At 71.1% G+C, this 56,620-nt stretch carries 51 protein-coding genes (1 of these 51 cut by a window edge); 27 read left to right on the top strand and 24 right to left on the bottom strand.

Annotated features, from left to right (window positions below):
- The 4 genes from ACH4S7_RS33030 to ACH4S7_RS33015 form a co-directional block, all read left to right on the top strand.
- Positions 1-1,663, top strand: the 3' portion of a protein-coding gene (locus tag ACH4S7_RS33030; RefSeq protein WP_398525066.1) for a sensor histidine kinase. 77 nt of this gene lie to the left of the window's left edge; the window shows 1,663 of its 1,740 coding nt (coding positions 78-1,740); its start codon lies beyond the left edge, outside the window; it ends in the stop codon at positions 1,661-1,663.
- Positions 1,660-2,361, top strand: a complete 702-nt coding sequence (locus tag ACH4S7_RS33025) for a response regulator (protein ID WP_398525065.1) — start codon at positions 1,660-1,662, stop codon at positions 2,359-2,361. Before ACH4S7_RS33030 ends, ACH4S7_RS33025 begins: the two co-directional genes overlap by 4 nt.
- Positions 2,362-2,621: 260 nt before the next feature.
- The gene (locus ACH4S7_RS33020; RefSeq protein WP_398525064.1) at positions 2,622-3,389 is read left to right on the top strand and encodes an ABC transporter ATP-binding protein; all 768 of its coding nucleotides are present in this window, start codon (positions 2,622-2,624) and stop codon (positions 3,387-3,389) included.
- A gap of 96 nt (positions 3,390-3,485) precedes the next feature.
- A complete protein-coding gene (locus ACH4S7_RS33015; RefSeq protein ID WP_398525063.1) occupies positions 3,486-6,062 on the top strand; it encodes an ABC transporter permease in 2,577 nt (858 codons plus the stop codon).
- A gap of 161 nt (positions 6,063-6,223) precedes the next feature.
- On the opposite strand, the gene aztA is transcribed toward ACH4S7_RS33015, so the two are convergent.
- Positions 6,224-6,967 carry a zinc ABC transporter ATP-binding protein AztA gene (gene aztA / locus ACH4S7_RS33010; protein WP_398525062.1) on the bottom strand — a complete coding sequence of 248 codons (744 nt, stop codon included), beginning with the start codon at positions 6,965-6,967 and terminating at the stop codon, positions 6,224-6,226.
- A gap of 15 nt (positions 6,968-6,982) precedes the next feature.
- On the opposite strand from aztA, the gene aztB reads away from it, so the two are divergent.
- The 4 genes from aztB (at position 6,983) to aztD (ending at position 11,365) form a co-directional block, all read left to right on the top strand.
- Positions 6,983-7,843 (top strand): zinc ABC transporter permease AztB, encoded by an 861-nt coding sequence (gene aztB / locus ACH4S7_RS33005; protein WP_398525061.1) that lies wholly within the window; start codon positions 6,983-6,985, stop codon positions 7,841-7,843.
- 4 nt (positions 7,844-7,847) lie between these two features.
- Positions 7,848-9,104, top strand: a complete 1,257-nt coding sequence (locus tag ACH4S7_RS33000; protein ID WP_398525060.1) for a hypothetical protein — start codon at positions 7,848-7,850, stop codon at positions 9,102-9,104.
- Complete coding sequence (aztC, locus tag ACH4S7_RS32995) at positions 9,101-10,066, top strand: zinc ABC transporter substrate-binding protein AztC (RefSeq protein ID WP_398525059.1); 966 nt, start codon at positions 9,101-9,103, stop codon at positions 10,064-10,066. The genes ACH4S7_RS33000 and aztC overlap by 4 nt, the downstream gene beginning before the upstream one ends.
- Positions 10,067-10,165: 99 nt before the next feature.
- Entirely contained in the window at positions 10,166-11,365 is a 1,200-nt protein-coding gene (gene aztD / locus ACH4S7_RS32990; protein WP_398525058.1) for a zinc metallochaperone AztD, read from the top strand.
- 147 nt (positions 11,366-11,512) lie between these two features.
- Here the strand turns inward: aztD and ACH4S7_RS32985 are convergent, their stop codons facing one another.
- The 5 genes from ACH4S7_RS32985 to ACH4S7_RS32965 form a co-directional block, all read right to left on the bottom strand.
- Positions 11,513-12,133, bottom strand: coding sequence for a DJ-1/PfpI family protein (locus tag ACH4S7_RS32985; RefSeq protein WP_398525057.1), 621 nt, complete (start codon positions 12,131-12,133; stop codon positions 11,513-11,515).
- Positions 12,134-12,755: 622 nt separating this feature from the next.
- Positions 12,756-13,580, bottom strand: a complete 825-nt coding sequence (locus tag ACH4S7_RS32980) for a tyrosinase family protein (RefSeq protein WP_398525056.1) — start codon at positions 13,578-13,580, stop codon at positions 12,756-12,758.
- A gap of 16 nt (positions 13,581-13,596) precedes the next feature.
- A complete protein-coding gene (locus ACH4S7_RS32975; protein WP_398525055.1) occupies positions 13,597-14,007 on the bottom strand; it encodes a tyrosinase cofactor in 411 nt (136 codons plus the stop codon).
- A 471-nt stretch (positions 14,008-14,478) separates the two neighbouring features.
- The gene (locus tag ACH4S7_RS32970; protein WP_398525054.1) at positions 14,479-15,381 is read right to left on the bottom strand and encodes a serine hydrolase; all 903 of its coding nucleotides are present in this window, start codon (positions 15,379-15,381) and stop codon (positions 14,479-14,481) included.
- The gene (locus ACH4S7_RS32965) at positions 15,378-16,406 is read right to left on the bottom strand and encodes a LysR family transcriptional regulator (RefSeq protein WP_398525053.1); all 1,029 of its coding nucleotides are present in this window, start codon (positions 16,404-16,406) and stop codon (positions 15,378-15,380) included. Before ACH4S7_RS32965 ends, ACH4S7_RS32970 begins: the two co-directional genes overlap by 4 nt.
- 86 nt (positions 16,407-16,492) lie before the next feature.
- On the opposite strand from ACH4S7_RS32965, the gene ACH4S7_RS32960 reads away from it, so the two are divergent.
- On the top strand, positions 16,493-18,127 hold the full coding sequence (locus tag ACH4S7_RS32960) for a penicillin-binding transpeptidase domain-containing protein (protein WP_398525052.1): 1,635 nt from the start codon (positions 16,493-16,495) through the stop codon (positions 18,125-18,127).
- Between the two features lie 246 nt (positions 18,128-18,373).
- Here ACH4S7_RS32960 and htpG read toward each other — a convergent pair whose 3' ends face one another.
- Entirely contained in the window at positions 18,374-20,275 is a 1,902-nt protein-coding gene (gene htpG, locus ACH4S7_RS32955) for a molecular chaperone HtpG (RefSeq protein ID WP_398525051.1), read from the bottom strand.
- A 233-nt stretch (positions 20,276-20,508) separates the two neighbouring features.
- On the opposite strand from htpG, the gene ACH4S7_RS32950 reads away from it, so the two are divergent.
- The 4 genes from ACH4S7_RS32950 (at position 20,509) to ACH4S7_RS32935 (ending at position 24,316) form a co-directional block, all read left to right on the top strand.
- Complete coding sequence (locus ACH4S7_RS32950; RefSeq protein WP_398525050.1) at positions 20,509-21,438, top strand: ABC transporter ATP-binding protein; 930 nt, start codon at positions 20,509-20,511, stop codon at positions 21,436-21,438.
- A gap of 95 nt (positions 21,439-21,533) precedes the next feature.
- On the top strand, positions 21,534-22,325 hold the full coding sequence (locus ACH4S7_RS32945) for an ABC transporter permease (protein ID WP_398525049.1): 792 nt from the start codon (positions 21,534-21,536) through the stop codon (positions 22,323-22,325).
- Between the two features lie 25 nt (positions 22,326-22,350).
- Positions 22,351-23,610: a sensor histidine kinase gene (locus ACH4S7_RS32940; RefSeq protein WP_398525048.1), complete on the top strand. Its 1,260-nt coding sequence runs from the start codon at positions 22,351-22,353 to the stop codon at positions 23,608-23,610.
- Between the two features lie 37 nt (positions 23,611-23,647).
- Positions 23,648-24,316: a response regulator gene (locus ACH4S7_RS32935; protein ID WP_398525167.1), complete on the top strand. Its 669-nt coding sequence runs from the start codon at positions 23,648-23,650 to the stop codon at positions 24,314-24,316.
- 89 nt (positions 24,317-24,405) lie between these two features.
- Here ACH4S7_RS32935 and ACH4S7_RS32930 read toward each other — a convergent pair whose 3' ends face one another.
- The 3 genes from ACH4S7_RS32930 to ACH4S7_RS32920 all read right to left on the bottom strand — a co-directional run bounded on the left by ACH4S7_RS32930 (position 24,406) and on the right by ACH4S7_RS32920 (position 26,367).
- Positions 24,406-24,585 carry a hypothetical protein gene (locus tag ACH4S7_RS32930; RefSeq protein ID WP_398525047.1) on the bottom strand — a complete coding sequence of 60 codons (180 nt, stop codon included), beginning with the start codon at positions 24,583-24,585 and terminating at the stop codon, positions 24,406-24,408.
- A 178-nt stretch (positions 24,586-24,763) separates the two neighbouring features.
- Positions 24,764-25,444 carry a hypothetical protein gene (locus tag ACH4S7_RS32925; protein WP_398525046.1) on the bottom strand — a complete coding sequence of 227 codons (681 nt, stop codon included), beginning with the start codon at positions 25,442-25,444 and terminating at the stop codon, positions 24,764-24,766.
- Positions 25,441-26,367, bottom strand: a complete 927-nt coding sequence (locus tag ACH4S7_RS32920) for a sigma factor-like helix-turn-helix DNA-binding protein (protein ID WP_398525045.1) — start codon at positions 26,365-26,367, stop codon at positions 25,441-25,443. Before ACH4S7_RS32920 ends, ACH4S7_RS32925 begins: the two co-directional genes overlap by 4 nt.
- Positions 26,368-26,831: 464 nt before the next feature.
- On the opposite strand from ACH4S7_RS32920, the gene ACH4S7_RS32915 reads away from it, so the two are divergent.
- On the top strand, positions 26,832-27,725 hold the full coding sequence (locus ACH4S7_RS32915) for an RNA polymerase sigma factor SigF (RefSeq protein WP_398525044.1): 894 nt from the start codon (positions 26,832-26,834) through the stop codon (positions 27,723-27,725).
- A 149-nt stretch (positions 27,726-27,874) separates the two neighbouring features.
- On the opposite strand, the gene ACH4S7_RS32910 is transcribed toward ACH4S7_RS32915, so the two are convergent.
- The 3 genes from ACH4S7_RS32910 to ACH4S7_RS32900 are packed head-to-tail and all read right to left on the bottom strand — an operon-like array spanning position 27,875 to position 30,371.
- Positions 27,875-28,282: an STAS domain-containing protein gene (locus ACH4S7_RS32910; protein ID WP_398525043.1), complete on the bottom strand. Its 408-nt coding sequence runs from the start codon at positions 28,280-28,282 to the stop codon at positions 27,875-27,877.
- The gene (locus ACH4S7_RS32905; protein ID WP_398525042.1) at positions 28,279-29,568 is read right to left on the bottom strand and encodes a PP2C family protein-serine/threonine phosphatase; all 1,290 of its coding nucleotides are present in this window, start codon (positions 29,566-29,568) and stop codon (positions 28,279-28,281) included. The genes ACH4S7_RS32910 and ACH4S7_RS32905 overlap by 4 nt, the downstream gene beginning before the upstream one ends.
- A complete protein-coding gene (locus ACH4S7_RS32900) occupies positions 29,568-30,371 on the bottom strand; it encodes an alpha/beta fold hydrolase (protein ID WP_398525041.1) in 804 nt (267 codons plus the stop codon). Before ACH4S7_RS32900 ends, ACH4S7_RS32905 begins: the two co-directional genes overlap by 1 nt.
- A gap of 182 nt (positions 30,372-30,553) precedes the next feature.
- Here ACH4S7_RS32900 and ACH4S7_RS32895 point away from each other — a divergent pair, with 182 nt between their 5' ends.
- Together ACH4S7_RS32895 and ACH4S7_RS32890 are read left to right on the top strand one after the other, a co-directional pair.
- Entirely contained in the window at positions 30,554-30,952 is a 399-nt protein-coding gene (locus tag ACH4S7_RS32895; RefSeq protein ID WP_398525040.1) for a DUF2267 domain-containing protein, read from the top strand.
- A gap of 281 nt (positions 30,953-31,233) precedes the next feature.
- On the top strand, positions 31,234-31,656 hold the full coding sequence (locus ACH4S7_RS32890) for a DUF350 domain-containing protein (RefSeq protein WP_398525039.1): 423 nt from the start codon (positions 31,234-31,236) through the stop codon (positions 31,654-31,656).
- A gap of 48 nt (positions 31,657-31,704) precedes the next feature.
- Here ACH4S7_RS32890 and ACH4S7_RS32885 read toward each other — a convergent pair whose 3' ends face one another.
- The 4 genes from ACH4S7_RS32885 to ACH4S7_RS32870 form a co-directional block, all read right to left on the bottom strand.
- Positions 31,705-33,195, bottom strand: a complete 1,491-nt coding sequence (locus ACH4S7_RS32885) for an AlkA N-terminal domain-containing protein (protein WP_398525038.1) — start codon at positions 33,193-33,195, stop codon at positions 31,705-31,707.
- 154 nt (positions 33,196-33,349) lie between these two features.
- A complete protein-coding gene (locus ACH4S7_RS32880; protein ID WP_398525166.1) occupies positions 33,350-34,567 on the bottom strand; it encodes an NAD(P)/FAD-dependent oxidoreductase in 1,218 nt (405 codons plus the stop codon).
- A gap of 166 nt (positions 34,568-34,733) precedes the next feature.
- Positions 34,734-36,191: an FAD-dependent oxidoreductase gene (locus ACH4S7_RS32875; RefSeq protein ID WP_398525037.1), complete on the bottom strand. Its 1,458-nt coding sequence runs from the start codon at positions 36,189-36,191 to the stop codon at positions 34,734-34,736.
- A 5-nt stretch (positions 36,192-36,196) separates the two neighbouring features.
- Complete coding sequence (locus ACH4S7_RS32870; protein ID WP_398525036.1) at positions 36,197-37,651, bottom strand: FGGY family carbohydrate kinase; 1,455 nt, start codon at positions 37,649-37,651, stop codon at positions 36,197-36,199.
- Between the two features lie 424 nt (positions 37,652-38,075).
- On the opposite strand from ACH4S7_RS32870, the gene ACH4S7_RS32865 reads away from it, so the two are divergent.
- The 3 genes from ACH4S7_RS32865 (at position 38,076) to ACH4S7_RS32855 (ending at position 41,069) form a co-directional block, all read left to right on the top strand.
- Positions 38,076-39,071, top strand: a complete 996-nt coding sequence (locus tag ACH4S7_RS32865) for a hypothetical protein (protein ID WP_398525165.1) — start codon at positions 38,076-38,078, stop codon at positions 39,069-39,071.
- Between the two features lie 72 nt (positions 39,072-39,143).
- Positions 39,144-40,673, top strand: a complete 1,530-nt coding sequence (locus ACH4S7_RS32860) for an amino acid permease (protein WP_398525035.1) — start codon at positions 39,144-39,146, stop codon at positions 40,671-40,673.
- 168 nt (positions 40,674-40,841) lie between these two features.
- Complete coding sequence (locus ACH4S7_RS32855) at positions 40,842-41,069, top strand: hypothetical protein (RefSeq protein ID WP_398525034.1); 228 nt, start codon at positions 40,842-40,844, stop codon at positions 41,067-41,069.
- 75 nt (positions 41,070-41,144) lie between these two features.
- Here ACH4S7_RS32855 and ACH4S7_RS32850 read toward each other — a convergent pair whose 3' ends face one another.
- Complete coding sequence (locus ACH4S7_RS32850) at positions 41,145-41,315, bottom strand: CsbD family protein (protein ID WP_398525033.1); 171 nt, start codon at positions 41,313-41,315, stop codon at positions 41,145-41,147.
- 176 nt (positions 41,316-41,491) lie between these two features.
- Positions 41,492-41,968, bottom strand: a complete 477-nt coding sequence (locus tag ACH4S7_RS32845) for a hypothetical protein (RefSeq protein WP_398525032.1) — start codon at positions 41,966-41,968, stop codon at positions 41,492-41,494.
- A 190-nt stretch (positions 41,969-42,158) separates the two neighbouring features.
- Here ACH4S7_RS32845 and ACH4S7_RS32840 point away from each other — a divergent pair, with 190 nt between their 5' ends.
- From ACH4S7_RS32840 to ACH4S7_RS32830, 3 genes are all read left to right on the top strand, one after another.
- Positions 42,159-42,962: an ABC transporter ATP-binding protein gene (locus ACH4S7_RS32840; protein WP_398525031.1), complete on the top strand. Its 804-nt coding sequence runs from the start codon at positions 42,159-42,161 to the stop codon at positions 42,960-42,962.
- On the top strand, positions 42,959-43,876 hold the full coding sequence (locus ACH4S7_RS32835) for an ABC transporter permease (protein ID WP_398525030.1): 918 nt from the start codon (positions 42,959-42,961) through the stop codon (positions 43,874-43,876). Before ACH4S7_RS32840 ends, ACH4S7_RS32835 begins: the two co-directional genes overlap by 4 nt.
- Positions 43,877-43,950: 74 nt before the next feature.
- Positions 43,951-45,084, top strand: coding sequence for an ABC transporter substrate-binding protein (locus ACH4S7_RS32830; RefSeq protein WP_398525029.1), 1,134 nt, complete (start codon positions 43,951-43,953; stop codon positions 45,082-45,084).
- A gap of 54 nt (positions 45,085-45,138) precedes the next feature.
- Here ACH4S7_RS32830 and ACH4S7_RS32825 read toward each other — a convergent pair whose 3' ends face one another.
- Positions 45,139-46,746, bottom strand: coding sequence for a carboxylesterase/lipase family protein (locus ACH4S7_RS32825; protein WP_398525028.1), 1,608 nt, complete (start codon positions 46,744-46,746; stop codon positions 45,139-45,141).
- Between the two features lie 261 nt (positions 46,747-47,007).
- A complete protein-coding gene (locus ACH4S7_RS32820; RefSeq protein ID WP_398525027.1) occupies positions 47,008-47,916 on the bottom strand; it encodes a glycoside hydrolase family 19 protein in 909 nt (302 codons plus the stop codon).
- A gap of 955 nt (positions 47,917-48,871) precedes the next feature.
- On the opposite strand from ACH4S7_RS32820, the gene ACH4S7_RS32815 reads away from it, so the two are divergent.
- Genes ACH4S7_RS32815 through ACH4S7_RS32805 form a run of 3 tightly spaced genes read left to right on the top strand, consistent with a single transcriptional unit; the run spans position 48,872 to position 51,143 of the window.
- Complete coding sequence (locus ACH4S7_RS32815; RefSeq protein WP_398525026.1) at positions 48,872-49,633, top strand: thioesterase II family protein; 762 nt, start codon at positions 48,872-48,874, stop codon at positions 49,631-49,633.
- Positions 49,630-50,478, top strand: coding sequence for a metallophosphoesterase family protein (locus ACH4S7_RS32810; RefSeq protein ID WP_398525025.1), 849 nt, complete (start codon positions 49,630-49,632; stop codon positions 50,476-50,478). The genes ACH4S7_RS32815 and ACH4S7_RS32810 overlap by 4 nt, the downstream gene beginning before the upstream one ends.
- On the top strand, positions 50,475-51,143 hold the full coding sequence (locus ACH4S7_RS32805) for a 4'-phosphopantetheinyl transferase (RefSeq protein ID WP_398525024.1): 669 nt from the start codon (positions 50,475-50,477) through the stop codon (positions 51,141-51,143). Before ACH4S7_RS32810 ends, ACH4S7_RS32805 begins: the two co-directional genes overlap by 4 nt.
- A gap of 30 nt (positions 51,144-51,173) precedes the next feature.
- Here the strand turns inward: ACH4S7_RS32805 and ACH4S7_RS32800 are convergent, their stop codons facing one another.
- Positions 51,174-51,443, bottom strand: a complete 270-nt coding sequence (locus ACH4S7_RS32800; protein ID WP_398525023.1) for a PqqD family protein — start codon at positions 51,441-51,443, stop codon at positions 51,174-51,176.
- 481 nt (positions 51,444-51,924) lie between these two features.
- Complete coding sequence (locus ACH4S7_RS32795; RefSeq protein ID WP_398525022.1) at positions 51,925-52,584, bottom strand: TetR/AcrR family transcriptional regulator; 660 nt, start codon at positions 52,582-52,584, stop codon at positions 51,925-51,927.
- Positions 52,585-52,685: 101 nt separating this feature from the next.
- On the opposite strand from ACH4S7_RS32795, the gene ACH4S7_RS32790 reads away from it, so the two are divergent.
- Positions 52,686-54,275: an MFS transporter gene (locus ACH4S7_RS32790; protein WP_398525021.1), complete on the top strand. Its 1,590-nt coding sequence runs from the start codon at positions 52,686-52,688 to the stop codon at positions 54,273-54,275.
- Between the two features lie 131 nt (positions 54,276-54,406).
- On the top strand, positions 54,407-54,745 hold the full coding sequence (locus ACH4S7_RS32785; RefSeq protein ID WP_398525020.1) for a PqqD family protein: 339 nt from the start codon (positions 54,407-54,409) through the stop codon (positions 54,743-54,745).
- Between the two features lie 337 nt (positions 54,746-55,082).
- Here ACH4S7_RS32785 and ACH4S7_RS32780 read toward each other — a convergent pair.
- Positions 55,083-56,620 (bottom strand): type I polyketide synthase (locus ACH4S7_RS32780; RefSeq protein WP_398525019.1); only part of this gene is annotated, 1,538 nt, incomplete at its 5' end.

Raw genomic sequence — 56,620 nt, 5'->3', positions numbered from 1 at the left:
GGTCGGCGGCGGACTGCTGATGCTCCTCGTCACGCTGCTGGAACAGGGCCTGTCCGGTTCGCTGGCCGGAGAGGTGCAGCTCGTCCTGGGCACGGTCGTCCTCGCCCTGCTGGCCGTCCGCCGCCGCTACCCGATCATGAGTCTGCTCGGGGTGGCCGTCGTCCTGGGCCTGCTGCCGGCCGCCGGGTTGCCGGCTGCGGTGACCGCCTACACCACCGCCCAGCAGTTGGTGTCCCACCGGCGCCGGACCGCTCTGCTGCTGGCGTCGGCCGCCCTGACGACGCTGGTCTGCGCGGTCTCCACCCCGCGCATCGAGCTCGGCAGCCACGCGTTCGGGCTCGCCCTCGGCGGCGTCCTCGCGGCCACCACGCTGATCGTGCCGGCCCTCCTCGGCACCGCGAGCGGACAACAGAGCCGGCTGCTGCGGGCCCTGCGCGAACGCGCCGTCGCCGCGGAGGTGGTCCGTCGGCTCACGGACAGCGAATCCCGGATCCACGAGCGGTCCCGTATCGCCGCCGAGATGCACGACCTGGTCGGCCACCGACTCAGCCTGGTCTCGCTGCACACCGGCGGACTGGAGATGGCCTTGCAGAAGGAGTCCCCCGAACTGCGTGACGAGGCGGCGCTGGTGCGCCAGGCCGCCGGAGACGCGATGCGCGAACTGCGTGAAGTGCTGGGTGTGCTGGGCCCGCTGGGACGGGACACCGGGACCGGCGCCCTGACCGACACCACAGGCACCCGGTCCGATATCGAGGCGCTGGCCGAGGAGTCCCGCCGCGGTGGCATTCCGCTCGGTCTCACCTGGGACGGGCCCGATCTCCACACGCGCCCGGCCCTGGTCCGGCGCGCGGTCCACCGCGTGGTACGCGAGTCGCTGACCAATGTGCACCGGTACGCCGCCGGGGCCCATGTCACCGTGGCGGTCACGCACACCGAAGACCGTGTGGAGATGCTGATACGCAACGGGCGACCACCCGTGACCTCCGGCGCCCCGACCGGCCTGGGCACGGGACGCGGCCTCGTCGGACTGCGGGAACGAGTGTCCCTGCTCGGCGGCACGCTGGAGGCGGACCCGACGCCCGAAGGTGGATTCGTGGTCACGGTCCACGTCCCGGCGCAACCGGATCCCGACACGGTGCTCGCCGACCCGGGCACCCCACGGACCGGGCCACCGTCCGAGCCGGACCCCGACCAGGCCGCCGGCGGTGTCCGGCGCGGAGCCGTGAACGCCCTCACCGGACTCCTCGGCCTCACGGGTGTGGGCGTGCTGATGATGCTCGGCCTGTTCCTGGTCAGCCAGGCACAGACGGTGAACGATCACTACGGCCTCCCGGAACCGCCGCGGATCGGGATGTCCCGCGAAGAGGTGGAGTCCGCCATGTACGGGGACTACGCCTTGGCACGCGCCGCGGCCACCGGCCGGGAGCCGGCCCGCCCGCGGTCCGTGACGCACTGCATCTACCCGGCGATGCCGGACGAAGTCTTCGTGCCGCTGGCCGATGCCGCCGTTCCGGGGGCTCCGAAGGCCCCTGCCGATCAGGCCGATGAGGGCCCTGGGCACTTCACGATCACCCGTTACTGTTTCCGTGACGACAAGTTGGCCGCGATCGATCACTTCACCGTGCCGGTGGTGTCGCAGACACCACCGTGGGAGTCCCCATGACCGAGTTCTCCACTTCCGACGACCGCCCCGTCCGGGTACTGCTCGCTGACGACGAAGAGTTGATCAGGCACGCGGTCGGGATGATCCTGCGCCATGCCGATGGCATCGAGGTGGTCGGTGAGGCGGTGAACGGCGAGGACGCCGTGCGGGTCGCCGCGGAGACCCGTCCCGACGTGGCACTGGTCGACATCCGGATGCCCGTGCTCGACGGGCTCGCCACCATCGAACGGCTCCTGCTCCTCCAGCCCCGGCCGCGGGTCGTCATGCTCACCACCTTCGGCGACGAGGAGAACGTGACACAGGCGCTGCGGGCCGGCGCCACCGGCTTTCTGCTCAAGGACGAGGGCCCGCAGGAGTTGATCCGCGCGGTGCGGGCCGCCGCCGTGGGAGACGCGGTCCTCTCCCCCGGTGTCACCGGCGCCGTCATCGAACGGATGCTCAACAGCGGTGCCGGTACGCCGGGAGCCGAGAAGGCGTCGGACGCCGACACGGATCGGCGGCTGGCCTCACTCACCGGCCGGGAACGCGATGTCCTGGCGCTGCTGGCGCAGGGGCTCGCCAACTTGGAGATCGGCCGGCAGTTGGGCATCGGCGTGGGCACGGTGAAGACCCACGTCAGCGCCATCCTGGAGAAGACGGACACGGACAGTCGGGTGCAGGCGGCGATACTGGCGTACCGCGTGGGGTTGCTGTCCTGAGCCACGACCCGTACCGCGTGGGGTTGCTGTCCTGAGCCACGACCCGTACCGCGTGGGGTTGCTGTCCTGAGCCACGGCCCCACCCGTCGTCTCTGTCGAAAGGCGGATCCGGCCGTCCGTCCTGAGGACCAGGCGCGCCTGCGCACCTGACCTTCGACAGGCGCACCATGCACACCCTGAGGCCGACGGTCCGGCAGGACGGCGCACCGAGGATGGAGGCGGGCAGTCGCCCACCTCTTCTCCTCACCGCTGGAGCCGCCATGTCGCTACAGGCAGCCACGCCCGTGCTCGCCCACCCACCGGCCGTCTCCGCCGCGGGGGCCACCGGGCTGAGCAAGGTGTACGGCCAGGGCGAGGCCCGGGTCGTCGCCCTGGACTCGGTCTCGGTGGAGTTCGGACGCGCCCGTTTCACCGCGATCATGGGCCCCTCTGGCTCCGGCAAGTCAACACTGATGCACTGTGTGGCCGGCCTCGACTCGGTCTCCGCGGGCTCCGCCCGCATCGGTGACACCGAACTGTCCACGCTGAACGACCGCCAGCTCACCCAGGTACGGCGGGAGAAGGTCGGCTTCGTCTTCCAGGCGTTCAACCTGCTCCCCACACTGACGGCGCTGGAGAACATCACGCTGCCGCTGGCGATCGCGGGCCGGAAGCCGAACCAGCCGTGGCTGGACACGATCGTGGCGAAGGTCGGCCTCTCCGCACGACTGGGCCACCGCCCCGCTCAGCTCTCCGGCGGCCAGCAGCAGCGCGTCGCCGTCGCCCGCGCCCTGCTGTCGCAACCGGAGATCATCTTCGCGGACGAGCCCACCGGCAACCTGGACTCCCGCGCCGGCTCCGAGGTCTTGGGCTTCCTACGCGATTCCGTACGGGAGTTGGGCCAGACCGTCGTGATGGTCACCCACGACCCGGTGGCAGCCTCCTACGCGGACCGTGTGGTCTTCCTCGCCGACGGCCGGATCACAGACGAACTGCTCGCCCCGACCGCCGAGGGCGTCCTGGACCGGATGCGGAACTTCGACTCCTGACTCCTGGTGTCACCAGCACTCCGACGAGCGCGGACCGACCGAACCGCCCGGTTCTCCGCCCAGACTTCCGCCACGCACCCCAGAACTGGGACCACCATGCTCCGTACCGCCCTGCGCAATGTCCTCGCGCACAAAGCCCGATTGGGTATGACGGCCCTCGCGGTCATGCTCGGCGTTGCCTTCGTCGCCGGCACGCTCATCTTCGGCGACACCGTTGTTCAAGCGCTGCGCGGGGCCTCCGCGAAAAACCTCAAGAATGTCGCCGTATCCGTCCAGGCGGAGACCGAGCAGGCATCGGACAGCGGGGCGGGCGAAGGCCGTTCCACCGCGCTGACCGGCGATGTCGCCGATCGGATCCGCGCCCTGCCCGGTGTCACATCGGTGCATCCCATCGTCAACGGCACCGCCACACTGGCGGCCCGGGACGGCCGGCCGCTGAACGCCGACACCAGTTGGCAGAACCTGGCGACCAACTACGCACCGGACCCGCGGGAGAATGGGCGGGACAGCCGTTTCCCGCTCAGCGCCGGACGCGGCCCGGTCGCCGGTGGCGAGATGGCCCTGGACCGCCGTACCGCCGCCAAGGCCGGCTACGACATCGGTGACACCGTACGGTTCGCCATCGACGGTCCCACCCTGACCAAGAAGCTGGTCGGCACCGTCGACACCGATGACCCGCGGGTGACCGCCGGCGGGACCCTCGCACTCTTCGACACCAGGACCGCGCAGCAACTCTTCTTGCGAGCCGGCCGATTCGACGAGTTGGCCATCGGTTCGGCGCCCGGCACCGACAACGAGGAACTCACCCGGGCCGTCGGCGAACTGTTGCCCGCCGAGAGCATCATGGCGACCAGTGGCGCCCAGCTCGCGGACGAGCAGGCGAAGGAGATCGCCGAGACCACCAAGGGCCTCACCCGAATGCTCCTGGGCTTCGCGGGAATCGCACTGTTCGTGGGCGTCTTCATCATCGCCAACACCTTCACCATGCTGATCGCCCAACGCAGCCGGGAGATCGCGCTGCTGCGCGCCGTGGGAGCCTCGCGCCGCCAGGTGGTCCGCGCGGTTCTCATCGAGGCCGCTCTCCTCGGACTCGTCTCCTCCACGGCCGGATTCGCGCTCGGCCTCGGGATCGCATCCGCCCTGAGACCACTCCTCAACATGGGCGGCGCGGGTCTCCCGGGCGGCCCCCTGACGATCTCCACCGGCGCGCTGGTCTGGTCCCTCGTGATCGGCGTCGGCGTCACGGTGCTGTCCGCCTGGCTGCCGGCCCGCAAGGCCGCGCGAGTCGCGCCGGTCGAGGCGATGAGCACCGTCGACCAGGCCCCTGCACCGCGCGGTATGGCGCTCCGCAACACCCTTGGGGGACTCATCGCCGGCGTGGGCGTCCTCACCATGCTGTATCTCTCCACGCGGCAGGACGGCACCGAGACCAACCTCTTGATCGCCGGGTTCGGCTCGGTGCTCACGCTGACGGGCGTGATCGTGCTCGCACCGCTGTTGTCCCGACCGCTGGTGCTGCTCGTCGGTGCGGTCACCGCCCGGTTCTTCGGCGTCACCGGGCAGCTCGCCAGGGAGAACGCACTGCGCAACCCGCGCCGCACCGCCGCCACCGCATCGGCACTGATGATCGGACTCGCCCTGATCACGGGCCTGAACGTGGCCGGCGGCTCCACGGAAGCCGCCCTCAAGGAGCGGGCCGTGCAGGGCCTGACCGCGGAGTACAAGGTGTCGTACAGCGGAGTCGGTGGCATCGATCCCGCACTCGGCGCACGGGTCGCCGAGCTTCCGGGCGTCGCGGACAGCGTGCCCATCGCCTCTTCGGCCCTGGATGTACGGGATGAGTTCGCCATGCTGACCGGCGCCGACCCGCGACGGCTCGGCAAGGTGTCCGACCTGAGGTTCAGCAGTGGCTCGCTCCTGGACCTCAGCCCGGGCAAGCTCGCGATCTCCGACAAACTGGCCGCTCAGACCGGTCTGTCGACGGGCGACACCTTCAGCGGAACCATGGGCTTCGGCACCGACCGGCCGCAGCGGAAGCTGACCGTCGTCGCCGTCTACCAGCACACTCCTGCCGTCGGCGACGCCGTGGGCACCCTGGGCGATGTCCTCCCCCATGTGGACGGTGGGGTCTACGACAGCATTCTGGTCAAGACGTCCCGGCACGCCACGAGCGACCTCGACCAGGACATCCGTCAGGCCCTCGGCAACAGCCCCCTCCTCCAGGTGCAGAACCATGAGCAGCTCACCAAGGAGGAGTCCGGCTCGATCGACGAGATGCTCAGCATGGTGTACGGACTGCTCGGCATGACCGTCGTCATCGGGGTGCTCGGCGTCGTCAACACCTTGGCCATGTCGGTGTTCGAGCGGACCCGGGAGATCGGGCTGCTGCGCGCGATCGGCCTGGACAGCGGGGGCGTCAAGCGGATGGTGTGCCTGGAGTCGGTGGTGATATCCCTGTTCGGCGCCGTCCTGGGCATCGGCACCGGAATCTTCCTGGCCTGGACATGCGGCAGCCTCACCGGATCCTCGCTCCCGATGTACGAGACGGTGCTGCCCTGGGCCCGACTCTGTCTGTATCTGCTGCTCGGCCTGGTGGTCGGGGTCCTGGCGGCGATCTGGCCGGCTCGGCGGGCGTCCCGGCTGAACATGCTGCGGTCGATCAGCGCCTCCTAACTCGACACGGGGTCGGCTCCGAACCGGGTCCGCTCCGAACGCGTGCCGTACGGCATACGTCCCTTCCGGCGGTGGGACTCGTTCGGAGCGGACCCTCGGGCGGTACTCGGCGGCGAACGGACCGTCGGCACGATCGGACGACGGGACCGTCACCACGGGCCTCACCCCGGCTGCCACATCCGGGCGAGCGTCGAGGGGGTGAGCAGTTGTTCGGGGTGTCCCTGGCCCACCAGTCGACCATCGCGCAGCAGGAGACAGGCATCGGCCGCGCGCGCGGCGTCCAGATCGTGGGTGGCGTGGACGACGGTCACGCCGTCGGCGACCAGTTCCGTCAGGAGTGTCGTGATGCGTTCCCTGGCCTCGGGGTCGAGCCCCGTGGTCGGCTCGTCGAGGAGGAGTAGGTCCGACTCCTGGACGAGCCCTTGCGCGATCAACGCTCGCTGCCGCTGGCCGCCGCTCAGCTCTCCGAGCTGACGCCTGGCGAGGTCGATGATGCCCAGGCGTTCCATGACCGATTCCACCGCGGCGCGGTCGTGTCGGGTGAGCCGGCGCCACGGGCCGCGTGCGCCCCAGCGCCCCATCTCCACGGTCTGCCGGACCGTCAGGGGCAGCGTGTCACCGACGGCGCCGCGCTGGGGGACGAACGCCGGTGGCCGTCCGCCGGCATGCTGGAGTTCGCCCGCGGTGGGCTGGATCACACCGGCCAGGACCCCGAGGAGGGTGGACTTACCGCTGCCGTTCGGGCCGACGAGGGCGGTACCGGCAAACGCCGGTATATCGGCGTCGAGTTGGTGGAGCACCGGATGGCCGGTGTAGCCCGCGGACAGTCCGGTGAACCGGATGCGGAACGTCGCGTCCTCGGCGGGGGCAGGCGCAGGCATGGGTTTAATGAACATGATTTTCATTGTAGTGTGCTGCGCATGGAGTGGTTGACAGGTCCCTTCGAGGTGACCTTCGTGCAGCGAGCCCTGTGGGGCGGAGTCCTGGTGTCCGCGATCTGCGCCCTGGCGGGCACCTGGGTAGTGCTGCGAGGCATGGCCTTCCTCGGTGACGCCATGTCCCACGGCCTGCTGCCCGGAGTCGCGCTCGCCGCGCTCCTGGGAGGGAACCTGCTGGTGGGAGCGGCGCTCAGCGCGGCCGTCATGACGGCCGGTGTCACCGCGCTCGGCCGCAGGCCGCGGCTGTCCCAGGACACGGGGATCGGCCTGCTCTTCGTGGGAATGCTGTCGCTCGGCGTCATCATCGTGTCGCGTTCGCAGTCCTTCGCGGTCGACCTGACCGGGATTCTCTTCGGTGACGTCCTCGCCGTCCGCACCCAGGACCTGGCACTGCTGGGCGGGGCCCTGCTCCTGGCGCTGGTCGTCTCGATCCTCGGCCACCGGTCGTTCCTCGCCCTGGCGTTCGACCCGCGCAAGGCCAAGACGCTCGGGCTGCGCCCCCGGCTGACCCATGCCGTACTGCTGGGGCTACTGGCCCTTGCCATCGTCGCCTCCTTCCACATCGTGGGGACGCTGTTGGTCCTGGGCCTGCTCATCGCTCCGCCGGCGGCCGCGCTGCCCTGGGCTCACAGCGTCCGGGGGGTGATGGCGCTCGCGGCGCTCCTCGGGGCCGCCGCCACGTTCTTCGGCCTCCTGCTGTCCTGGCATCTGAGCACCGCGGCGGGCGCGACCATCTCGGCCTTCGCGGTGGGCCAGTTCTTCCTCTCCCATCTGGCATCCGGCATCCGCCACCGCGCACCCGGCCGGCGCTCGTCCGGCGACAATCGACTGAGAGAGACCTGAGGCGATGGCCTTGTTTGTTCGAAAAGACGTCACCACCCGAAGAAACGTCACTGCTGGGGCTTCGACCGCGCTCGTGGCCGTCGCACTGCTCACCACGAGCTGTGCCGGGCACGACGGTGAAGCGACCGCGCAACGAGCGGATTCCGCGGCCTCCACCACCGCGCACGGGTACGTCGAAGGGGCGCAGGAGGCCGCCGAGCAGCAGTCCCGACTGGTGCTCAACGACCCGGGCACCGGCGACACCCGGGTACTCGACCTGACCACCGGGAAGGTGCACGAGATGCCCCGCTCCCGGGGCTCATCGGGCCTCACCACGGACGGCCGGTTCGGCTACCTGCACACCGCGGGCGGCACGCGCGTCCTGGACAGCGGTGCCTGGACGGTGGACCACGGCGACCATGTGCACTACTACCGCGCGGCCGTCCGCGATGCCGGCCGCATACCCGGCGGCGGCGCGGCGCGCGTCCGTAGCGACGCCGCCGTGACCGCCGTGACCGGCCAGGACGGCCGGACCGCGATCTACCGCCGGGCCGAACTGGAGAAGGGCCGGGTCACGGCCGCCCGGCCGCTCGGCGCGGTGCACGCCGGCGCCGTCGTGCCGTACGCGGATCATCTGCTGACCCTCGACGACGACGGCGAGGGCGCACCGAAGGTCGCGGTGTACGACCGTGCGGGCAGGCGCGCGGCGGCGCCGGACGCGCGGTGCGAACACCCGACGGGCGATGCCGTCACCCCCCGCGGGGTCGTCTTCGGCTGCGCCGACGGCGCCCTGCTCATCCGTGCGGACAACGGTGGCTTCGCGGCCGAGAGGATTCCCTACGGTACCGATGTCCCCGCGAGGGAACGGGCCCTGTCCTTCCGCCACCGCCCGGGGAGCGACACGCTCACGGCCCCGGCCGGAGACCGGGCCGTGTGGGCGCTGGACGTCACGAAGCGCACCTGGACACGGGTGGCGACCGGACCCGTCGTCGCCGCCAACGCCGCGGGCGAGGGCTCACCACTCCTCGTCCTCCAGGACGACGGAGCCCTGCACGGTTATGACCTCACCACGGGCGAGCGGACGTCCAGGACGAAGCGGCTCCTGACCGACGTCCCCGGCGACCGCACCGGCGCGGTCATCGAGGTCGATCGCGGCCGGGCCTATCTCAACGACCCGGCGGGCCGCCGACTGTACGAGATCGACTACAACGACAACCTGCGCATCGCCCGCACCTTCGACCTCGATATGAGGCCGGCCCTGATGGTGGAGACGGGTCGATGAAGGCGCCGAAGCCGAAGCGAACCGTGCCACGGCTGCGCCTCCTGGTGCCGGGGCTGCTCGCCCTCGCCCTCGCCGGTGCGGCCACCGCCTGCACGAGCAGCGACGACCGGCCCCGGGTCGTCGTGACGACCAATATCCTCGGCGACATCACCCAGGAGATCGTCGGCGACGAGGCCGACGTCACGGTGTTGATGAAACCGAACGCCGACCCGCACTCGTTCGGCCTGTCGGCCGTCCAGGCGGCCGAACTGGACCAGGCCGACCTGGTGGTCTTCAACGGGCTGGGCCTGGAGGAGAACGTGCTGCGGCATGTGGACGCCGCCCGCGAGTCCGGTGTGGCCGCCCTTGAGGTCGGCGAGGCGGTGGACCCGCTCACCTTCCAGGCGCACGACGACGGCGGGCCCGAGGCGGAGGCCGGCCGGCCCGACCCGCACTTCTGGACCGACCCCGACCGTGTGCGCAAGGCCGCCGGACTCATCGCCGACCAGGTCATCAAGTACGTGGACGGCGTGGACGAGAAGGCGGTCCGGTCCAACGCCGCGCGCTACGACCGACAACTCGCCGACCTCACCGCCTGGATGGAGAAGTCCTTCGACCGCATACCCGAGCAGCAGCGCGCGCTGGTGACCAATCACCATGTCTTCGGCTACCTCGCCGAACGCTTCGGCTTCCGGGTGATCGGCGCGGTCATCCCCAGCGGTACGACACTGGCCTCGCCCAGCTCATCCGATCTGCGCTCGCTCACCGAGGCCACGCGCGAAGCCGGGGTACGGGCGGTGTTCGCCGACTCCTCCCAGCCCAAGCGGCTGGCCGAGGTCCTGCGCACCGAACTGGGCGACCAGGTACGGGTCGTCGAGCTCTACTCCGAGTCCCTGACCGAGAAGAGCAAGGGCGCGGGCACCTACCTCCGGATGATGCGCGCCAACACCACCGCCATCACCGGCGGCCTGACCGGTCGCTGAACCCACCCCACCTCACCCCTCAGCGCCGGCATCAGCACGGCCGGCCACCACCATCCGACACCGACGCCGCGTCCACGCGGCCGAGAGGGAACACACACAGTGAACACTTCGATACCCAGACGAGTCGTCACCGGAACGGCGCTCGCTCTCGCACTCTCCGCGGTGCTGACCGCCTGCGGGTCGGCGGACGGCTCGTCGTCCGAAACCAAGGCCGCCGACCAGGCGCCCACCACCCGGGCCGCGGTCAAGGATCCGCTGGTCGCCACCTTCGACGGCGGCCTGTACATCCTGGACGGCGAGAGCCTGAAGGCGGCCGGGACGATCGAGCTGCCCGGCTTCAACCGCGTCAACCCCGCGGGCGACGACTCCCACGTCGTCGTCTCCACCGACGCCGGGTTCCGGTTCCTGAACGCCGGCGAGCAGACCCTCACCGACATCACCTACCAGGGCGCCAAGCCCGGGCACGTCGTACGGCACGCCGGCAAGACGGTCCTGTTCACCGACGGCACCGGCGAGGTCAATGTCTTCGACCCTGCCGACCTCTCGGGCGGCGAGAAGCCCGAAGGCCGTACCTACACCTCCGCCAAGCCGCACCACGGCGTCGCCATCGAGCTGAGCAACGGCGAACTCCTCAGCACCCTCGGCACCGAGGAGAAGCGCACCGGCGCCGTCGTCCTGGACAAGAACAACAAGGAACTCAAGCGCAGCGAGAACTGCCCCGGCGTCCACGGCGAAGCCGCCGCCAAGGGCGAGGCCGTCGCCTTCGGCTGCCAGGACGGCGTCCTGATCTACCAGGACGGCGCGTTCACCAAGGTCGAATCGCCCGACGCCTACGGCCGCATCGGCAACCAGGCGGGCAGCGACACGTCCGCGGTCCTCCTGGGCGACTACAAGACCGACCCGGACGCCGAACTGGAGCGGCCGACCCGCGTGTCCCTGATCGACACCGAAACCGCGCGCCTGCGCCTGGTCGACCTGGGCACCAGCTACTCCTTCCGCTCGCTCGGCCGCGGAGCCCACGGCGAGGCACTCGTCCTCGGCACCAATGGCACCCTCCACGTCATCGACCCCCGGACGGGCAAGATCGAGAAGAAGATCCCCGTCGTGGGCGAGTGGCAGGAACCGCTCGACTGGCAGCAGGCCCGACCCACCCTCTTCGTCCGCGGCCACACCGCGTACATCTCCGAACCGGGCAAGCGCAAGCTGCACGCCGTCGACATCGAATCGGGCGACAGGATCGCCTCGGTGACGCTGCCGAAGAGCACAAACGAACTCTCCGGCGTCACCGGCGCCCACTGACATCCGGCCTGGGCAGGACTGTCGCGACCCCGGCCGCTCCGGCCCGATCCGGAGCGGCCGGGGGCCTCTCAGTTCACCGCGAGAGGCGGGTGGCCGGCACAGCGCTGTGCCGCGCTGCGACTGCCGGTGAGCCGGCCGGGTAGGCCCTCAGCCCAAGGTGCGGGCCCGTGCGAGCACCTCGGCCGGGGCCTTGGCCACCGAGCCGGTGTCAAAGGGGGGTTGCGGGTCGTACTCGGTGTAGAGCTGGATCGCCTGGGCGGTCACATCGTCGGTGAGCAGGGCGGCCAGCCGGACCGCCATGTCGATGCCGGAGGAGACCCCGGCCGAGGTGATCACCCGGTCGTGCCGGACCACCCGCTCGGGCGTGTAGACGGCGCCGTACGATTCCAGGTCAGCGGCGGCGTCCCAGTGCGTGGTGGCGGTCAGGCCCGCCAGCAGGCCGGCCGCGCCGAGCACCAGCGAACCGGTGCAGACCGAGGTGGTGAAGCGGGTGCCCGCGTGGATCCGCCGCACCCAGTCGAGGAAATCGGGGTCCGCCACCATGGTGTGGAAACTGCCGCCACCGGGGATCAGCAGGACGTCGCAGCGATCCACTTCGGAGTACCTGGTCGGGACGTGCACCGGCAGGGAACCCAACACGTCGTGCACCAGACCGGGTTCGGCCGCGACGAATCGCACGGTGGCACCGGGCACGTACGCGAGGATCTCGTACGGTCCTATCGCGTCGAGGGGTTCGAAGTCATGGAAGAGCGGGATCACGATGTCCATGCGCCGCAGCATAGCCATCGGTCTTTCAGAGCGCGGGCGTTGCGGTTCGGGGGCGGATCTCGCCGGTGCGGCGGGCGTTCCGGATGCCGCCGTCGTGGATGTGCCGGTGCGCACCGGGAAGCCGGAGGGATGCCGGCAGGCCCGGCTGAGATGGATCCGGGCCCGGCTGAGAGGGTCCAGGCCCCCCGCCCCGAGCTCTCGGGGCCCGGGCCGGCCGCGCCCCGACCTCGTCCGTACGGCCCGTCCAGGACAGCGACCCGGACCAACGCCCCGGCCGGGGAGTGAGTCCGTGTGCACCGTCCTGGACGGAACCGCGCTGACCGCGGCCGGGGCGGGTGACGCCCGCGCCGCCCGGCTGAACCACCGGGCCGTGCTGGTTGTCCATGCCCCTCGGCGGGGGTGCCCCCAGCGTCTCGGCGGGGGTGCCCCCAGCGTCTCGGCGGGGGTGCCGGTCGACGCCGATCAGGTACGTCCCGAGGCCGATGGAGCACCTGACACCCTGCCCGCGTCACCGTTCCCGGCCCGGACCCGTCAGCCGCCCATGGGCATCAGCCCCCAGCCGGGGCCGACGCCACCACCGCCCCGTGTCGGTGGGACGACGAGCCGGGTCCGCGCCCCGAACTCAGGCGTAGGTGTAGAACTGAGTGTGGTCCAACATGCTCTGCGGGGTGGTGTTGGGCCAGGGCGGCATGGTCTCGTTCAGATCGATCACGTCGGTCGTGGCGGCGGCCGGCAGGTACTCGGCGCTGGTCGGGTGGAGTGCGTGCCACTCGGCCCAGAGCTTGTCGACGAAGGCGTGGTGCAGCCAGAACACCGGGTCGTTCGGGGAGACGCTCGTCTCCATCTGACCCCAGATCCAGGTGTGCACCCGGTTGTGCATGCTCATGTAGCCCGCCGAGCCTTCGAGGGTCGAGCGGAAGCCGGTCGATCCGTCGCGGAAGGGCGCGGAGTCGTAGGTGGGCATGGCGAGGGCGGCGTCCACATCGGACCGGGGCGGCAGCGTGGGAACGCGATAGGCCAGATTACGGGCGAGGAACGGACGGCTGTCGACCTGGATATTGATCGGCCAATTGCCGCCGGAGTAGGCGAAGGGGCCGTCCATCACCTGATCGTCCAGGGGGCGTCCGGTGCCGCCGAGGAGGTCCGGCGCCCAGAGCGAGGAGCCGACGGTGTTGTCGACGGTCCAGTCCCAGTAGGGGATCGAGACCGACGGGTTGACCTTCTGGAGTTCGTCCTCGAAGTCGATGAGGAACTTACGGTGCCAGGGCAGGAACGACGGGCCGAAGTGGCCCACGTATATCCCGGTGTTCATGTCCAACGCGAACCGCAGGCGGTGGGCGGCGACGAATTGGTCGTACACGCCCTTCTGCTTGACTTCCAGGACGGCGTCGACAAACGCCTTCTTCTCGGCGGCCGTGAGGTTCGCCTGATTCTTCCGTACGGTCATGGCAGCGGCTCCCGGCTCAGGCGGTGGGGTCGAAGGGCACGATGACGGCGCCCTTGAGTGAGATGACCGCGGTACGAGCGGCGTCGAGCGGGGTCGCGAACCTCTCGTAGTGGTTGATCGTGCTGCTCCAGCCGCTCTTTCCGTGCTGCATCACATGCAGTTCGCGGCCGTCGATCAGCACCCGGAAGCCGGTGCCGTGACCTGCGTGGCCGTGGGCGTGTGCGTGGTCCGCGGTGGGCGCGCCCTGGATGCGGCGTCCCTGGAAGACCTCGTCGAAGGAGCCAGGCCCTCCGGCGCCGCCGGGTGCGGCGCCCTTGCTCTTGGTGGACACGGTGTCAGCGGACGCGGTGGCCACGCCGACGAGCGCTAGGCCCGCGGCTACGCCGGTGGCGGCCCCGAGGGCCTGACGACGGGTGGGTCTGGACATGGCGAATAAACCCCCTGAAACATGACTGAGGCGACCCCCCAGGTTGTTTGGGGCCGCCGCAACCATGTCTACACGGGGAGTGACGGTCCGCAGAAGTAGGACGATTTTGGTTGGCTGTCATACGGACATGTCTTCGGGGGCCACATCGGCACCACTGGCACTGATCTTGCTCCGCGCCACCACCGCACCGGCCACGGAAGCGAAGATTCCGCTGCATATGTGCGCTATATATGAAGATCCTTCGGGATTCATCGCGCCGACCACCCGGCAGAACCATGATCCGCGCATGGCTGGAAGTAAGGGCAACCTTCTGACTGCTACGCCCTATTCGTCGGGGATCGGAGGTCAGCTCCAGTCCCGACCCGGAACCTCCGCTTCCTCCCGCTTGACCTCACGGTTCGCCCCACGCCCACGATCACATCGGCGATCGGGCCGGGGTGGCGGCGCTGGAGTCGTGGCGCCCCCCGGTGGTCACATGGCGCGCAGGGCGCGGACCGCGAGCCGGGCCGCCGTGCCGATCGCCGCGTCGGCGGCGGGCTGACGCGCCGCCGGGCGGGCGGCCCGGGTGAACACGGCCACCGCGTACCGACCGCCGTCGGGGTACTCGACCAGACCGGCTTCGTTGCGCAGGGTCGGCAGGGTGCCCGTCTTGCCGTAGACGCGCACATCGTCGAAGGGAAATCCGGAGGTGAGCCGGTGCGGCCACACCTGAAGGCCCAGTACCGCGCGCAGTTCGCGCGCCCGGTCCGGTGAGCACGCCTCGTCACGCCAGACCGCCGCGAGCAGCCGGGTCATCTCCCGCGGGGTGCTGCGATTGGCGCGGGCCGGGTCGAGGACCCGCAGCCGGGCCAGGAGTGCCGGGTCGGACGCCAGCCGGGCCGTGTCGCCCCCGGAGTCCTCGTCAACGGAGGCGATCAGGTCCCGCATGGCCTGCACCGCGACGGTACGGCGCAGACCGAGGGCGTGCATGGCCTCGTTCATCCCGGCGAGTCCGACGCGGTCGATCAGCAGATCGGCCGCCGCGTTGTCGCTCACGGTGAGGGCCATCGCCAGCAGGTCCCGGACGGACATCCGTACCGGGCCGCGCAACATCGCCAGACCGGTGGGGCCGGGGGTGCGGTCACCGGGGACCGACTCCACCTGTTCGTCCAGGTCGATGCGCCCCTCGTCGGCCAACCGCTGCACGGTGACCGCGAGACAGAGCTTGTGCACGCTGGCGGTGCTGACCGCGGTGTCCGCGCCGACGCCGACCTCGGCGCCGCTTCCCAGGTCCAGTGCGTGCATCCAGCCGGTGACCCCCGCGTCGGTGAAGACCGAGCGGATACGGGACCGGACGCCGGCCGCCCGGGGGGCTCCCTCGTCGGACGCGCTCATACCGTGTATCCGTAGGCGGGGCCCGACAGCGTGGCCCGCCGGGCCGCGGCGGTCTCCATCACCGGGACCATTCCTCCTCGTTCGGTGAGCACAGTCAGCGCCACCTCGGCGAACAGCCGTACCACCGGATCGTCCCGCCGGCCGCGCAGCCAGGCCGCGGACACCTGTTCCAGCAAGGGTTCGCCCTCCAGGGGGTGCCAGGCCGTGCCCGGCGGGAGCTTCCGGTCGCGGGTGGCGAAGGTCACGGCCGTCCCGGAGAGGACCATACCGTCGACGAATTCGGGGTCCTGTCCGGCGATCACCGTACCGGGCTCGAAGCCATGTCTGCGGCAGAGGGCCAGGATCTCGGCGTGCAGGGCGGGTGCCGACGGCTGGGGGAACAGCACGAGGTCGAGTCCGCCGAGCGAGGTCAGACGCACCGGGGGCCCGGTCTCCCCGTCCGGTGGCGGAGCGGTGCCCGGCCCGGCAGCGATGCCCGGCGCACGCGGGAGCACCTCACCGTTCGGCGCGCTCGGGAGCACCACACCGTACGGCCGGCACAGGACCTCGCCGAGGTCGAGACCCGCCACATCGACGGGGTGCCGCAGCACCCCCGCGTCGAGTGTCCCGGCGCGCAGCTCGGTGAGCTGCGCCATGGCGCCGAGTTCGCGCAGGGCGAGCCGTACGCCGGGAGACCTGTCCCGGAATCCACCGACCAGGGCCGCGACGACGGCGCCGCCGAGCTCCGGCGGCACGGCCGCGCGCAGCACCCCCGCCGCGCCGCCGCGGACCCGGGCGGCGACGCCGAGCAGGGTGTCGGCCCGCGCGATCAGGGATCGTGCCTCGGTGAGCAGCAGTCTGCCGCCCTCGGTCAGTTCGACGCCCCGGCTGGTGCGGTCGAAGAGGCGTACGCCGAGCTCCCGTTCCAGCCGCTGGACGCGCTGGGAGAGCGACGGCTGGGCAATCCCGAGCCGGGCCGCCGCGCGCCCGAAGTGTCTTTCTTCTGTAACGGCGAGGAAGTACCGGACATGCCTGATCAGGTCCACGAGCAGGAATCATAGTCGTTTCGCTATGGCCCTGAGTGGCATAGGACTCTTGGTCGGGAGGGGTCCGGGCCTGCTGAGGTGACGCCATGTCCGACACCTTCGAACACCACGGTCGTCCCGGTCCCCGCTACAGCTCCGGTACGACGTCATCCGGCCCCCGGCGGCGGCTGCTGCCCGTCGCCCTCGCGCTGGTCGTCCTGGCGGGCGGCGGCACGGCGGCGTGGAGCCTGCTCGGCGAGGACGGCACTCCCCCCGATGAACGGACCGCCGCGGTCGACGGCTTCCTCGACGCCTGGGCCAGCGGCGACGCCGGCCGGGCGGGACGGCACACCGATGAACCCGCCGCGGCGACCGCCCGGCTGACGAAGCTCGCCAAAGACCTGCCGGCCCGCCAGGTCTCCTTCGATCGCGGCGAGGCCACCGACCAGGGCGCCCACCGGTTCCGCGCCACCTTCCGTCTCCACGGCGGCAGCACCTGGGCGTACGACTCGGCGGCGCCCGTGGTCCGCGAGGACGGGCGCTGGGTGGTGCGCTGGAGTCCGGCCGTGCTGCATCCGCGGCTGACCGAGGGCAGCGAACTCGCCCTGCGCCCCGACACCGACGGCCGCGGGAAGGTCGAGGCCGCCGACGGCACGCCGCTGGCCGGGCTGGCTCCGGCTCTGGTGGGCAGCCCCGGCAGGAGCGGCCTCCAGTACCGCTACGACAAACAGCTCGCCGGGAAGCCCGCCGAATCGGTCGCCATCGTCGGCACCAGCAGTGGCCGCACCCTCGCCACCCTGCACACCGCCGACGGGACCCGGGGGAAGCCGGTGCGCACCACCCTGGAGCCGGCCGTCCAACGGGCCGCCGAGGCCGCGCTGCGCGGGCTGGCGAAGAACGCCGCGATCGTGGCCGTCCGGCCGAGCACCGGGGAGGTACTCGCTGCCGCCGACAACCCGCCCACCGGCGCCAACCGCTCCCTGCGCGGACGGTACGCGGCGGGCTCCGACTTCAAGGTGATCACCGCCGCCGCACTGATCGAGAAGGGGATACGGGGGAACACCCCGGTGCCCTGTCCCCGCTACGAGGACGTGAACGGACAGCGCTTCGAGAACCAGGACCTGTTCTCGCTGCCCGCCGGGGCGACGTTCCGGGACGGCTTCGCCCGGTCCTGCAACACCGGCATCATCGGACTGCGCGACAAGCTCGACGATGACAGTCTGACCGAGGCGGCCGGATGGTTCGGCATCGGCCAGGAGTGGCGGACGGGCACCACCACGTACGACGGATCCGTGCCGCCCACCACCAGTGCGAACGACAAGGCAGCCGCGATGATCGGGCAGGGCCGGGTGGAGGCGAGCCCCCTGGTGATGGCGTCGGTCGCGGCGACGGTCAAGGACGGGACCTTCCGCCAGCCGGTGCTGGTGCCGGACGCCGTCAAGAACCGTGCGAAGGCGACGGCCCCGCTCGCCCCCGACACCGCGGCCGAACTGCGCTCCCTGATGCGGGCAGTGGTCACCGAGGGGTCGGGCAAGGCGCTGCGCGGGCTGTCCGGTGAGCCGGGGGCCAAGACCGGCACCGCCGAGTACGGCACCGATTCCCCGCCGCGTACCCACGCCTGGTTCATCGGCTTCCGGGGCGATCTGGCCTTCTCGGTGCTGATCGAGGACGGCGGGTCCGGCGGCGCGGACGCGGGTCCGGTGGCCGCGTCGTTCCTCGAAGGGGCGGCCGGACACGGCTGACACCGCCGACGGGCCCCGGGGCGGACTCGCGGCGGATGCCGGGGCCCACGCCGCCGTCCCGTCGAGTCGGCGGCGTGGCGCGTCAGCGTGCGGCGGACCCGGGCGGCGTCGCAGAGGTGGCCGGCCCGGGACGCCGATGACACCCGGTGTCCTGTCGACGGGCAGCCGCCGCCGGGGAGGACATACGGGCCGAACCGGCCGGTGGGGTGAGCGCCGGCCGGCCGGGGAGTCGTGTCGGAGCGTCGGTCACATCGTCCTGGCGAGTCGGTCGGCGAGCAGCGTGGCGAACCGCGCGGGGTCAGCCAGGTCGCCCCCCTCCGCGAGCAGGGCCGTGCCGTACAGCAGCTCGGCCATTTCGGTGAGATCCGAATCCGTGGTGGGATCCGAATCCGCGGTGGGATTCGAGGCCGAGGTGGGATCGGAGTCCGCGGTGGACTCAGAGCCCGCGGCGGCGCGCGCCTCGTGCGCGGACCTCAACCCGCTGACCAGCGGATGCTGGGGGTTCAGTTCAAGGATGCGCTTGACCGGCGGCATCTCCTGGCCCATGGCCCGGTACATCTTCTCCAGCGTCGGTGTGACGCCGTCGACATCGCTGACCAGACAGGCGGGGGAGCTGGTCAGCCGGGTGGTCAGTCGAACGTCCTTCACATCGTCAAGGGTCTCGTTGAGCCAGGTCAGCACCGGGGCGTAGGAGCCGGACTTCTCCTGCGTCAGGTCTTCGGAGGGCAGCTCGACCGTGCCCCGCGCGACGGACTGGAATTCCTTGCCGTCGTACTCCCGCACCGCCTCGACCCAGATCGCGTCCACCGGCTCGGTGAGCAGCAGGACCTCATACTCCTTGGCCCGGAACGCCTCCATGTGCGGGGAGTTCTCGACCTGTGCCCGGCTGTCGCCGATCATGAAGTAGATCTTGTCCTGGCCCTCCTTCATCCGGGCGACGTAGTCGGCCAGGGTGGTGGGCTCGTCGGCGGTGCTCGAAGCGAAGGACGCGATATCGAGGATGGTCTTGTGGTTCTCGACCCCGTCGAGCAGGCCCTCCTTGACCGCGGTGCCAAATTCACGCCAGAACACGCGGTACTTCTCGGCGTCGTTCGCCATGAGGTCCTTGATGGCCGACAGGACCTTCTTCGCCAGGCGGCGGCGGATCAACTGGATGTGACGGTCCTGCTGGAGGATCTCGCGGGAGATGTTCAGCGACAGGTCGGCGGCGTCCACGACTCCCTTGACGAAGCGGAGGTAGTCGGGTAGGAGTTCGCGGCTGTCGTCCATGATGAACACGCGCTTCACATACAGCTGGATGCCGTGGCGGGCGTCCCGCTGGAAGAGGTCGTGCGGGGCGCGCGACGGGATGAAGAGCAGTGCCTCGTACTCGAAGGTGCCCTCCGCCCTCATGGGGATGATGTCGAGCGGGTCCGTCCAGTCATGACTGATGTGCCGGTAGAACTCCCGGTACTCCTCGTCCTTGACCTCGGAGCGCGGCCGTGCCCAGAGCGCCTTCATCGAGTTGAGGGTCTCGTCCCCCAGCCGGATGGGGAATGAGATGAAGTCCGAGTACCGCTTGACGATCTCCCGGATCTTCCGTTCGTCGGCATAGTCGTGGAGCGCGTCCTCCTCGTCCGCGGGACGCAGGTGCAGGGTGACCGACGTGCCTTCGGGCACGTCCTCGACGGTCTCGATCGTGTACGTGCCGTCGCCGTCCGACTCCCAGCGGGCGCCGGTCTCCTCGCCGGCCTTGCGCGTGATCAGGCTGACCTTGTCGGCGACCATGAAGACGGAGTAGAAACCGACACCGAACTGTCCGATCAGTTCGGCCGATTCCTTTCCCTGCCGGAGCTTGCGCAGCATCTCGGCCGTCCCGGATCTTGCGATGGTGCCGATGAGCGCCACCACATCGTCACGCGACATGCCGATGCCGTTGTCCCGCACGCTCAGCGTGCGCGCCTCGCTGTCGGCCTCGATGGCGATATGCGGGTCGTCGACGCTGAGCCCGTCGTCCGTAAGACCGGCGAGGCGCCGTTTGTCCAGGGCGTCAGAGGCGTTGGAGATCAGTTCGCGCAGGAAGATCTCCTTGTTCGAGTAGATCGAGTGGACCATCAGTTGGAGGAGTTGCCGCGCCTCCGCCTTGAACTCCAGCGTCTCGGTGCTCATGGCGTCCCTTCTCGTCACGTGATCTTTACGACCATGGACGCTATCCGCATCCGCTACCGAAGGCGCAGCGAGTTTCCGCCACTTAGGGTCTCTCTTTCGGGTCGGGCCGGCGCGCGCCCACATCGGCCGGCGACCGCGCCCCCGGGCGTACCGCGGCATCGGCCGATCGGCTGATGCCACTTCGAGCCCGATGGGCGATGTGGCGGGTCCGGCCCGTCCACGACGCTCGTCCCATGACCACAGCAAGCACGAGCACGGCGACCCGCGGGGCCATCGTCGAAGTCGGCGATCTGCGCAAGTCCTACGGCGGCCGGACCGTCGTCGACGGTGTCTCCTTCGCCGTCCAGGAGGGGGAGATATTCGGGATCCTCGGCCTCAACGGCGCCGGTAAGACCACCACCGTCGAGTGCGTCGAGGGCCTGCGCGCGCCCGACTCGGGTCGCATCCGGATCGCGGGACTCGACCCGATCGCCGACCACGCCGAGGTCACCGAAATCCTCGGCGCCCAACTCCAGGAGAGCGCCCTCCAGCCCAAGCTCACCGTGCGCGAGGCGCTCCAGCTCTACTCCGCCTTCTACCCGCGCCGGCTCGACTGGCAGCCCCTCGCCGAACGGCTGGGCCTGACCACCAAGCTCAACACCCGCTTCGGCCTGCTGTCCGGCGGGCAGAAGCAGCGACTGTTCATCGCGCTCGCCCTCATCGGCTCCCCCCGCGTCGTCGTCCTCGACGAACTGACCACCGGCCTCGATCCGCGCGCCCGGCGCGAGACCTGGTCGCTGATCGAAGACGTCCGCGACAGCGGCGTCACCGTCATCCTCGTCACGCACTTCATGGAGGAGGCGCAGCGACTGTGCGACCGGATCGCCGTGATCGACAAGGGACGTATCGGCGCGCTCGACACCCCCGCCGGGCTGATCGGCCGCTCGGCGGGGTCCACGGTCATCTCCTTCACTCCGTCGCGGCCGATCGGCCACGAGATCCTGGCCGCGCTCCCCGGGCGGGCGGCCGTCGACAGCAGGGACGGCCGGATCACGCTCAGCGGAACGGACGAGACCGTCAACGCGGTGATCTCCCTCCTCGCCCTGAACCGGATCCAGGCGCACCACCTCCGGGTCACCGACGCCACGTTGGACGACGCCTTCCTCGACCTGACGCAGACATGACGCAGACCTGACGCGGTCATGGCCGGAGTCATGGCCCGAGTCATGACCAGCAGTGGGCCCCCGCCGACCGACCCACCCCCGACAGGAGCAGCGATATGACCGAACCAGCGACGATCACCGCCCGGACCGCCCGGACGATCAAGGGCGGCCCCACTCCCCGCGCCGCCGTACTGCGTTCCGAGCTCAGGCTCTACCGGCGTGACCCCTCCAACATCATCTCCATCGTCTTCCCGCCCGTACTGCTGCTGGTCCTCGGCCTCGTACCAATGTTCCGGGAGGTGGACGAGGACCTCGACGGCCTGCGGGTCATCGACCTCTATGTACCGGTGGTCGTACTGATCTCGCTGATCACCGCCGGGCTCCAGGTCCTTCCGCCGATCCTGACCGGCTACCGCGAACTCGGCATCCTGCGCCGCATGTCGATGACCCCGGTGCGCCCGTCCACCCTGCTGTTCACGCAGATGTGGCTGAACGGAGTGATGGCCCTGGTGTCGGCGGTCATGTGCCTGAGCACCGGCCGGCTCGCCTTCGGCGTGGCGCTCCCGCGCGAGATCGGGGGTTACGTCCTGGCGCTGCTGCTCGCCGCCGCGGCCAGTCTCGCCATGGGCGCCCTGGTGGCGGCCCTGGCCAAGACCGCCAAACACGCGACCGGCATCGGCACCGCGGTGTACTTCCCCGCGCTGTTCTGCACCGGGCTGTGGATTCCCGTACGGGCCATGCCGGACACCCTCGCCACCATCGTCGAGTTCACGCCCTTCGGGGCCGCGGCCGGCGCCCTGGACCGGGCCGCCGCCGGTGGCTGGCCCGACTGGTCCCACCTGATCGTTCTCACCGCGTGGACCGTGGTCACCTCGGCGGCCGCCGTCCGCTGGTTCCGCTGGGAGTAGGGGAGCGACCGTGCACACTGGGATCATGACGACGCCGGACGCTGATCTCGACCGGCACTGGACGACCGTCCTCCGGTGGCATCCGTACTGGTTGCTCGCCACGGGCACCCTGCTGTCGCTGGCGAGGCCGGAGCTGACGCCGACCACGGGCGAACGCCTCGCCACCGGCGCCCTGGTCGTCGTGGCCCTGGTCCTGCAATGGAGGTGGGGAAGGCGCCGTCGCGGCCGTACGGGTCCCGACACCGCCTCGGCCGCCTACTTCGCGCTGCGCTGGGCGATCAGCTCCGCGCTCACCTGGCTGAATCCGTTCTTCGCCTTCTACGCGGCGACGGGCTACATCGACAACAACGAGCTGATCCCCGGCCGGCGCTGGCGGAAGGTCGGGGCCTTCGCCTCCTCCCTCCCGCTGGCCGCGTCCCAGGCCGGCGGACTGCCCTTCCCGCGCGCCGAGCAGTGGGCCCTGTTCGCCGGGCTGCTCCTGGTCAACAACGCGCTGCTGACGATGATCGCCTACTTCGTCCAGCACGAGGAGGAGCGGTCCGCCGCCAGGGCCGCCACCATCGCCGAACTCGAACGCACCAATACCGCCCTCCAGCGGGCCCTGGACGACAACGCCGCGCTCAGCACCCAACTGCTCATCCAGGCCCGGGAGGCGGGGATCGCCGATGAACGCAGAAGACTGGCCGCGGAGATCCACGACACCATCGCCCAGGGCCTGACCGGCATCATCACCCAACTCCAGGTGGTCGCGAACACGCCCGATCAGTCGGCCGCCCAGGAACATCTGAACCGCGCCACCGACCTGGCACGCCACAGCCTGGGCGAGGCCCGCCGCTCGGTGCGGAACCTCGCGCCCGTGGGCCTCGCGCACGAGGGGCTGCCCCAGGCACTACGGAGGATGATCTCCCAGTGGAGCGAACAGACGGGCGTGCGGGCCGATCTCACCCTCACGGGCACGGCGCAGCGCCTGCACGGGGAGGTCTCGGCGACCCTGCTGCGGACAGCACAGGAGGCCCTGTCCAACGCGTCGAAGCACGCGTCGGCCTCCCGTGTCGGGGTCACGCTCAGTTTCATGGACGGCGAGGTCGCCCTGGACGTCCGCGACGACGGGCGCGGCTTCGATCCGCTGACGCTGCCCGCACGCACCGGCACCAGCGGCTTCGGTCTCGACGGGATGCGGGCCCGTGCCACGCGCATCGCGGGCTCACTGACCGTGGAGTCCGAGCCGGGATACGGAACGGCGGTGTCGGCTCGCGTACCGTTGGTGCGATATGAGCAGGAGTGACATGCCCGGGAACGAGACCGCCGGCGTGACCGCATCCATGGCCGCCGCCCCGGCCGCCGCATCCGTGATCTCGCTCCTCATCGTCGACGACCATCCCGTCGTACGGGACGGGCTGCGCGGCATGTTCGAGTCCGCGCCCGGTTTCACCGTGCTCGGCGAGGCGTCCAACGGTGTGGACGCAGTGGCATTGGTCGCCACACTCGACCCTGATGTGGTCCTGATCGACCTGCGGATGCCCGGGGGCGGTGGGGTCGACGCCATCGCCGAACTGACGCGCCGTGGCGCCCGCGCGAAGGTCCTGGTCCTCACCACCTGGGACACGGACTCCGACACCCTCCCCGCGATCGAGGCGGGGGCGACGGGCTACCTCCTCAAGGACACCCCGCGCGACGAACTGTTCAACGGGGTCCGCGCGGCGGCGGCGGGCCGTACCATCCTGTCCCCGGCCGTCGCGTCCCGACTGGTCTCCGCCGTCCGCTCCCCCGGCCGGGAGCCCCTCTCCGCCCGCGAACGCGAGGTGCTCACGCTGGTCGCCAGGGGGAACTCCAACCGCAGGATCGCCGGCGAGCTCTTCATCAGCGAGGCCACGGTGAAGACCCATCTCCAGCACCTGTACGCGAAGCTGGGAGTGAACGACCGCGCGGCAGCGGTGGCCAGGGCGTACGAGCGGGGCATCCTGGGCCGCACCGATCCCGGGGACCGCTGACCCACTCCGGCCGGAGGGAGGAGGGGCACCGCCAGGTGGTCTCCCGCTACTCCGGCCGGTCCGGGGGATCCGCCCCGGCCGGCGGGGGGTCAGCGGTACTGCTGGGCCCAGATGACGAGGAGGGTGACGGCTCCCGCGCCGATACCGCGGCAGACCCCGTGGAGCAGGTGCTCGGTGGCGGCGCGGCGGTGGCGGGCGATCCGGACGGCGATGTGCCTCGCGCGGGAGACGGACCGGTGCCGGGCGGGGGGCCGAGAGGTGTGGTGCATGATCGCTGATCCCTTCCGGGGTGTGGCGGCGGGAGCCCTCCCGCCGACGGTCCTGAAGCCGGCAGTCCTGGGGCCATGGCCTCGGAACGTCCGCCCTGGGACCGTGGCATCGAGACCGGTGTCCTGAAGCCGACGGTCTCGGGACCGGAGGCCGTACGGGCTCCTCGCTCCGCGCGGGTCAGGTCCGGCGGGTGATGAACCGGTGCAGTTGTTCCGCCAATCGCCGGTCGGGCCAGCGGACGATGACGCAGGAGGAACCCGCGCTGCGGGCGGCGAGCCGGTCGACCTCGCCCTCCAGCCGCTTGGTGGGCGGCCAGGCGGCGGACCCGTTCCGGCGGACATAGCGGGCGACCGCCTCCAGGCCCCCGATGAACGCGTCGTCCAGTGCGGTCCCGTCCGGCACCGGGGCGGTGACCTGGGTGTACCAGTGCCGGGACTCTCTGGCCTCCCCGAGGCGGCGGTGGTGGAGATGGAGGCAGTAGGCGGCGGTCCGGCTGTCGGCCCCGGCCGCGAACTGCCACCAGAACTGGGAGCTCTCGGGGTGCCCCGTCAGGTGCAGCAGGCAGGCGAACACGAGCGCGCCGTCGACGCTCATCTGGTCCTCGCTCAGCAGGGGTCCGGTGTCGGGGTCCCCCGCGATCTGCTCCATGTGTGCTGCGGCGTCCGGGCGGTTGAGGACCCAGCGCGAGACGACGCTCAGCAGCTGGCCGGCCTGTCCGGCCCGTTCGAGCTCCGGCTGCGGGGCGAGCCGGCCCGCGTCGGCCGCGAGCCGCCGCAGGGCGGCGGGGACGTCGAAGCCACGGGGACCGGACGTGGGGATGGCCGCGCGGGCCAAGAGGTCGTCAATACTGGGGGTCATCGTCCGCCCTTTCCCTCTCGCTGGTCATCGGGCAGTTCCAGCAGCACCGGGTACTGGATCTTGGCCATACGTATGTGGTGGTCCACCGTCCGCTCGTGCAACCCCAGGAGCCATGCGACGCGACGCACGGGATAGCCCATCAGATAGCGCAGCGTCATCACCTCAAACTGACGCGGCGGCAGGTCGGCGAAGGTGCTGTAGACGGCGCTCTGCATCAGCGCGAGCTGTTCCCGGGCGAAGCGCAGGGCCACGAGGACCGTCACCGCCTCCTCGGCGGCCTTCGCCTTTCGCGCCTCGACGGCCCGGCGCACCCGCTGCATATGCAGGCGGAGCCGGTCCTTGGCCTTGCGGGTGTGGTACTCCACCGCCGGTTCGGACAGCCCGACGAACCACGCGACCCGGTCGGCCGGGTACTTCAGGACGTAGCGCAGCACGATGATCTCGAACTGGCGGGGCGGCAGATCCGCTATGGCCTCGTACAGTCCGGTCGGGCTCTCGATCGTCAGGAGCTGGCCACGGGCCTCCCGGAACAGTTGGGCGTGTGCCTCGTGGAGCATCTGGGCGATCGGTCCGCTGACGACGAAAGCGGGCCCCCGGTCCTCTTTGGTGAGCTGCTCGTCCACGGCCTGGCGCACGATCGCCCATGCCTGTTGCTCCAGGTTTCCGGCCCGTAAGAGGCCGCTCCAACCTCCGAGGATCTCCAGGAACGCCCGGTGGATCACTTCCTCGGCCACGTGGCGGCTGCCGACCTGTACTTCGGCGTAGTCGTGAAACGGCTCCTGATGTCCCAGGTAGAAGGCTTCGAAGTCCAGCGGAAGGTCCAAGGCGGGTGAGAGATCCAGGGCGGGTGGGAGGCCCAGGCCGGGCCGGGTGAGCGGACCCTCCTGGGACGAGGCGTCCGCGTTGACGTCGTCGCCGCTCATCCGGGCCTCCCAGCGGAGTGGTTCATGATGGTTCCTCATGTTCGACGAGGGCGGGCGCACGGCGATGTGCGCGCACCGGAGGCACTTGGGGCCTCACACACCACTCAAGCGATTCCGGACGCGAAATACTCATGGGCGCCCAGAAAAGATCACGCTGCGCTTACGGATGGCCACGTGGCGACAGATCATTCAGTCGGGCGCGCGTTCGACATATGCCCTCTGATCTGGGCGGAACGTCATTCGGCCGGCGCCGCCGGATGTCCACCCCGGCTTCCCGCGTGGTCCACATCACACAGAAGCCGGTCGGTATCCGCACCGTACGGACAGGGAACGACGACGCTTCGATGCGCTGGGAGGTACGGGCGCGGTCGGACTCCGCGAACGATTCGGTCCGAGCGGGGTGTTAACCCGGCCGGCCGGGGAAGACGGAGCGCACACCGCAACTCGAAGGGAGCACCACCGCGATGAGAGTCCTTTCCGCCCCGAACCGTGCCGGCACCTCGCACGCCACGGTGGCCGAACCCGCCCCGGAACAGGAACTGCCCCGGGTCACCGAGCCGGCCAGGATGGCGCCGAGGGACGCGAAGAGTCTCTCGAAGGTGTTCTTCGACCGGCTCCAGAGCCTGGAAGAGGGCACGCCCGAGTACCAGTACGCCCGGAACACCCTGATCGAGATGAACCTCTCCCTCGTGCGCTTCGCCGCCAACCGGTTCCGCAACCGGGGCAGCGGGGAGATGGAGGACATCGTCCAGGTCGGCACCATCGGCCTGATCAAGGCGATCGACCGGTTCGACCTGAGCCGCGAGGTCGAGTTCACCTCGTTCGCCGTCCCCTACATCGTCGGCGAGATCAAGCGCTTCTTCCGGGACACCAGTTGGGCGGTCCATGTCCCGCGCCGGCTCCAGGAGCTGCGCACCGAACTCGCCAAGGCCCGCGACGAGCTGGAGTCGGTGCTCGACCGGGAGCCGACGGTGAAGGAACTCGCCGGGCTGCTGGACATCAGCGAGGCCGAGGTCACCGAGGGCCTGGTGGCCTCCAACGGCTACACCGCGGGCTCCATCGACACCCCGAGCGGCGACTCCGACGACTCCCCGGCCGGTGCCAGTTCGGGTCGCGCGTACGCGGACCTCATCGGCGACGTCGACCCGGGCATGGAGCTGACGGAGAACCTCCACGTCCTCGCCCCGTTGCTGGAGCGGCTGGACGACCGTGAGCGGCGGATCCTACAGATGCGCTTCGGCCAGGAGATGACCCAGGCCGCCATCGGCGCCGAACTCGGCGTCTCCCAGATGCACGTCTCCCGTCTGCTCTCCCGCACCATCGGCCGGCTCCGCGAGGGGATGCTGACCGAGCACTGAACCATCAGGTTCGCTTTCCGGCGAACGTGCCCCGCCCCCGGTCCTGACACGCCTCGGACTCCCCCGGTCATCACCTCCGACGGGAGTCCGAGGCACGTCAGGACCTGCCGTGACTCAGGACCGGCCGGGGGCGCAGCACCGGTCGGGGCTCAGGACACCGCTCGGTCCGCGCCGGGCCCGCTGCCGCGCTGTGCCGGCGGGTCGGTAGCGGTCCCAGCAACGGTCGCGGTGGCGGTGGCGGCGTCCGGGCAGAGGGTGAACACCCGGTCCAGGCCCACGATGCGCAGAATGCGGGCGGTGTTGGCGGGCACCGCGGCCAGCGCGATGCCGGCGTCCACGCCGGTGGCGAGGTTACGGGCGGCCAACAGGGCCGTGATACCGCTGGAGTCGCAGAACTCCAGCCCGGCCAGGTCCAGCACCAGCAGTTGTCCGGTGCCGAGGCCGAGGTCCTCCACGGCCCGGCGCAGCAGAGGGGCGCTCTCGTGGTCGAGGTCGCCGGTGATCTCCAGTACGGGACCGGCGGCCGCGTCTCGGGCGGTGATCGTCAGCGGGCTCATGTCAGGTCGTCACTCACAGGGTGAGAGGGGGCGGCCGGGATGCCGAGGGCCAGGAGGGCGGTGTCGTCGTCGAGGCCGGCGCCGAAGCCGGCGAGCAGTCCGGTGAGCGCGGTGATCATCCCGCGCGGGCCGGCGTCGGTGAGAGAGGCGGCGAAGGTCCGCAGCGCTTCCTCGCCGTACAGGGCGCGGCCGGGTCCGGTGCGCGCCTCGGTCAGGCCGTCGGTGTAGAGCAGCAGGGTGTCGCCCGGGTGGAGCACGGTACGGGCGGGGGTGAACTGCGCCTGGGGCAGGACGCCGATGAGCATCCCCCCGGGGGTCGGCAGATAGTCGGCCCTACCGTCGGCGCGCCGGACCAGCGCCGAGGGGTGACCGCCGGAGGCTAGCTGGACCGCGCAGCTCTCCCCTGCCGGCTCCAGCACCCCGAATATCGCGGTGCAGTAGCGGGTGTCACCCCCGGTGTACCGCTCGTGCAGCACCGTGTTCAGCGTGGTCAGGGCGGCGACCGGATCGGTGGCGTGCAGTGCGGCGGCGCGCAGCGTGTACCGGGTCAGGGAGGTGACGGCGGCGGCCTGCGGGCCCTTGCCGCACACATCGCCGAGGAAGAACGCCCACCGTTCGCCGCCCAGCGGGAACAGGTCGTAGAAGTCGCCGCCGAGCAGATCCGGCGAGGCGGTGTGGTAGTACGAGGCAGTCTCCAGACCCGGCACCTCGGGCAGTGCGCTGGGCAGCAGGCTCTGCTGGAGGGTGGCCAGCGCCTCCTGTAGGCGTCCGCGGTCCGCCTCGGCCCGCGCCTGCGCCTCCTCCGCTGCCTTGCGGGCGCGCAGCAGTTCGGTCTCGTAGGCGCGGCGGTCGCGTGCGTCGTAGACGGTGGTGCGGATCAACATCGGCTCACCGGTGCCACTGGTCTTCACCCGGGAGGTGAGCAGCACCGGCAGTCTGGTCCCGTCGGCGGTCTTGATGTCGAGGGCGATTCCGCTGGCCTCGCCCTTCATCCGCAGCAGGGGGGCGTAGTGGGTCTCGTGGTAGAGCCGGCCGCCCACGGTGAGCAGATCGGTGAACCGCATCCGGCCCACGGTCCGTTCGCGGGAGAGACCCAACCACTCCAGCAGGGTGTTGTTGATCTTCGCGATGGTGCCGTCCATCAGCGTGGAGAGGTAGCCGCACGGCGCCTGCTCGTACAGTTCCTCGGTGCTGTCCTCCAGCAGGGCGGTGAAGGCCGCGTCGGTGACGACCTGCTTCTGGTGCTCGTCCTCGCCGGGCTCGGGGGCCTGACCCGTTCTGCTCATCACGGGCCCGTACCCACGAAGGCGGCTATCGCGTCGGCGGTGGCTTCGGGGGAGCTGAGCTGCGGGCAGTGGCCGGTCGCGTCGAGCGTCACCAGCCGGCTGCCGGGGATCCGCGCGTGGACGTAGGCCCCGACCTCGCGCGGCGCGATCATGTCCTGTGCGCACTCCAGGACCAGGGTCGGCAGGGTGACGTTCGCGAGATCCGCGCGGCTGTCGGACAGGAAGGTGGTGCGCGCGAAGACCCGTGCGATATCGGGATCGGTGGCGCAGAAGGCGGCGGTCAGCTCCTCGCCCAGCTCCGGGCGGTCGGGGTTGTCCATGATGGCCGGGGCCATCGCCGCCGACCAGCCCAGGTAGTTGGACTCCAGCGACTCCAGCAGTTCGTCGATGTCGGCGGCGGTGAAGCCGCCCCGGTATCCGTCCTCGTCGATGTACCGGGGCGAGGGGGCGACCATGGCCAGTCGGGCGAACCGCTCCGGGGCGGCCGCCGCCGCGAGCACCCCGATCATGGCGCTGACCGAGTGCCCGACGAAGGTCACACCGCGCAGGTCCAGCTCCTCGCAGATCTCCACCACGTCCGTGGCGTAGCCGTGGAGCGAGGAGTACCGGCCCTCGCTCCATGCGGACAGGTCCGAACGGCCCGACCCCACGTAGTCGAACAGCACCAGGCGGAAGTCCTCCGCCAGCGTGGGAACCACCAGCCGCCACATGTTCTGGTCGCAGCCGAAGCCGTGCGCGAGCATCAGCACCGGCCCGTCCACACGGCCGGTGACCACGACGTTGTTCCTGCTGGCGATGTCCATACCGGGCATCTTCCCACCCCCGCTCCCCCGGCCGACGGGGAGTGCGCCGGAACCCGCACGTGGCGGTCATCACCTCCGGAGAGGTGGATGAGATCGCGCATCGGGGGCAGACGGTCAGGGCCGGGACTGTGCCCGGCCCCCCGCTCCGGTCAGCCGGACCGGCACACGAAAGGACGTCAGCCGTGCAGTGGCAGTCTCTTCTCCAGCAGGTACGTTACGCGGGCCGGTACGCGACCGACGCGGAGGCGGACCGGGTGCTCCGTGCGGTGCTGGCCGTCCTCGGCGGCCAGCTCGGCGGCGCGGACCGCGCGGACCTGACACGCCTGCTGCCCCGGGAGGCGGCCACCGTGCTCACCGGCCGGACCGGCCGCCCGCTGGCCGCCCGCGCGTTCGTCGAGGCCGTCGCCGCCCGGCTCTCCCCCATGGACCGGACCCAGGCCCGCTGGGCCGCCGGTACGGTCCTCACCGTGCTCGCCCAGCACGCCGGCCGGCCCCTCACCCGACGGGTGCTCGACGGACTCCCCCGCGGTTACGCCCTCCTGTTCGGTCAGGCCGAACTCGCCCCCGCCACCGCGGCCTGACCCTTCGTCCGGGCGACACCTCCCGGGTCTCACGGACCCCGGGCGTGCCCGGGGTGTCCGTCAGTGCGCGGGGTGCCTGCCTCTCCGCCCCGTACACCCGGAGGCCCAGCCCGTACGCGCACCCCGGCGCGGGCCGGGGCGAAAGCGCGCGCCCGTACCGAAAACAGGCGGTCACACCGTACAGGTGGGCATGGGGCACGCGTTCGGATATCCATGCGGTGCGGTAGATTTTGCGCGCCCCAGCCGGGCATCACCTCTCGGACATGGAGATCGACCCCTCAATGAGCGACATCGTCAATGGACTTGGCCGCGCGAGCGCGTACGGCGCCCTCGGTGTGGTCCTTCTGATTCTCGGCATGGTCCTGATCGATCTGCTCACCCCGGGCAAGCTCGGCCGGCAGATCTGGGAGGACCGCAACCGGAACGCCGCGCTCCTGCTGAGCTCCGCGCTGCTGGGCGTCGGCGGCATCGTCTTCACGTCCATATGGACGACGTACGACGACTTCGGCAAGGGGCTCGCTTCGACCGCCGCGTTCGGTGTGCTGGGTCTGGTGATGATGGCCGTCGCGTTCCTGGTGGTGGATCTATTCACCCCGGGCAAGCTGGGCGCGACCCTGGTGGAGCCGGAGCCGCACCCGGCGGTGTGGGTGACGGCGTCCTGCAACATCGCGGTGTCGGCGATCGTATCGGCGTCCATCGCCTGACGACCGCCCCCCTGGGGCCGCGCCCGTCCCGGGGTCACCGGTGCGGAGTCAGGGCGCGGTCCAGAAGTGGACCATGGCGTACGAGCTCCAGGGCCGCCACCCCTCGGCTCCGTCGACCCGCGCGCCCGCCCGGCGCATTCCGGCCCGGACCTCCAGGTCATCGGTGAGCGGGACGTCCGGATCGCCCAACGCACGCATCCGGATGCGGCCGGCCGCCCCGGGGCCGATGCCGGGCAGGGCGAGCAGCGCGCGTTCGGACGCGGCACGGTCGGCGCCCGGGTCGAGGACCACCGTGCCATCGGCGAGCGCGCCGGTCACGGTGAGCAGCGCGCGGCACCGCTCGGCGGAGAATCCGAGTGCGCCCAGGTCCGCCGAGAGCTGGCTCGGGTCCTGTCCGACCCCGGCGAGCACATCGGCCCGGGGGAAGAGGTGGGTGAGTCCGCCGCTCGGCTCGCAGAGCGGCTGCCCGAACGCGGCGACGAGCGCGCCACCGAGCCGACGCCCCGCCGCCGTGGACATCCCCTCGCCGAGCACGACCCGTACGGCCAGCTCATGCGGGTCGGCGGTGCCGGGCACACGCAGGCCGGGCCGGGCGGCGACGAGCGGAGCCAGCGCCGGATCGACGGCGAGGCGTTCGGCGACGGCCAGCGGATCGGCGTCCAGGTCGAACAATCGGCGGATCCGCTGGGTGGCGGTGGTCAGATCGCGCAGGTCCGTCAGGTGCAGCCGGCACGCCAGCCAACCGCCCGCGCCGGGCTCCTCGCCGACCTCGGCGACCCCGGGGCCGCCGGGCAGCCGCAGGGTGCGGCGGTAGGTCCGGGAACCGCGTTCCCCGGTGATCTCCTCGATGCCGGTGAGCGCGCGGGCCGCGAGATAGTCGAAGACCTCCACGGCGGCGTAGGGCCCCCGGTGGGCGAGGCGCAGGGGGACGCCGGCACGACCGCTCTCCGGGGTGACCGGACCACATCGCGAGGTACGGCCGGGGCGGCCGGCGCGCAGTTCGCTGGGGGTCGCCGCGTAGATGGCGCGGATGGTGTCGTTGAACTGCCGGACGCTCGCGAACCCCGCCGCGAAGGCGATCTCGGCCGCCTGGAGGGTGGTCGTCTGGAGCAGGACGCGCGCGGTGTGGCCGCGCTGGGCGCGTGCGAGGGCGATGGGGCCGGCGCCGAGTTCGGCGGTGAGCTGCCGCTGGACCTGGCGGGTGCTGTAACCCAGCCGGTCGGCGAGTCCGGCCACTCCTTCCCGGTCCACGATCCCGTCGCCGATCAGCCGGACCGCCCGGCCCACGACATCGGCACGGGCGTTCCACTCGGCGGACCCCGGCACGGCGTCGGGCCGGCAGCGGCGACAGGCCCGGTACCCGGCGCCCTGGGCGGCGGCGGCCGTCGGATAGAAGGTGACGTTCCGTCGCTTGGGCGTGATCGCGGGGCAGCTCGGTCGGCAGTAGATACCGGTCGTGGCGACGGCGAAGAAGAACACCCCGTCGAACCGGGCGTCCCGGCCGCGCACCGCCTCGTACCTGCTGTCCTCGATGGTCATACGGCCAGTATGGGGTCCGCCCCGGGCGACGGGCTGGCGGATATCGGACACGGCATTCACCCCGGCGATGAGGAGCCCCCCGGGGCGGTACGGACCCGGGGCGACGGTCAGGCCCGGTGCGTGTACGGGACCGGCCCGGGCCTGGCCTGGCCGGTCACCCCGTGATGTGCACGGGCCCGCCGTCCGGGTCGGCCCGCCCGATCCAGTCGGCCCGCAGCGGGAGCTGTCGGCCGCGGCGGACCGGGCGCACTCCGCGTTGCCGGTACAGCGTCCGGCCGTCCTGGGTGACGACCAGCCGGGGCGGGGTGAGCGGTTCGGTGGCGCGCAGGACGAACCGGCCGAGCAGGGGGGCGGGGCCCCGGGGGTGGATGCGGTTCGGGGCCACCCACAGCAGCGGGCCGCCGACCCGGACCGGCAGACCGGGGCCCGGCCAGGCGTCGCCCGCGAGATGGCCCAGCACCCGTGCGGCGGCCGTCCGGCCCTCCTCCGCGGCGAACCAGGACCGCTCCACGCCGTGCAGCAGATTGCCGACGGCGAGGACACCGGGGACGGCGGTGCGGTACCCGGTGTCCACGGCGGGGCCCCGGGTGCCCGGGTCCAGCGCGATACCGCCGCGCCGGGCGAGTTCGTGGTCGGGGATCCAGTCACCGGTGAAGACGACGGTGTCGCAGTGGACGGTGGTCGTCCGGCCGTCCTGGTGGCGCAGCCGGACACCGGTGAGCCGGCCGCGGCCGAGCAGTTCGGTGACGGTCGTCCGGGTGAGGACGGGGACCCGGCGCGTCAGCGTCGGCGCGGGGTGGTGTGGCCGGTCGGTGACGAGGGCGAGCACTTCGACGCCCCCGAGGCGCAGGGTTCGCGCGGCGGCGTGGGCGACGGGGTCGGCGCCGATGACGACCCCCCGGCGGCCGACCCGCTGCCCGTACAGATGGACGGCCTGCTGGAGTTCCCCGGTGGTGAGGACGCCGGCTGGCCGGGTGCCGGGCACCAGCCGGGCGGCGCGGGGCCGTTCGCGCGCGCCGGTGGCGAGGACGACGGCGCGGGCGGTGACCCGTTCGATCCCCCGGGGGCCGGTGAGTTCCAGGGTGCGCGGCCCCGCCCAGCCGGTGGCGGTGACCCCGGTCCGCAGATCGGCCCCGGCGCGTACGGCGTCGTCGGCGAGCCTGCGCGCGTAGCCGGGTCCCCGCATCGGGCGCCGCAGGTCGACCAGGCCGAAGCCGCCGTGGAAGCAGTGCCGGGGGATTCCCCCGGCGCGCTCTTCCCGTTCGAGCACCTCGACCCGGCCGGCGCCGGCCGCGGCGACCTCGGCCGCGAGGGTGAGTCCGGCCGGGCCCGCGCCGACGACCAGCACATCGACGGTCCGCTGCCGGACCAGGTCCGGGTAGGGGAGGACGGGCGGGTTCAGCCGGGCCTGGCCCGCCGTGGTGGGGCCGTCGGGTCCGGCCCGCTCCGGTGTGCTCTCCCCGCCCGGCTCCGTACGCTCCGTCACTTCCGCTTCCCTTCGCGCCGTCCCGCGTCCCCGCCGTGCTCCGTACGATCCGTCAACGCGGCACCCCTCCGCGCCGCCCCGTCTCGCCGGCCTCCCTCGACGGACCCGCACCCGTCTCGAACAGGGCCCGCACCGCCGGCCCGCAGTAGAAGCCCTGGCAGCGGCCGTTCCGGGCCCGGGTGCGGCGGCGGAGCCCGTCGAGGGAGGCCGGGGGGATCGTGCTCGTCAGGGCGTCGCGTATTTCGCCGCGCGAGACGCGTTCGCAGTGGCAGACGAGGGTGCCGTACGCGGGATCGGCCGCGATCAGCTCCGGCCGTTGGTACGGGCGGGGGAACGCCTCGCCGATGTTCGGCATCCGCACCGGCTCCAGCTCACGGGCGGCCCCGAGCCCGAGCCCGGCATCGGCGAGCAGGTCCCGCACATGGGTGGCGATGGCCATCGACGCGGTCAGTCCGGTGGATCGGATGCCGCCCACCGTGATGTACCGGCGCCCGGGGTGGGAGCGGATGCGGTAGTCGTCGTCGTCGGTGGCGGCCCGCAGCCCGGCGTAGACGGCGGTGACCTCCTCCGTGAGGAGTTCGGGCACGATCCGGTGCCCCTTCTCCCGGAGCAGGGCGAGCCCGTCGGCCGTCGTGCCGGTGGCGCGCTTGTCGTCGAGGTCCTCCGCGGTGGGGCCGAGCATCACATTGCCGTACACGGTCGGCGCCACGAGGACACCCTTGCCGAGCGCGGTCGGCACCGGCAGCAGGATGTGGTGCACCAGCTCCCGCGCGAGCTTGTCGAAGACGATCAACTGGCCCCGGCGCGGGGTGACGGTGAAGTCCTGGTGGCCGAGGTACCGGTCGAGTTCGTCGGCGTGCAGACCGGCCGCGTTGACGAGGTAGCGGGTGCGCAGCACGCCCCGTGTGGTGCGGAGTTCATGGAGGTCTTCATGGAGCTCCGGGCCCGTCACGTCCTCGACCCGGCAGTTGAGGTGGAGGTCCACTCCGGCGCGGACGGCCTGGGTGGCGTAGGCGAGGGTGGTGGTCCAGGAGCAGATGACGCTCTCGCCGGGGACGTCGAGCGCGCCCAGCGCCCCGGGGCCGAGCCGTGGCTCGCGGCGGTAGACCTCGTCGGCGCCGATGATCCGGGCCTCGTGGTAGCCGTTGCGCACCGCCTTGGCGGCGAGTGCGGGCAGCGCGTCGAGCTGTTCCCGGTCCCAGGCGACGAGGAGGGCGCCGAGCGGTTCGACGGGGATGCCGGACTCGGCGGCGTACGCGGCGAGCGCTCGCTGCCCCTCGCGTACGAGCCGGGACTCCAGCGATCCGGGGACCGCGTCGAACCCGGTGTGCAGGATGGCGGTGTTCGCCTTGGACGTGCCGTCGCCGACGTCGTCGGAGGCGTCCACGAGCGCGGTGCGCGGGAGGTGGCGGGCGAGTTCGCGGGCGATGGCGGAGCCGACGACTCCGGCGCCGACGACGATCACGTCGTAGGGGGCGTCGGGGAGCTGTCCGGCCGTGGTGACTCTCACGGTGTTCACGGTACCGGGGCGGTCCGCGGCGTACGGTCCAGCAGCGCGGCCACCTCGGAGCGGAAGCGGCCGAGCCGGTCGGCGGCCTCCTGGGCGCCGATCCTCGGCTCATAGACGGCGGACGGCTGCCAGGCCGGGACGGCCCGTTCGATCGTCAGGGCCGGGTCGAGGCCGAGCCGGGCGGCGGCGCCGACGCCGAGCGCGGTCGCGTCGGGCAGTGCCGAGACCTCCACCGGGAGTTGGAGCAGATCGGCCTGGGTCTGCATCAGCAGCGTCGAACGGGTCAGCCCGCCGTCCACGCGCAGTGCGGTCAGCGGCCGGCCGAGATCGGTGGCGGCGGCCTCCGTCAATTCGACCACCTGGGCGGCGATGCCCTCGCAGAGGGCGCGCACCAGTTGTCCGGGGCCGGTGTCGAGGCCGAGGCCGGTGAGCGAGCCGCGGACGTCGCCGCGCCAGTGGGGGGCGGCGAGGCCGGCGAGCGCCGGGACGAAGGTGACGCCACCGCTGTCGGGCACGGCCGAGCCGATCGGATCCAGGTCGGCGGCGCCGGAGATGACTCCGAGGTCGGTGAGCCAGCGGACGGCGGAGGCGACCGTGTACACCTGGCCGTCGAGGCAGTAGCTGGTGCGTCCGCCGAGCCGCCAGGCTACACAGCTCACCAGGCCGCTGCCGGTGCGGCGCGGCGTGTCGCCGGTTTGGGCGAGGAGGAACGCGCCGGTGCCGTAGGTGCACTTGGCGGCGCCGGGCGCGGTGACGCTCTGGGCGAGGAGGGCCGCCTGCTGGTCGACGAGGAGCCCGGTCAGGGGGACGGCGGCGCCGAACGCGGTGATGGTGCCGACGGCGGTGTCGGCGTCCACGACCTCCGGCAGCGGCTCGCCGCCGAGCCCGTAGAGGTCCAGCGCGCGGGGCGACCAGTCGACCCGGTCGAGATCGAGGAGCTGGGTGCGTCCGGCGGTCGCCGCGTCGGTGACGAACGCCCCGGTCAGCCGGTGGACGAGCCAGGCATCGCTGGTGGTGACGGCTCCCTCCCGGGTGCGCTCGCGCCGTATCCACGCCATCTTCGGGGCGGCGAAGTAGGGATCGACGGGCAGTCCGGTGAGCCGGGTCAGTTCGTCCGCGTACGGGGTGAGTTCCGCGCAGATGGCGGCCGAGCGGCGGTCCTGCCAGACGATCGCGTCGGTCAGCGGCTCACCGCTGGCCGGGTCCCAGGCCAGCACGGTCTCGCCCTGGTTGGCGAGCCCGACGGCGGCGACCGGCTCCCCCGCGTCGGCGATGGCGGCCCGACCGGCGCCGACGACGGAGGCGAGGAGTTCCCGGGGGTCGACCTCCACGCTGCCCCCGGGGCCGTACCGGGGTGTCACCGGTGCGGATCCGACGCCGATGACCCCGCGTTCGGGGCAGATGACCAGGGCCTTGGTGCCGGACGTGCCCTGGTCCACGGCGAGTACGGCACTGGGCATGGGTCACCACTCATTCGCTGGACCGGCTGGGCTGGCTGGACTGGCTGAAAAACAACGTACGGGGCGTCGGACATCGCTAAGTGACGTCCGGTGCTTGATCGTTGGCGCGAAGCCAGGGTGGTGCAGGTGACGCCCCACGTCAAGGGAGGTGGAGGGGGTTCGAGGGGCGGCCGGCCGCATATGCGGAGCGTGTCCGTCACGGCCGTTCACCGCCCGGCCCTGCCCCCTTCGCCATGTCATCATGTGACCGATCTTGGTCAACTTCTTGTCGTCATCGATTGGTTGAGTAAGATCGGCGCGCATACGGGCGTGGAACAGGTTCATCTTCCATCCCACCAACCCCCCACCTGTCCCTATGAGGACCCATGACGACCACTTTGCGACACCCAAGCCGACGGAGACGGACGGGGGCGGCGGCGAACTGATGTCCCAGGACCAGTTTCGCCCGGTTTACCACCCGGCCGGCCACGACAACGAACTGCGCTCCGCCATGCAGGACTTAAGGACGGGCCGCTGGTTGTCGATGCGCAATCTGCTGCACGCCACCACCGGCTGGGGAGTCTGGACCCAGCGGACCCAGGTGCTCGCCGCGGTGGCCGCCGGTTCGGACGCGATACAGGCATGGCGCACCGAGGAACCGGACTCGCACGCGGCGATCGTGATGCAGTGCCGGGTGTCGGTCGAACGCGCGCTGCGGGCACACCGCGAGGGCCACAAACGCACGCAGGAACTGTGGCACGAAGCGTGGGAGGCGTGCAGAATAGCCGCCCACCAGGGACCCGATGATCCGGTGCCCTGGGTGTGTCTGCTGGCGCTCGCCCAACTCGACGAGCGGCAGCGGCTGGAGGAGCACCGGCAGATCCCCCCGGGTCCGATGCTCTTCCCCGGACCATGGGGCCTGCTCGCGGAGGCGCACAAGCGCGACCCGTACAACCGCGAGGCGTACCACCGGATGCTCCAGTTCGTGTACGGGCGGAAGTCCGGCGGCCATCTCTCGGAGGCGGTCAACTTCGTGCAGTGGGCGGCATCGGCCGCACCGGCCGGATCGGCGCTGCTGGCGCTGCCGCTCTTCGTACGGGTGGAGCGCTATCGCCGGGACAAGGGTCATGAGCGGGCCCTCGACCTGCACTGGGTGACGGACGACGCCACCCGGGAGGCGGTCCTCGCGCTGGAGGGCTGGTTCGACCATGTCGATCCGGCCGGGTGCTCCCTGCTGGACCTCAACCATCTCGCCCACGCGCTCTGGGGCGCGGGCCGGTTCGCCGACGCGGCCCGGGTCTTCGAAGCGCTGGGCCCCTACTTCACCGCACCGCCGTGGCTGTACCGCTCCCAGAGCCCCGGCGATCCGGCACTGGCCGAGGAGGTCTTCCTCCGAGCCCGTGTCCGGTGTCTCGCGGCGGCACGCGAAGCGGGCCACTGACACACCGTCCGACCGGCCGGCACATCACACCGACCGTTCAGCGCCACATACCTTTCCCCCGGAGGTCTTTCCATGTCCATACCCACCCCAAGATGGTCGGGTTCCGATCCGGTGTCCCCCGTCGACGAGGAGGAGCGACTGCGGGAACTCGGCTATCAGCCGGTGCTGGCCCGCCGGATGGGGGGCTTCGGCAACTTCGCCATCAGCTTCTCCGTCATCTCCGTCCTCTCGGGCTGCATGACGCTGTACGGCTTCGGCATGGGCACCGGCGGCCCGGCGGTGATGCTCTGGGGTTGGCTGGGCGTCGGTCTCTTCGTGCTCTGTGTCGGTATGGCACTGGCCGAGGTGACGAGCGCCTATCCCACGTCGGGCGCGCTGTACTACATGGCGGACCGTCTTGGTGGCCGTAAGTGGGGCTGGTACACGGGCTGGCTGAACCTGCTGGGCCTGCTGGGCGCCATCGCCGGTATCGACTACGGCGCGGCCCTGTTCACCGGTGCCTTCCTGCACCTGCAGTGGGGATTCGATCCCACGCCGGGCTCCACAATGATCATCTTCATGTGCATCCTGCTGCTGCACGCCACCCTGAACCTCTTCGGTGTGAAGCTGGTCAGCGTGCTGAACTCGATCAGCGTGTGGTGGCACCTCGGCGGTGTCGCACTGATCGTCGGCGTCCTCGCCGTCGTGCCCAAGAACCACCAGTCCCCCGAGTTCGTCTTCACCGAGTTCGTCAACGGCACCGGCTGGGAGAACCCCATCTATGTCGCGGCGATCGGTCTGCTGCTCGCCCAATACACCTTCTCCGGCTATGACGCATCGGCGCATCTCTCGGAGGAGACCTCCAACGCGTCCGTCACCGCGGCCCGGGGCATCGTCCGCGCCATCTGGGTCTCCTGGATCGCCGGTTTCGCCCTGCTCGCGGGTCTGACCTTCGCGATCCAGGACTACGCGGGGGCGCAGAACTCGGAGACGGGCGTACCGCCCGCCCAGATCCTGATCGACGCGCTCGGCACCGGAGGCGCCACCGCGCTGCTGCTGGTCGTCATCGTGGCACAGCTCTTCTGCGGCAACGCCGAGGTCGCGGCGGCCAGCCGAATGGTGTTCGCGTTCAGCCGGGACAACGCGCTGCCCGGCTCCTCCCTGTGGCGCAAGGTCAGCAGCCGCACCCAGACGCCGGTGCCCGCCGTGTGGCTGTCGGTCGGTTTCGCCTGCCTGCTGGCGCTGCCCTCGCTGTGGTCGGCCACCGCGTACGGCGCGGTGACCGCGATCAACGTCATTGGCATCACCCCCGCGTACGCGATCCCCATCTATCTGAAGCTGCGCGCCGGGAACCGCTTCGAGCCGGGCCCGTGGAACCTGGGCAAATGGAGCAAGCCGATCGGCTGGATCGCGGTGGTCTGGGTGGCGATCGTGACCGTGATCTTCCTGCTGCCGCAGGCGAGCCCGGTCACCGTGGACACCATGAACTACGCGTCGGTCGCGCTGGTCACGGTGCTGACCCTGGCGACCGTCTGGTGGTTCGTGGCGCGCCGCTCGTACGGCACCCCGCAGGCGTACGGGTCCGCCCGTGAGCAGGCGGAGATGTCGGACCAGATCGTCTGACGTCCGCACCACCAAGGAGGGCCCGTCCCGGGGAATTCGCCCCGGGCGGGCCCTCCGTGCTGTCCGGGAGCCTCACTCCGCCGCTCCGGTGAGGGCGATTCATGACCACTTGTCAGTGCCGTGGGGGATGCTTGACGGCCCCGACACCTCTCCGAGGAGGAGAACACGATGACCGAACGGGAACGCGCGGCGGCGCAGGCATATGTGCGACTGCTCCGGACCACCCGGGCCGTCCTCGGCGACACCGGCACCCCGCTGCCGGCGCTTCCCCTGCTGGCGGCGCCGATCGCCGAGGCGGATGCGGCGCTGGCCGCGCTGGGGATGGCGGGCAACGAGGAGGCGTTCTTCCGGCTGGTGGCGCGCGGCCGTCAGGTGTCCGACGGTCTCGGCGCCTGACGGAGCCGCCGACACGGAGCCGGGTCCCCCGGAGCGGGCGCTCCGGGGGACCCGGCCCGACGCGCGCGCGGTCCGTCAGGTCCGCTTCCTCACCTCGTCGGCGGCCCGGTGCGCGGTCTCCTGGGCCTTGCCGGTGACCTGCTCACCGCGCCCCTCCGCCTGGAGGCCACGGTCGCCCGTGGCCTTGCCGGCCGCCTCCTTCACATGGCCCTTGACCTGCTTGGCCTTGGCCTTCGCCTTACCCATGACGCTTCCTCTCACTTGATCGAAGAGTGACCACTGGTAATCGGATCATCACATAGAGCAGCGAATGGCGCGCCAGGAGCGGCCCGGGGGCGCTCCCGGTGCCGTGTCACCCGGTCGGCCCTGTTCGCGGCGGGGGACCGGGGCGCTCCACCGACCTCGCCGGCCGGCCCGGTCACTCACGCCGCGAGCAGGCGCCGCTCCCAGCCGGACAGCCGCTCGTCCCGCTGGAACCTTCTCGCCGCGGAGTACGGGGTCCCGTTGACGGAGACCGCCAGCACCTGCACGGAGAAGATCAGCAGACAGCGCTGGTGGGTGATGCTCGCCCGGCCGGAGAAGACATCCGTGAGCAACGGACCCAGGTCGGCGGCGGCCACTCCGTCAAAGGTCCAGTCGTCGAGGAGCAGCCGTACGCCGCCCCCGGCCGACGGGGCCCCCATCAGCCCGATGTACACATCGGAGGCGGCGAGCTCACCGCTCCAGTCGGCGAACCAGCTCCCGGCGTCCACCTCCCGGCGGTCGAAGCCGGCCTCGCACACACCGAGCGACCGGAGGGCCTCCTCGGCCCTCGTCACGACGGGAACGCCGGGCACCACAGCGGCCACAGGAATCTCCCCACTCGCCAGCTCCAAGTGGCGCTTTCGTCCGAACCTCACCCCGACGACAGTACGCGCGACCTCACGGATATCCCCCCCGGGGGCGGGCCCGGACGCCCGGTTCGGCGCCCCAACCGCCCCTCCACACCCAGGCGTGGCGGTCACCCCCTCCCGCCCCCTTCCCGTATCTGACGGTTCGTCATACCCTCGGCGCTCTCACCCCGCACACGACCTCCGCCGAGGAGAAACCGTGGGAGAAGCACCGCACCCGAACCCCAGCACGCCGCCCAAACTCCGCGCCACCGGGCTGACCCGGGTCTTCGGCCGGGGGGCCGGGGCCGTGAGCGCCCTCGGCCCCCTGGAGCTGTCCATGGCGCCCGGCGAGTTCACCTGTGTCGTCGGCCCCTCCGGCTGTGGGAAATCGACCCTCCTGCGCATCGCCGCCGGGCTGCTGCGCCCGTCCACGGGCCAACTGGAGATCAGGGCCGCGTCCCCCCGGCCCGCCGCGATGATCTTCCAGGACTACGGCATCCACGACTGGAAGACGGTCCTCGCCAACATCCGCTTCGGCCTGGACATCCAGCGGGTCCCCCGCCGTGAGGCCGACGCGCGGGCCCGCGACTGGCTGGCCAGGATGGGACTCACCGATTTCGCGAACGCCTACCCGGCCGCCCTCTCCGGAGGGATGCGCCAGCGGGTCGCCATCGCCCGCGCGCTCGCCGTGGAGCCGGAGATCCTGCTCATGGACGAGCCCTTCGCGGCGCTCGACGCCCAGCTCCGGACGATCCTCCAGGACGAACTACTGGCACTGACCCAGACCACCCGTACCACCACGCTCTTCATCACCCACAGTCTCGAAGAGGCCATCGTGCTCGGTGATCGCGTCCTGGTGATGTCGGCCCGGCCGGGCCGGATCATCGCCGAACGCCGACCGCCGTTCGCCCGCCCGCGCACCGGCGACATCCGGTCGGCGACCGAGTTCACCACGCTCCAGAGCGAGCTGTGGGAGCTACTGCGGGGCGAGGTACGCGGCGCGGCGGCGGTACCGGCATGAGCGCCGAGCCGAGCCCCGTACGGCGGGAGCACGCGGCGGCCGGAGACCCGATCGCGCCGGTTCACCCCGCCGCCGCCGAGCAACTCCTCGTCCGCCGCCCCGGCCCCCGGGAACTGCGCCCCGTACGCACCCACCGCCGACGCCGCGCCCTGGAACTGTCCCTGGCCGTCGCCGTCCCGCTGGCCCTGGTCCTGGTGTGGCAACTGGCCGCCGCGCGGGGCTGGATCGACCACCGCGTCTACCCCGCGCCGAGCACGATCCTGGTGGACGGCTGGGCGCGGGCGGCCGACGGCGAGCTGTGGCCGGATGTGCGGGCGACGCTCCAGCGCGTCCTGGCGGGCTACGCCATCGGCACCGCGGCCGGGTATCTCCTCGGACTGCTCATGGGTGCCTTCTCGTTGGTCAGGGCGGCGCTCGAACCAATGCTCGACGCGCTGTACGTCGTCCCCAAACTGGCGCTGCTGCCCGTCTTCCTCAATATGTTCGGGCTCGGTGAGGGACCGCAGATCGCCCTGGTCGCGGCCACCGTCTTCTTCTTCGTCTGGATCTCCACCATGGCGGCGGTGATCGCGGTGCCCGCCGGGCACCGGGACGCGGGCCGGGTCTTCGGCGCCTCCTCCTGGCAGATGTTCCGCCATGTGCTGCTGCCCGCTTCGCTGCCGTCCGTCCTGGTCGGGGCGCGGATCGCGGCCGGGGTGGCGGTGCTGGTGATCGTGGCCTCCGAGCAGATCGCCGCCGCCGACGGTCTGGGCCATCTCATCTTCGACTCCCGGGCGCTGTTCCAGAACGACGTCATGTTCGTCGGCATCGTCTGCGTCGCCGTCCTCGGCGTCGTCTTCTCCGAACTGGTCCGGTTCGTGGGCCGGCTGCTCACCCCCTGGGCACCCCGCGACCGCGGACACGGCCAGTCATGACCCGGCTCCCCCGTGGACCCGGGGAACCGAGCGGGGCTCCCCACCCGTACGACGTCAGGTGTTACGGAGGCGGTATGCGCACACGCACCCTGCTGCTCGGTCTGCTGGCGGCGGGCTCCGTGCTCGTCTCGGCGGGCTGCGCCGGGACGGACGAATCACCCACCGGGGGGCCCGCGCCGCGGACCGTGGTCGAGGTGCCCGGCTGCGGCGCGGCAAGCTGGACCGACCCGGCCGTGCTGGCAGCGGACCGGGCACCCGCGCGCTGCGCGAAGGGCACCCCCGCGCCCCGGCCGCTCGCGAAGAAGCGGAAGCTGACCATCGTCAGCGGGACGCTGAGCGCCGAGTACGTCGCCCCCCTGGTGGTCGCGGCCCGCAAGGGCGAGTTCGCGAAGGAGAACCTCGACGTCAGCCTGAAGGTGCTGCCGACCCCCGACGCACTGCCGCTGCTGGCCAAGGGGGAGATCGACGCACAGTGGGCGGCGCCCGAGGCCGCCGTCATGAACGGCGTCGCCGGCGGCTTCGACATCAAATGGGTCACCGGGAACTTCTCCCCCGACCCGGCGTCGAAGAGCGGCCTGTGGGTGCGGCTCAAGGACGGCGAGAGCGCCGACCGGGTCCCGATGGCCGGGCGCTCCATGGGCACGATGATCGGCAAGGGTTCGGTCATCGCGTATCCGATGGCCACCTCCCTCAAGAAGCACGGCGGCGGACTGGACCGGATCCGGTTCCAACAGCTCGGCTCGGCGGATGTGCTCACCGCCATGCGCAACGGCGGGGTGGACGCCGCCTGGCTCCTCGACCCGGTGTGGCGCACCGTGGACGGCGATCCGAAGTACGCCTTCCTGGGCGGCCAGCCGCTCGGTGAACCGCTGGGCGGTCTGCTCTTCGGGCCCGGTCTGCTCCACGACGACCCGGACGCGGGGGTGGCCCTGACCCGCGCCTACATCCGCACCGTGAACACGTACTTCGCCGGGGAGTACAAGTCGGACCGCGCCTTCGTCGCCGAACTCGCGGACCTGCTCAAGACGGACGAGTCGGTGCTGAGGTCGACTCCGTCGCTCCGCGTGGACTGGGAGATCCGCGCGGGGACGACGGATCGGCTCCAGGACGCCTATCGCGACGCGGGTGTCTCCGACGGCGACCCGGTCCCCGAACGGAAGGCGGTGGACCGCTCGCTGTACGAGGAGGCCGTGGGCCATCGCGGTTGAGCCCGTCACGGCCCGAGGGCGTCGGGCCGGCCTGAGCACCGGTCGGGGGCCGTCTCACCGGTCGGTCGGCTCCGTCCAGAGGGCGCAGCGGTGTTCCCTGGCAAGGTCGACCGGGCCGATCCGGGCCGGTGCGAGGCGCAGCGCGGCGGAGGAGGACTCGGTCGCCGGCCGCCAGCGGGGGCCGCCGCGTGCGACGGGTTCGCCGTGCCGGGCGAAGGAGGTCCAGTAGTCGATCATCCGGGCGGACAGCAGCCGCTGTGCCGGGGTGGTCAGCAGGTTCGCCCCGCCTGGCTCGAAGAGAAAGGGCAGATCGGTGGCGTGTCCGGCGGCGTGCGGGACGCTCGGGGCGGTCACTCCGGTGACATTCGGCGGGTCCGGGTCGGCGAACTCGTACCCGTACGCGTCGGTGTGCGCGGCCAGGGCCCGCTGGGTGGCGAGCGTCGGACAGGACCAGGACGCGTCCGTGACCACGGTGGCCCAGGCGACGCCCGGTGAGAGGTACCGCGAGGGCGGGTAGGCAGCGGCAACGGCGCTCGCCCGGCGGCGCCCGTACGCATCGGTGATCAGTCGGGGATACCCGGAGTCGGTGATCGCCTTCCCGGTCACCCGCTCCGCGCCGGCCACATACGCGCGCGCCTCGTCCCGGACGCCGCCGACCAGCACCGGGACCCGGGCGAACCGTCCGTCGCGCAGCGCGCGTTCCGGGTGGACGGGGAGCAGTTCGGTGCCGTAGGCGAGCTGGTCGGCGACCGCGGTGTCGAGCTTCAACAGGTGCGCGGCGGGTTTCTTCCGCAGACAGGTGGCCGCTCCGGCACCCTTGCACCCCAGCCGGGCAGCGGCCGCGGCGCCCTCGGACTCGGCGCGGGCCAGCGGGATGTACGGGGTCTGGGGCGGGGAGCCCGGGTACAGCGCGCCGGTGAACCAGTTCAGCCCGCAGGAGCCGGACATGATCGCGACCCGGTCGGCGAGGGCGCGGGCCCGGGGCGAGGTCAGCAGCGCACAGGCCGACATGCCGCCGGAGGACTGGCCGAAGACGGTGATACCCCGCGCGTCGCCGCCGAAGGCGTGGGCGTTCTTCCGGGTCCAACGCACCGCCTCCAGTTGGTCGGCGAAGCCGAAGTTGCCGGAGCCGCGCAGGCCGGGGAGGCCGAAGTAGCCGAAGACCCCCAGCCGGTAGTTGACGGTGACCACCATGACCCGTCCCCGGGAGGCGAGCCGCTGGGCGCCGTAGTCGGCGCCGGAGCCGGTGACGAAGCCGCCGCCGTGCCACCAGACCATCACCGGCAGCCGCTCCCCGCGCCGTAGATCCCGGGGGGTGGTGATGTTGAGGAAGAGGCAGTCCTCGTCGGTGGACGGCCGGGCGCCCGGCAGGGATGCCCTCTGCGGGCACGGCGCCCCCGGTTCGGTGGCGTCGGTGCTCCGGGTGGTGGCGATCAGCGGTCGGGGCAGGCTCCAGCGCCGGTCGCCGGTGGGCGGCTGGGCGTAGCGCACTCCGAGGAAGGTCCGCACCGGTCCGGAGACCGCACCGCTCAGTCTGCCGCTGTCGGTCGTCACGGTCAGCGGTGCGGCGGACACCTGACCGGCCGCGTCGCCGCCGCAGCCGCTGGTCAGCAGGGCGACCGCCGCGACCAGGGCGATTCCGAAGCGAACAGTCCGACGCACGAGGTCTCCTCACGGGCTGCCGCGCCGCGCGGATCAGCTCCAGGTTCCCGGCCGCCCCCGGTCGACGCCGCGACGGCCCGCTGCCTCGGCTCTACCACGCACCCGACCCCCCGGCGGCCCGTCGCGGCCGCCGCCGCGGCGGACATCCACCCGTCCGGATCACCGCGTGCTCACCGCGTGCTCACCGGCTGGGAACGCGGAACGGGCCGGGGAGTGGTGCTCCCCGGCCCGTTCAGAAGACGGTGTTTCAGCAGTACAGGTTCAGCAGTACAGGTTCGCGCCGGTGGGCACGCCCAGGATCTGGGTGAACTGCTTGTAGCGGTTCACCCGGCTCTCCACCTGTCGCGGGTTGCCGCCGTCGCACTCCAGCAGACCGTTGATGGAGCGGATGGTCTGGGCGAAGCCCGCACCGCTCACCATCGCGTCATGGCCGGTCACCGGGCCGGGACCGTCCTGCGTGTTCCAGTACCAGAGGCCGGTCATCATGGCGATGGCCGGGTTCTCCTCCACCTGCCACGGGTCGTTCAGCAGGTCGATGCCGAGCCAGTCACCCGCGGTCTTGTAGTTGAAGTTCCAGCTCAGCTGGATCGGACCGCGACCGTAGTACGCGGACTGACCGGCCGGGCAGCCGTAAGGCATGGTGCGGTCACAGTAGTGCGGGTAGTTCGCCTCGTTGACTTCCTTGATGTAGTACAGACCGCCGGTCTCATGGCTGATGTTGGCGAGGAAGGCGGCGGCCTCCTGCTTGCGCATCGTGTCGGTACCGGTGTGCGCGAACTTCGGGAACGCCTTCATGGCGTCCGTCAGGCCCTTGTACGTGTAGAACGGGTTCCTGCGCGGGAACATCTGGTCGAACTGCGCCTCGCTCACCACGAAGCTGTTCGGGTTCGGGTTCCCACCCGTGCCACAGGTGTACGGGTTCCAGTACCAGGTGCTGACAACCGGGTTGTAGCCCGGGTTGTTCCGCTCGGCTATGAAGATCGAGCCGTCCGTGTACTTGACGATGTCACCGGTCTGGTAGTTGGCACCGGCGCTCCAACTGGGAGCGATGGCGCATTCATCCACCGGAGAGGTGGCGGAAGCCGTCGCGGTCGGCATAAGAGCCGTCGCCGCCAGTGAACCGGCCGCGACCACGCCGACCATCAGCGCCTTCATACGTTCTCTGAGCACGAGCTTTCCCTTTCGTGCGACAACGGACGTGCCTGGTCGGCCCAGTGGGAGCCGTGAAGACCCTGGGCACGCCGTGACGGGGGGTGTACCGACACTGAATCGTTCTCGGCAGGGTCCCGTCAAGGTATAGACCAATGAGATTTTTGAAACAACCAACCAGTTTCCAGGGGCCGTTGAGAACGCGCAGGTGGCGCGGGCCGCGCCACCCCGCCGTCCCGGCGCGTCCGGCCGGCGTGACGTACGGGAGTCACTCGGGATGGCGTACGGGGATGCCGCGCCCCGCCCTCGCCGCTGACGCCCGCTCACCGACTCCCCCGGCTGCCGTCGACCGTCGGCCGGGCCGGAGCGGAGCAGATCGGACGACTGGGCCGGATCGGGCGATCAGGTCGGATCAGATCGGATCGGTCCATCGGGGTTGGATCGGTCCATCGGGTCGGACCGGGCGACCGGCTGGCGGGTTCAGGTTCGGACGACCTGCGGCGCGGGCGGGTTCAGGTTCGGGCGGGGACCGGGGCCAGGGCGGATTCGAGTGGGTCGAGGCGGATCGGGGCGAGGGTGGGTTCGAGTGGGGTCGATGCGGGATCGGGTCGGTGGCGGCCGTCGGCCCGTCCGGCCTGGTCGGATGCCCCGGCGAACGGTGGCGGCTCGGAGGTTAGGGGGTGTCGGAACCAACGTAGGGGGTGGAGCCGCTGGCGGGTCTGGGGTCTCCCGGCGTCCAATGGGTGGGTGCGCCAGCCCGCCTCCCGTACCGCCGGAAACGGCGAGGGGACCGGGCGGGCGCGCACACGGGGGTGTGGCGGGGTGGGCGACGACCGGCCCGGCCCCGGCCCGCCGTCCGCGCGGGCCGGGTTCGCGAGCCGGACCGGGCCCGGCACCGCATCGGGCGCACCGCCGTGTCCGGGAGGCGGCACGAGCCCCCCGTAACGGTCTGGACGCGAAAGGACGCGACTGCAGCATGGCGACGAACTCCGAGAAGTGGATCAGGCGCTACCACCCGGCGCCGGACGCCACGACACGACTGGTCTGCTTCCCGCACGCCGGCGGCTCCGCGACGTTCTACCACCCCGTGTCCCGGGCCCTCTCCCCCGACCTCGACGTGGTGGCGATCCAGTACCCCGGACGCCAGGAGCGGCGGACCGAACCGCTGGTCGACACCGTCGAGAAGCTTGCCGATCTCGTGGTCGAGGCGCTGGAGCCCTGGACCGACCGGCCGCTGACGCTGTTCGGTCACAGCATGGGCGCCTCGCTCGCGTACGAGGTGGCACTGCGACTGGAGGCGGCCGGGCACCAGCCCCTGGGCCTGTTCGCGTCCGGCCGGCGCGCACCCTCCCGCTGGCGGGACGAGCGGGTGCACCTCTCCGACGACGACGGACTGCTGGCCGAGCTGCGCGGACTCAGCGGCACCGACCCGGCCGTGCTCGGGAACGAGGAGATCCTCCGGATGATCATGCCAGCGGTCCGCAGCGACTACCGCGCGGCGGAGACCTACCGCCCGGAGGCCGGCCCGCGCGTCGACTGCCCGATCGTGGCGCTGGTCGGCGACGACGACTCGAAGGTCACCGAGGACGAGGCCCGCTCCTGGGGCGACCACACCACCGCGGACTTCGACCTCCACGTCTTCGGCGGCGGACACTTCTACCTCAACTCGCACGCCCCGAAGGTCATCCAGCAGATACGGGAGTTCGCGACGGTGCGCTCCGCAGCGGCGGCGAAGTGACACGGCGCCACGGGAGCCTGCTGGCCATCAGCGATCTGCACGTCGTCCACGCGGAGAACCGGAAGATCGTCGAGGATCTGCGGCCGTACACCGACGACGACTGGCTGCTGGTCGCGGGCGACATCGGCGAACGGTCCGAGGACATCGCCTGGACGCTGGAACTGCTCAAGGACCGCTTCTCGAAGGTGGTCTGGGCGCCGGGCAACCACGAGCTGTGGACCATCCGGGAGGACCCGGTCCAACTGCGCGGCGAGGAGCGGTACGCGTACCTGGTCGAGCTCTGCCGCTCGATGGGGGTCGTGACACCGGAGGACCCGTACCCGGTGTGGGAGGGCGAGGAGGGGCCACTCACAGTGGCCCCGCTCTTCGTGCTGTACGACTACTCCTTCCGCACCCCGGACGCGCCTGACCGGGAGACGGCCCTGGCGCAGGCGTACGAACGGGGCATCGTCTGCACGGACGAGTTCTTCCTCCACCCCGATCCGCACCCCAGCCGGCAGGCGTGGTGCCACGAGCGGGTCGCGCTCACCGAACGGCGGCTCTCGGAGTGCGCTCCGGACATCCCGACGGTGCTGGTCAACCACTATCCACTAGTACGGCGCCCCACCGATGTGCTGCGGCACCCGGAGTTCGCCCAGTGGTGCGGCACCGAGCTGACCGCCGACTGGCACCGCAGGTTCCGCGCCCGCGTGGTCGTGTACGGGCATCTGCACATCCCGCGCACCACCTGGCACGACGGGGTGCGGTTCGAGGAGGTGTCGGTGGGCTACCCGCGCGAGTGGAAGCGCCACGGACTCCCCGCGCGGCTGCCCCGACGGATCATTCCGGAGGTGAGGAGGCCGTGATCGAACGGCTGCTGCCGTCGGGTGCCGTCAGCGGTGAGGCGTTCGGGGATCCACCACACCTCGCGCTGTACGCCGAGGAGGCCGCTGCGGTGCGCCGCGCGGTCGTCCAGCGGCGCCGGGAGTACGCGACGGTCCGGCTCTGCGCCCGACGTGCCATGGCGCGCCTGGGGGTCGCGCCCGCCCCCGTACTGTCAGGGGCGAGGGGCGGTCCGCGCTGGCCCACGGGGCTGACCGGGAGCATGACGCACTGCGCCGGCTACCGGGCCGCGGTGCTCGCCCGGGGGGACCAGTACGCGATGGTGGGCATCGACGCCGAACCCCATCTGCCGCTCCCGGACGGGATTTTGGAGGCGATCGCACTCCCCGACGAGCAGCGGTGGGTACGCCGCAGGTGCGCCGCCACACCTCAGGTCCACTGGGACCGGCTGCTGTTCAGTTGCAAGGAGTCGGTCTACAAGGCGTGGTTCCCGCACACCGGCGAGAACTTGGGGTTCGAGCACGCGACGATCGAGGCCGAAGGAGACGGGACGGGCGGTACCTTCTCGGCGCGGCTGCACTTCCCCGACCCGGCCCCGGCGCGGTACGGCGGCGGGCGGCCCCTGCTGCGCGGGCGCTGGCTGGTGGCGCGCGGGCTCGTCGTCAGCACGATCGTGATGCCTGAGTGACCCACCCGCGAACCGGAGGCCGTACGGTGGTCAGGCGTCGACTTGAAGCAGGCCCGCATGGCGCAACTCCTCGATCCAGAGGATCAGGTCGGAGCGCATGTACTCGGGGTTGAGGTTCCAGTGCTCCGCCAGGAGGGCGGCGGCGTCGTCCGGCCGGCCACCCTGCTGGTAGAGGGCGATCCACATGGCCGTACAGATCGCACTGCAGTGGAAGCGGGCGCCTGAGTCGGCGCAGGTGAGTTCGAGCCGTCCGTCTTCCAGGACGGCCACGCCCACTCCGGGCTGAGGCCGTACGCGCACGGAGGGGCCTACCTCTCGTTGAGTTACTCCGAGGGCGCTTCCCGTTGAAGGACGTTACACGCCGTAACGACATTATCCAATCGGCGCGTTGGAGCAAACAGGGTTTCCCGCATTCTTGCCAAGACTTGCCGATTAACATGCACTCCACACACACTTCCGCCACGCCCTGGAAGGGCATTGCGGCGCGTGCTCGTGCACGGTCACCGGAACTCGGGAAAACCAAGCCACCCCGTGTCCGAGAGGAACCCGTCGAAGAAGAGCCAAAGCTCGACGGAAAAGAATCGGTACGGGTTTCGTCGGGCCGACCGGAGAACCGTGGTGGCATGGCTCTCCGGACCGGCAGGCGGGACGCCGAGCCATTTCGGGGGAATGGCTCGGCCTCGACTGAAATCCTCGCGTGGTGCGACGGGTGGCAGGGATTCAGAGTGCCCAAGTCGACGCTAGGGCAGTCGCCCCACACCCCAGAACCCCTACTCAGCCCCTACGCTTCGTGCACGACGGGGTCGGCCGACCCGGAGGTCGCCCCTGCTCCGTCGATCATGACGGCCGCCGTCGCCATCTGCTCGTCGTCCAGCGCCCGCGAGAGAAGACGCAGCGCATCGGCCATGTCCTGTCCGGACGGGGCGCGTTCGTCATCGAGCAGCCACTGAAGACTGAGCCCGGCCAACAGGGCGAGATGAAGAGATCCGACGGCACGAGCAACCCTGCCGCCCTCTCCCGCGTCACGCGGAGCGACGGCTTCCGCCATCGCCGTACGAGCCCGCTCATAGTCATCGGCCAACTGTTGGCGCAATTCTGGCGCATGTTCGGCCTGGGCAAATGCCTCAATACTGGCGACGAGCAGTGGGCGACGCGACATGAAGGATTTCGTCACCCGTGTCCACATGGCCACAAGCTGGTCCTGGTCACCGTCACCCGTGTCGCCATCCCCGGGCATGACCCGCTCAAGTTCCTCGCCCCACTCTTCGAACGCCTCCATCACTGCGGCATTCAGCAGTGCTTCCTTCGACCCGAAGTGATAGCCGATCGAGGCAAGGTTGGTGCCCGACGCGGCGACGATGTCACGTGCTGTGGTGCGCGCATAACCGCGCTCATAGAGGCAGCGTTTGGCGCCTGCCAACAACTGCTCGCGGTGTCCCATGCGGGCAATCCTACGAGACATTGGCACGTTCGTACGCCCCTGAGAGTGAGAATCCAGAACCCAGCTATACAAGCGTCATACACATCCGTATAGTCGCTGTCATGGCTACCAACCCGCCTCTGAGGGCGACCGGGCGGGAGTGGGCCGGCCTCGCCGTGCTGACGCTCCCCGTGCTTCTGATCTCCATGGACATGACTGTCCTTTACTTCGCTCTCCCCTTCCTGAGCGCCGACCTCGATCCCAGCGGCACACAGCTGCTCTGGATCATGGACATCTACTCCTTCCTGCTGGCCGGACTGCTGATCACCATGGGTACGCTCGGTGACCGCATCGGTCGCCGGAAGCTGCTGATGGTGGGCGCCCTGGCGTTCGGCGCGGCCTCGGCCGCGGCGGCACTGTCCGACAGTGCGGAGATGCTGATCCTCACGCGGGCCCTGCTCGGCGTCGGCGGCGCGACCCTGATGCCGTCCACGCTCTCCCTGATCCGCAACATGTTCCGCGACGACGGTGAGCGCCGTACGGCGATCTCCGTCTGGACAGCCGCCCTCGCCGGTGGCGCGGCCCTCGGGCCGCTGCTCGGCGGCGCGCTCCTGGAGCACTTCTGGTGGGGCTCCGTCTTCCTCATCAACGTGCCTGTCATGGTGCTGCTGTTGGTGCTCGGCCCGATCCTGCTCCCCGAGTTCCGTGACCCCAACCCGGGCAAGTTCGACCTCCTGAGCACCGCGCTCAGCCTGGCCGCCGTACTGCCGGTCATCTACGGCATGAAGAAGATCGCCGAGCACGGCCTGGACGGCAAGGCCCTGGGCTTCATGGCCGTCGGCCTGATCGTCGGCTTCCTGTTCATCGTCCGCCAACGCAAGCTCACCCACCCACTGCTCGACGTCAAACTCTTCAGCAACCGAGCCTTCAGCACCTCGGTGGCGACCAACGTCCTGGCGATGTTCGCCATGATCGGCTTCGGTCTCTTCACCTCGCAGTACCTCCAGCTCGTCTACGGTCTCCGTCCCTGGAGCGCAGGACTCTGGACCCTCCCCGCGGCCGGCGCGACGATGATCAGCGCCACCCTCGCCGCGGTGATCGTCCAGAAGGTGCGGCCCGTGTACGTCATCTGCGCCGGCCTCCTGCTGGCCGCGGCCGGATTCTTCGTCATCGCCCAGGTCAAGGCCGACTCCGAGCTGTCCATGGTCATCATCGGCGCCACGATGATGGCGGCCGGTGTGGGTGTGGTCCTCACCCTCGCCGCCGACCTGATCATCGCCGCCGCGCCACCGGAGCGCGCCGGTTCGGCCTCCGGCCTCTCCGAGACCTGCGCCGAGTTCGGCGGTGCGCTCGGTATCGCGGTGCTGGGCAGCATCGGTGCCTCGATCTACCGTCAGAACATGGACGACAACATGCCCACGGGTCTTCCCGAGGCCGTGAGCGACACCGCCCACGAAACCCTCGGCGGTGCCGTGCAGGTCGCCTCCCATCTGCCCGCGGAGGTCGGCGGCCTGCTGCTCGACGCGAGCCGGGAGGCGTTCACGGAGGGCATGCAGATCGCCTCGTACGCCGCGGGAGGCGTCATGCTCATCGCCGCCCTGCTGGCCGGCCTGATGCTGCGCAACGTCCGCCTGAACGACGGTGGCGGGGACCCGCACGCCGCCCCTCAGGAACAGCGCTCGGAGTACGACGAGCAGATGTACACCCGCTGAGGGGAACGCTGACGGCAAGCACCTGCCAGGTGGCCACTCCTGCCGCACCTCCTCTCCTCGTACTGGACGACACGTACCACTGTGGTCCGGCGCGCGGAGAGGAAGCGGAGCCTTGGAGTGACAGTCACCCCGTGGTTGTGGCCGCAGGCACGATCGCCATCATGCAGAGCGAGCAGGGGCGCCCGCCGAAGGAGGCAGGTCTGCGAGTGTTGGTCGAACCGGAAACTGTGACGTCGGTGCGGGAGGACGGGACCATGCAACTGGAGTCCTCGCGCACAGGAAGCACGTACCTCTGCGGGCCGATGGGCACCGCCATGTGGATCGCCCTGCGACAGTACGCGGGGCACGTCGAGCCGGCGGTGGAACTGCTGGCGGTGCGGTGGAACAAGAATCCGTGCCGACTGAGAGCCGATTTCGACACCTTCATCGGAGAGTTGGAAGACGCCGATCTGGTCAGCGTCGTCGAGTAGTCGAGTAGTCGGGCGACAGACGCGGGGCAGGAGAAGCGGAACAGCGCCTGAGAAGGGTGTCACCGCCGAAAGGGGCCGGTCCGGCCTCCCACACCTCAGGGTGGGGAGGCCGGACCGGCCCCTTTCGGTTGTGGTGCGCGGGTTTCGCGGCTCGGCGCGGGCGCGGAGAGCGCGCTGCCCGGATCGGCGCTGCCGGTCTTGGCGCGCTCAGGGGGTGGGAGCGGGCCCGGGGGCGGTCACGGGCCTGGCCGCCCCTCCGGGGCGCTCAGGACGGCATACGAAAGGCCGCAGGGGCCCCGCGTGCAGCGCGGGGCCCCTGCGGCCTTTCGTGGTGAGGTCAGTCCGTGGACAGCTCACCGTCGAGGATGTCGAACAGTTCGTCCGCGGTCGCGGACTCCAGGCCCGGGTCGTCCTCGTCGGCCCGCTGGGCATCCGCGTCGGCCAGCTTCGCCGCCATCGCCCGCAGCCGGTCCACGGCGGGTGCCAGGCCCGCGCCGCCCGCCGATGAGGCCGCGGAGGTGACCGCGGCCTCCAGCCGGGCGATCTCCCGCATCAGCTCCGCGGTCGAGTCCTCCTCCTCGATGACGAGGTGCTCCTTGAAGTACCCGGCCACCGCGTCGGGGGTCGGATAGTCGAAGACGAGCGTCGTCGGCGGCCGGACACCCGTGGCCGCGCCGAGCCGGTTACGGATCTGTACGGCGGCCAGCGAGTCGACGCCCAGCTCCTGGAACCCGCGCTGCGGATCGATCGCGTCCGGACCGGAGTACCCGAGCACCCCGGCCACCTGCGTACGGACCAGATCCAACAGGAAGCGGTCCCGGTCGGCGGGCGAGAGGGAAGCGAGGCGCCGCGTGAGCGCCTCCTGGTCCGTCTCGGGCCCACCAGTGACCGCGGTGCGCCGGGTCGGGCCCGCCGCGAACCCGCGCAGGATCGCCGGAACCTGGTTCCGGGGCTGTGTCCGGAGTACGCCGAGGTCCAACGCGACCGGCAGTACGGCCGGCTCGCCCAGCACGGCGGCGGCGTCGAAGAGCGCGAGCCCCTCGGCCGACGACAGCGCCCGGACGCCGGAGCGGCCGATGCGGTCGAGGTCCGAACCCTCCAGCGCGCCCACCATGCCGGTGCTCTCGCCCCACAGGCCCCAGGCCAGCGACAGACCCGCCAGACCCTGACCACGGCGGTACTGCGCGAGCGCGTCCAGGAACACATTCGCCGCCGCGTAGTTGGACTGTCCGGCACCGTCCAGCGTGCCGGCCGCGGAGGAGAAGAGGACGAACGCATCCAATTCCCGGTCGGCGGTCAGCTCGTGCAGATGCCAGGCCGCGTCGACCTTCGGCCGCATGACGGCGTCCAGGCGATCGGCCGTCATCGACTCGATCACACCATCGTCCAGCACGCCGGCCGCGTGGACGACCGCGGTGAGCGGTGCGTCCCCCGGTACGCCGGCGAGCAGTTCCTTGAGTGCCGCCCGGTCTGAGACGTCGCAGGCTGCGACGTCGGCCCTGGCACCCAGCTCGGCGAGTTCCGCGACGAGTTCGGCGGCTCCCGGCGCGTTGATACCGCGACGGCTGGTGAGGAGCAGACGCTGTGCGCCGTGCTCGGTGACCAGGTGCCGTGCGACGACGGCACCGAGGCCGCCGGTGCCACCGGTGACGAGGACCGTACCGGTCGCCGCCTTGCCGAACTCCTGGCCGGTGGGTTCATCGGTGGTGTGGGCGGGGGTCAGCCGTGCGGCCAGCACCTCACCCTCACGCACCACCAACTGCGGCTCACCAGCCGCCAGCAACCCCAACACACCATCACGAACGGCATCCACGGCGGTGGCACTGTCCAGATCAAGAAGCGCGAACCGGTCCGGATGCTCCGACTGAGCAGCCC

Source organism: Streptomyces sp. NPDC020965, assembly GCF_044333555.1.
Lineage (GTDB): Bacteria > Actinomycetota > Actinomycetes > Streptomycetales > Streptomycetaceae > Streptomyces.
The sequence above is the reverse complement of the archived record's forward strand: the minus strand, read 5'-3'. Positions and strand labels throughout refer to the sequence as shown.

Coding starts and splice junctions, on each gene's coding strand:
- ACH4S7_RS32855 (WP_398525034.1), top strand. CDS start 40,842: ATGACCGAACGGGAACGCGCGGCGGCGCAGGCATATGTGCGACTGCTC.
- ACH4S7_RS32940 (WP_398525048.1), top strand. CDS start 22,351: ATGACGACGCCGGACGCTGATCTCGACCGGCACTGGACGACCGTCCTC.
- ACH4S7_RS33025 (WP_398525065.1), top strand. CDS start 1,660: ATGACCGAGTTCTCCACTTCCGACGACCGCCCCGTCCGGGTACTGCTC.
- ACH4S7_RS32930 (WP_398525047.1), bottom strand. CDS start 24,585: ATGCACCACACCTCTCGGCCCCCCGCCCGGCACCGGTCCGTCTCCCGC.
- ACH4S7_RS32905 (WP_398525042.1), bottom strand. CDS start 29,568: ATGAGCAGAACGGGTCAGGCCCCCGAGCCCGGCGAGGACGAGCACCAG.
- ACH4S7_RS32885 (WP_398525038.1), bottom strand. CDS start 33,195: ATGACCATCGAGGACAGCAGGTACGAGGCGGTGCGCGGCCGGGACGCC.
- ACH4S7_RS32795 (WP_398525022.1), bottom strand. CDS start 52,584: ATGGGACACCGCGAGCAGTTGTTGGCAGGCGCCAAACGCTGCCTCTAT.
- ACH4S7_RS32865 (WP_398525165.1), top strand. CDS start 38,076: ATGTCCCAGGACCAGTTTCGCCCGGTTTACCACCCGGCCGGCCACGAC.
- ACH4S7_RS32950 (WP_398525050.1), top strand. CDS start 20,509: ATGACCACAGCAAGCACGAGCACGGCGACCCGCGGGGCCATCGTCGAA.
- ACH4S7_RS32860 (WP_398525035.1), top strand. CDS start 39,144: ATGTCCATACCCACCCCAAGATGGTCGGGTTCCGATCCGGTGTCCCCC.
- aztB (WP_398525061.1), top strand. CDS start 6,983: ATGGAGTGGTTGACAGGTCCCTTCGAGGTGACCTTCGTGCAGCGAGCC.
- ACH4S7_RS32890 (WP_398525039.1), top strand. CDS start 31,234: ATGAGCGACATCGTCAATGGACTTGGCCGCGCGAGCGCGTACGGCGCC.
- ACH4S7_RS32960 (WP_398525052.1), top strand. CDS start 16,493: ATGTCCGACACCTTCGAACACCACGGTCGTCCCGGTCCCCGCTACAGC.
- ACH4S7_RS32790 (WP_398525021.1), top strand. CDS start 52,686: ATGGCTACCAACCCGCCTCTGAGGGCGACCGGGCGGGAGTGGGCCGGC.
- ACH4S7_RS32970 (WP_398525054.1), bottom strand. CDS start 15,381: ATGAGCGCGTCCGACGAGGGAGCCCCCCGGGCGGCCGGCGTCCGGTCC.
- ACH4S7_RS32870 (WP_398525036.1), bottom strand. CDS start 37,651: ATGCCCAGTGCCGTACTCGCCGTGGACCAGGGCACGTCCGGCACCAAG.
- ACH4S7_RS32900 (WP_398525041.1), bottom strand. CDS start 30,371: ATGGACATCGCCAGCAGGAACAACGTCGTGGTCACCGGCCGTGTGGAC.
- ACH4S7_RS32815 (WP_398525026.1), top strand. CDS start 48,872: ATGGCGACGAACTCCGAGAAGTGGATCAGGCGCTACCACCCGGCGCCG.
- ACH4S7_RS32920 (WP_398525045.1), bottom strand. CDS start 26,367: ATGAGCGGCGACGACGTCAACGCGGACGCCTCGTCCCAGGAGGGTCCG.
- ACH4S7_RS33020 (WP_398525064.1), top strand. CDS start 2,622: ATGTCGCTACAGGCAGCCACGCCCGTGCTCGCCCACCCACCGGCCGTC.
- ACH4S7_RS32830 (WP_398525029.1), top strand. CDS start 43,951: ATGCGCACACGCACCCTGCTGCTCGGTCTGCTGGCGGCGGGCTCCGTG.
- ACH4S7_RS32925 (WP_398525046.1), bottom strand. CDS start 25,444: ATGACCCCCAGTATTGACGACCTCTTGGCCCGCGCGGCCATCCCCACG.
- ACH4S7_RS32980 (WP_398525056.1), bottom strand. CDS start 13,580: ATGACCGTACGGAAGAATCAGGCGAACCTCACGGCCGCCGAGAAGAAG.
- aztC (WP_398525059.1), top strand. CDS start 9,101: ATGAAGGCGCCGAAGCCGAAGCGAACCGTGCCACGGCTGCGCCTCCTG.
- ACH4S7_RS32945 (WP_398525049.1), top strand. CDS start 21,534: ATGACCGAACCAGCGACGATCACCGCCCGGACCGCCCGGACGATCAAG.
- ACH4S7_RS32935 (WP_398525167.1), top strand. CDS start 23,648: ATGGCCGCCGCCCCGGCCGCCGCATCCGTGATCTCGCTCCTCATCGTC.
- ACH4S7_RS32835 (WP_398525030.1), top strand. CDS start 42,959: ATGAGCGCCGAGCCGAGCCCCGTACGGCGGGAGCACGCGGCGGCCGGA.
- htpG (WP_398525051.1), bottom strand. CDS start 20,275: ATGAGCACCGAGACGCTGGAGTTCAAGGCGGAGGCGCGGCAACTCCTC.
- aztA (WP_398525062.1), bottom strand. CDS start 6,967: ATGAAAATCATGTTCATTAAACCCATGCCTGCGCCTGCCCCCGCCGAG.
- ACH4S7_RS33015 (WP_398525063.1), top strand. CDS start 3,486: ATGCTCCGTACCGCCCTGCGCAATGTCCTCGCGCACAAAGCCCGATTG.
- ACH4S7_RS32850 (WP_398525033.1), bottom strand. CDS start 41,315: ATGGGTAAGGCGAAGGCCAAGGCCAAGCAGGTCAAGGGCCATGTGAAG.
- ACH4S7_RS32975 (WP_398525055.1), bottom strand. CDS start 14,007: ATGTCCAGACCCACCCGTCGTCAGGCCCTCGGGGCCGCCACCGGCGTA.
- ACH4S7_RS33000 (WP_398525060.1), top strand. CDS start 7,848: ATGGCCTTGTTTGTTCGAAAAGACGTCACCACCCGAAGAAACGTCACT.
- ACH4S7_RS32915 (WP_398525044.1), top strand. CDS start 26,832: ATGAGAGTCCTTTCCGCCCCGAACCGTGCCGGCACCTCGCACGCCACG.
- ACH4S7_RS32985 (WP_398525057.1), bottom strand. CDS start 12,133: ATGGACATCGTGATCCCGCTCTTCCATGACTTCGAACCCCTCGACGCG.
- ACH4S7_RS32910 (WP_398525043.1), bottom strand. CDS start 28,282: ATGAGCCCGCTGACGATCACCGCCCGAGACGCGGCCGCCGGTCCCGTA.